At 64.8% G+C, this 56,504-nt stretch carries 55 protein-coding genes and 1 pseudogene (2 of these 56 running past the window's edge); 22 read left to right on the forward strand and 34 right to left on the reverse strand.

All coding sequences use genetic code 11. The annotated features are described in order from the left end of the window. Nucleotides 1-116, forward strand: partial view of an NADH:flavin oxidoreductase/NADH oxidase family protein gene (locus IC761_RS33920; protein ID WP_195804863.1) — the end only. 1,165 nt of this gene lie to the left of the window's left edge; the window shows 116 of its 1,281 coding nt (coding positions 1,166-1,281); its start codon lies off the left edge, out of view; the stop codon is at nt 114-116. Between the two features lie 15 nt (nt 117-131). Here IC761_RS33920 and IC761_RS33925 read toward each other — a convergent pair whose 3' ends face one another. Further along, nucleotides 132-419: a hypothetical protein gene (locus IC761_RS33925; RefSeq protein WP_195800958.1), complete on the reverse strand. Its 288-nt coding sequence runs from the start codon at nt 417-419 to the stop codon at nt 132-134. A gap of 174 nt (nt 420-593) precedes the next feature. Between IC761_RS33925 and IC761_RS33930 the strand changes: the two genes are divergently transcribed. The 4 genes from IC761_RS33930 (at nt 594) to IC761_RS33945 (ending at nt 5,514) form a co-directional block, all read left to right on the forward strand. Further along, entirely contained in the window at nt 594-914 is a 321-nt protein-coding gene (locus IC761_RS33930; RefSeq protein ID WP_195800959.1) for a hypothetical protein, read from the forward strand. A gap of 223 nt (nt 915-1,137) precedes the next feature. Continuing rightward, nucleotides 1,138-1,860 carry an outer membrane protein gene (locus tag IC761_RS33935; RefSeq protein ID WP_195800960.1) on the forward strand — a complete coding sequence of 241 codons (723 nt, stop codon included), beginning with the start codon at nt 1,138-1,140 and terminating at the stop codon, nt 1,858-1,860. Nucleotides 1,861-2,028: 168 nt separating this feature from the next. Further along, complete coding sequence (locus tag IC761_RS33940; RefSeq protein ID WP_195800961.1) at nt 2,029-4,182, forward strand: methyl-accepting chemotaxis protein; 2,154 nt, start codon at nt 2,029-2,031, stop codon at nt 4,180-4,182. A 270-nt stretch (nt 4,183-4,452) separates the two neighbouring features. Next, nucleotides 4,453-5,514, forward strand: coding sequence for an MBL fold metallo-hydrolase (locus IC761_RS33945; RefSeq protein WP_195800962.1), 1,062 nt, complete (start codon nt 4,453-4,455; stop codon nt 5,512-5,514). Nucleotides 5,515-5,579: 65 nt separating this feature from the next. On the opposite strand, the gene aroQ is transcribed toward IC761_RS33945, so the two are convergent. Next, on the reverse strand, nt 5,580-6,011 hold the full coding sequence (aroQ, locus tag IC761_RS33950; RefSeq protein ID WP_195800963.1) for a type II 3-dehydroquinate dehydratase: 432 nt from the start codon (nt 6,009-6,011) through the stop codon (nt 5,580-5,582). Nucleotides 6,012-6,236: 225 nt separating this feature from the next. Here aroQ and hemA point away from each other — a divergent pair, with 225 nt between their 5' ends. Beyond that, on the forward strand, nt 6,237-7,466 hold the full coding sequence (hemA, locus tag IC761_RS33955; RefSeq protein ID WP_195800964.1) for a 5-aminolevulinate synthase: 1,230 nt from the start codon (nt 6,237-6,239) through the stop codon (nt 7,464-7,466). Between the two features lie 186 nt (nt 7,467-7,652). Continuing rightward, a complete protein-coding gene (locus IC761_RS33960; protein ID WP_195800965.1) occupies nt 7,653-11,162 on the forward strand; it encodes a PAS domain-containing hybrid sensor histidine kinase/response regulator in 3,510 nt (1,169 codons plus the stop codon). Between the two features lie 311 nt (nt 11,163-11,473). On the opposite strand, the gene IC761_RS33965 is transcribed toward IC761_RS33960, so the two are convergent. Continuing rightward, nucleotides 11,474-12,145: a response regulator gene (locus IC761_RS33965; RefSeq protein ID WP_195800966.1), complete on the reverse strand. Its 672-nt coding sequence runs from the start codon at nt 12,143-12,145 to the stop codon at nt 11,474-11,476. Between the two features lie 308 nt (nt 12,146-12,453). Here IC761_RS33965 and IC761_RS33970 point away from each other — a divergent pair, with 308 nt between their 5' ends. Then, complete coding sequence (locus IC761_RS33970; RefSeq protein WP_246791408.1) at nt 12,454-14,157, forward strand: MFS transporter; 1,704 nt, start codon at nt 12,454-12,456, stop codon at nt 14,155-14,157. Nucleotides 14,158-14,224: 67 nt separating this feature from the next. On the opposite strand, the gene IC761_RS33975 is transcribed toward IC761_RS33970, so the two are convergent. The 3 genes from IC761_RS33975 to IC761_RS33985 form a co-directional block, all read right to left on the reverse strand. Continuing rightward, nucleotides 14,225-14,698 carry a secondary thiamine-phosphate synthase enzyme YjbQ gene (locus tag IC761_RS33975; protein WP_195800967.1) on the reverse strand — a complete coding sequence of 158 codons (474 nt, stop codon included), beginning with the start codon at nt 14,696-14,698 and terminating at the stop codon, nt 14,225-14,227. A 133-nt stretch (nt 14,699-14,831) separates the two neighbouring features. Next, nucleotides 14,832-15,329, reverse strand: a complete 498-nt coding sequence (locus IC761_RS33980; RefSeq protein WP_438265068.1) for a hypothetical protein — start codon at nt 15,327-15,329, stop codon at nt 14,832-14,834. Nucleotides 15,330-15,343: 14 nt separating this feature from the next. Next, nucleotides 15,344-15,598, reverse strand: a complete 255-nt coding sequence (locus IC761_RS33985) for a hypothetical protein (protein ID WP_195800968.1) — start codon at nt 15,596-15,598, stop codon at nt 15,344-15,346. Nucleotides 15,599-15,712: 114 nt separating this feature from the next. Here IC761_RS33985 and IC761_RS33990 point away from each other — a divergent pair, with 114 nt between their 5' ends. The 5 genes from IC761_RS33990 to IC761_RS34010 all read left to right on the forward strand — a co-directional run bounded on the left by IC761_RS33990 (nt 15,713) and on the right by IC761_RS34010 (nt 18,346). After that, nucleotides 15,713-16,084: an AtpZ/AtpI family protein gene (locus IC761_RS33990; RefSeq protein WP_195800969.1), complete on the forward strand. Its 372-nt coding sequence runs from the start codon at nt 15,713-15,715 to the stop codon at nt 16,082-16,084. 111 nt (nt 16,085-16,195) lie between these two features. Further along, nucleotides 16,196-16,945, forward strand: coding sequence for a F0F1 ATP synthase subunit A (locus IC761_RS33995; RefSeq protein ID WP_195800970.1), 750 nt, complete (start codon nt 16,196-16,198; stop codon nt 16,943-16,945). Nucleotides 16,946-16,998: 53 nt separating this feature from the next. Further along, nucleotides 16,999-17,229 (forward strand): F0F1 ATP synthase subunit C, encoded by a 231-nt coding sequence (locus IC761_RS34000; protein ID WP_007599451.1) that lies wholly within the window; start codon nt 16,999-17,001, stop codon nt 17,227-17,229. Between the two features lie 62 nt (nt 17,230-17,291). Next, nucleotides 17,292-17,855: a F0F1 ATP synthase subunit B family protein gene (locus IC761_RS34005; RefSeq protein ID WP_195800971.1), complete on the forward strand. Its 564-nt coding sequence runs from the start codon at nt 17,292-17,294 to the stop codon at nt 17,853-17,855. Nucleotides 17,856-17,860: 5 nt separating this feature from the next. Next, the gene (locus IC761_RS34010; RefSeq protein ID WP_195800972.1) at nt 17,861-18,346 is read left to right on the forward strand and encodes a F0F1 ATP synthase subunit B family protein; all 486 of its coding nucleotides are present in this window, start codon (nt 17,861-17,863) and stop codon (nt 18,344-18,346) included. Between the two features lie 195 nt (nt 18,347-18,541). On the opposite strand, the gene IC761_RS34015 is transcribed toward IC761_RS34010, so the two are convergent. The 14 genes from IC761_RS34015 to coxB form a co-directional block, all read right to left on the reverse strand. Continuing rightward, the gene (locus IC761_RS34015; protein WP_195800973.1) at nt 18,542-19,192 is read right to left on the reverse strand and encodes a hypothetical protein; all 651 of its coding nucleotides are present in this window, start codon (nt 19,190-19,192) and stop codon (nt 18,542-18,544) included. A 133-nt stretch (nt 19,193-19,325) separates the two neighbouring features. Next, the gene (locus IC761_RS34020) at nt 19,326-19,913 is read right to left on the reverse strand and encodes a GNAT family N-acetyltransferase (protein WP_195800974.1); all 588 of its coding nucleotides are present in this window, start codon (nt 19,911-19,913) and stop codon (nt 19,326-19,328) included. 37 nt (nt 19,914-19,950) lie between these two features. Next, nucleotides 19,951-21,240, reverse strand: a complete 1,290-nt coding sequence (locus IC761_RS34025; RefSeq protein ID WP_195800975.1) for a M16 family metallopeptidase — start codon at nt 21,238-21,240, stop codon at nt 19,951-19,953. Then, nucleotides 21,237-22,655 (reverse strand): threonine synthase, encoded by a 1,419-nt coding sequence (gene thrC / locus IC761_RS34030; RefSeq protein WP_195800976.1) that lies wholly within the window; start codon nt 22,653-22,655, stop codon nt 21,237-21,239. Before thrC ends, IC761_RS34025 begins: the two co-directional genes overlap by 4 nt. Nucleotides 22,656-23,004: 349 nt before the next feature. Beyond that, nucleotides 23,005-23,649 carry a response regulator transcription factor gene (locus IC761_RS34035; RefSeq protein ID WP_195800977.1) on the reverse strand — a complete coding sequence of 215 codons (645 nt, stop codon included), beginning with the start codon at nt 23,647-23,649 and terminating at the stop codon, nt 23,005-23,007. A 154-nt stretch (nt 23,650-23,803) separates the two neighbouring features. Continuing rightward, nucleotides 23,804-24,169, reverse strand: a complete 366-nt coding sequence (locus IC761_RS34040) for a nuclear transport factor 2 family protein (RefSeq protein WP_195804866.1) — start codon at nt 24,167-24,169, stop codon at nt 23,804-23,806. A gap of 108 nt (nt 24,170-24,277) precedes the next feature. After that, nucleotides 24,278-25,042, reverse strand: a complete 765-nt coding sequence (locus IC761_RS34045) for an SURF1 family protein (RefSeq protein ID WP_195800978.1) — start codon at nt 25,040-25,042, stop codon at nt 24,278-24,280. Further along, entirely contained in the window at nt 25,039-25,440 is a 402-nt protein-coding gene (locus tag IC761_RS34050; RefSeq protein WP_195800979.1) for a DUF983 domain-containing protein, read from the reverse strand. The genes IC761_RS34045 and IC761_RS34050 overlap by 4 nt, the downstream gene beginning before the upstream one ends. A gap of 97 nt (nt 25,441-25,537) precedes the next feature. Next, a complete protein-coding gene (locus IC761_RS34055) occupies nt 25,538-26,395 on the reverse strand; it encodes a cytochrome c oxidase subunit 3 (protein WP_195800980.1) in 858 nt (285 codons plus the stop codon). A gap of 65 nt (nt 26,396-26,460) precedes the next feature. Then, nucleotides 26,461-27,105 carry a cytochrome c oxidase assembly protein gene (locus tag IC761_RS34060; RefSeq protein WP_195800981.1) on the reverse strand — a complete coding sequence of 215 codons (645 nt, stop codon included), beginning with the start codon at nt 27,103-27,105 and terminating at the stop codon, nt 26,461-26,463. A 6-nt stretch (nt 27,106-27,111) separates the two neighbouring features. Next, nucleotides 27,112-27,276 carry a cytochrome c oxidase system small membrane protein gene (locus IC761_RS34065; RefSeq protein ID WP_130363571.1) on the reverse strand — a complete coding sequence of 55 codons (165 nt, stop codon included), beginning with the start codon at nt 27,274-27,276 and terminating at the stop codon, nt 27,112-27,114. A gap of 7 nt (nt 27,277-27,283) precedes the next feature. Beyond that, nucleotides 27,284-28,228: a heme o synthase gene (locus IC761_RS34070; RefSeq protein ID WP_195800982.1), complete on the reverse strand. Its 945-nt coding sequence runs from the start codon at nt 28,226-28,228 to the stop codon at nt 27,284-27,286. Nucleotides 28,229-28,289: 61 nt separating this feature from the next. Further along, nucleotides 28,290-29,915, reverse strand: a complete 1,626-nt coding sequence (gene ctaD / locus IC761_RS34075; protein WP_195800983.1) for a cytochrome c oxidase subunit I — start codon at nt 29,913-29,915, stop codon at nt 28,290-28,292. An 87-nt stretch (nt 29,916-30,002) separates the two neighbouring features. Beyond that, on the reverse strand, nt 30,003-30,857 hold the full coding sequence (gene coxB, locus IC761_RS34080; RefSeq protein WP_195800984.1) for a cytochrome c oxidase subunit II: 855 nt from the start codon (nt 30,855-30,857) through the stop codon (nt 30,003-30,005). A gap of 446 nt (nt 30,858-31,303) precedes the next feature. Here coxB and IC761_RS34085 point away from each other — a divergent pair, with 446 nt between their 5' ends. Beyond that, entirely contained in the window at nt 31,304-31,864 is a 561-nt protein-coding gene (locus tag IC761_RS34085; protein ID WP_438265069.1) for an invasion associated locus B family protein, read from the forward strand. A gap of 95 nt (nt 31,865-31,959) precedes the next feature. On the opposite strand, the gene IC761_RS34090 is transcribed toward IC761_RS34085, so the two are convergent. Together IC761_RS34090 and IC761_RS34095 are read right to left on the reverse strand one after the other, a co-directional pair. Then, entirely contained in the window at nt 31,960-32,256 is a 297-nt protein-coding gene (locus IC761_RS34090) for a hypothetical protein (RefSeq protein ID WP_195800986.1), read from the reverse strand. 112 nt (nt 32,257-32,368) lie between these two features. After that, complete coding sequence (locus IC761_RS34095; protein ID WP_195800987.1) at nt 32,369-33,628, reverse strand: acyl-CoA dehydrogenase family protein; 1,260 nt, start codon at nt 33,626-33,628, stop codon at nt 32,369-32,371. 315 nt (nt 33,629-33,943) lie between these two features. Between IC761_RS34095 and IC761_RS34100 the strand changes: the two genes are divergently transcribed. From IC761_RS34100 to IC761_RS34115, 4 genes are all read left to right on the forward strand, one after another. After that, nucleotides 33,944-34,894, forward strand: a complete 951-nt coding sequence (locus tag IC761_RS34100; RefSeq protein ID WP_195800988.1) for a helix-turn-helix domain-containing protein — start codon at nt 33,944-33,946, stop codon at nt 34,892-34,894. A gap of 150 nt (nt 34,895-35,044) precedes the next feature. After that, entirely contained in the window at nt 35,045-36,472 is a 1,428-nt protein-coding gene (gene tldD, locus IC761_RS34105) for a metalloprotease TldD (RefSeq protein WP_195800989.1), read from the forward strand. Further along, the gene (gene lepB, locus IC761_RS34110) at nt 36,469-37,245 is read left to right on the forward strand and encodes a signal peptidase I (RefSeq protein ID WP_195800990.1); all 777 of its coding nucleotides are present in this window, start codon (nt 36,469-36,471) and stop codon (nt 37,243-37,245) included. The genes tldD and lepB overlap by 4 nt, the downstream gene beginning before the upstream one ends. A 22-nt stretch (nt 37,246-37,267) precedes the next feature. Next, a complete protein-coding gene (locus IC761_RS34115) occupies nt 37,268-37,606 on the forward strand; it encodes an MmcQ/YjbR family DNA-binding protein (RefSeq protein ID WP_195800991.1) in 339 nt (112 codons plus the stop codon). A gap of 8 nt (nt 37,607-37,614) precedes the next feature. Here the strand turns inward: IC761_RS34115 and IC761_RS34120 are convergent, their stop codons facing one another. The 3 genes from IC761_RS34120 to IC761_RS34130 form a co-directional block, all read right to left on the reverse strand. After that, a complete protein-coding gene (locus IC761_RS34120) occupies nt 37,615-38,193 on the reverse strand; it encodes a PAN domain-containing protein (protein WP_195800992.1) in 579 nt (192 codons plus the stop codon). Between the two features lie 110 nt (nt 38,194-38,303). Further along, a complete protein-coding gene (locus tag IC761_RS34125) occupies nt 38,304-39,674 on the reverse strand; it encodes a glutamate--cysteine ligase (RefSeq protein WP_195800993.1) in 1,371 nt (456 codons plus the stop codon). A gap of 99 nt (nt 39,675-39,773) precedes the next feature. Next, a complete protein-coding gene (locus IC761_RS34130; protein WP_195800994.1) occupies nt 39,774-40,271 on the reverse strand; it encodes a MarR family winged helix-turn-helix transcriptional regulator in 498 nt (165 codons plus the stop codon). A 126-nt stretch (nt 40,272-40,397) separates the two neighbouring features. Here IC761_RS34130 and gstA point away from each other — a divergent pair, with 126 nt between their 5' ends. Next, nucleotides 40,398-41,012 carry a glutathione transferase GstA gene (gene gstA, locus IC761_RS34135; protein ID WP_195800995.1) on the forward strand — a complete coding sequence of 205 codons (615 nt, stop codon included), beginning with the start codon at nt 40,398-40,400 and terminating at the stop codon, nt 41,010-41,012. Nucleotides 41,013-41,091: 79 nt separating this feature from the next. On the opposite strand, the gene IC761_RS34140 is transcribed toward gstA, so the two are convergent. The 4 genes and pseudogenes from IC761_RS34140 to IC761_RS34155 all read right to left on the reverse strand — a co-directional run bounded on the left by IC761_RS34140 (nt 41,092) and on the right by IC761_RS34155 (nt 46,800). Further along, entirely contained in the window at nt 41,092-43,305 is a 2,214-nt protein-coding gene (locus IC761_RS34140; RefSeq protein WP_195800996.1) for an FAD-dependent oxidoreductase, read from the reverse strand. Between the two features lie 18 nt (nt 43,306-43,323). Continuing rightward, nucleotides 43,324-44,532, reverse strand: a complete 1,209-nt coding sequence (locus IC761_RS34145; RefSeq protein WP_195800997.1) for an acetyl-CoA C-acetyltransferase — start codon at nt 44,530-44,532, stop codon at nt 43,324-43,326. Nucleotides 44,533-44,583: 51 nt separating this feature from the next. After that, nucleotides 44,584-46,374 (reverse strand): acyl-CoA dehydrogenase C-terminal domain-containing protein, encoded by a 1,791-nt coding sequence (locus tag IC761_RS34150; RefSeq protein WP_195800998.1) that lies wholly within the window; start codon nt 46,372-46,374, stop codon nt 44,584-44,586. Between the two features lie 38 nt (nt 46,375-46,412). Then, a pseudogene (locus IC761_RS34155) lies at nt 46,413-46,800 on the reverse strand (nuclear transport factor 2 family protein). Between the two features lie 177 nt (nt 46,801-46,977). Between IC761_RS34155 and IC761_RS34160 the strand changes: the two are divergent. Beyond that, nucleotides 46,978-47,580, forward strand: a complete 603-nt coding sequence (locus IC761_RS34160; protein WP_195800999.1) for a PadR family transcriptional regulator — start codon at nt 46,978-46,980, stop codon at nt 47,578-47,580. Between the two features lie 4 nt (nt 47,581-47,584). On the opposite strand, the gene IC761_RS34165 is transcribed toward IC761_RS34160, so the two are convergent. Further along, nucleotides 47,585-48,346 (reverse strand): outer membrane protein, encoded by a 762-nt coding sequence (locus tag IC761_RS34165; RefSeq protein ID WP_195801000.1) that lies wholly within the window; start codon nt 48,344-48,346, stop codon nt 47,585-47,587. 452 nt (nt 48,347-48,798) lie between these two features. Here IC761_RS34165 and IC761_RS34170 point away from each other — a divergent pair, with 452 nt between their 5' ends. After that, nucleotides 48,799-52,290, forward strand: a complete 3,492-nt coding sequence (locus tag IC761_RS34170) for an SEL1-like repeat protein (protein WP_195801001.1) — start codon at nt 48,799-48,801, stop codon at nt 52,288-52,290. A gap of 173 nt (nt 52,291-52,463) precedes the next feature. Here the strand turns inward: IC761_RS34170 and IC761_RS34175 are convergent, their stop codons facing one another. Together IC761_RS34175 and IC761_RS34180 are read right to left on the reverse strand one after the other, a co-directional pair. After that, complete coding sequence (locus IC761_RS34175) at nt 52,464-53,237, reverse strand: MBL fold metallo-hydrolase (protein ID WP_195801002.1); 774 nt, start codon at nt 53,235-53,237, stop codon at nt 52,464-52,466. Between the two features lie 12 nt (nt 53,238-53,249). After that, nucleotides 53,250-54,161, reverse strand: coding sequence for a DMT family transporter (locus IC761_RS34180; protein ID WP_195801003.1), 912 nt, complete (start codon nt 54,159-54,161; stop codon nt 53,250-53,252). Between the two features lie 98 nt (nt 54,162-54,259). On the opposite strand from IC761_RS34180, the gene IC761_RS34185 reads away from it, so the two are divergent. Beyond that, nucleotides 54,260-55,123, forward strand: coding sequence for a LysR family transcriptional regulator (locus IC761_RS34185; protein ID WP_195804867.1), 864 nt, complete (start codon nt 54,260-54,262; stop codon nt 55,121-55,123). 142 nt (nt 55,124-55,265) lie between these two features. Here IC761_RS34185 and pdeM read toward each other — a convergent pair whose 3' ends face one another. Next, nucleotides 55,266-55,937, reverse strand: a complete 672-nt coding sequence (gene pdeM, locus IC761_RS34190) for a ligase-associated DNA damage response endonuclease PdeM (RefSeq protein ID WP_195801004.1) — start codon at nt 55,935-55,937, stop codon at nt 55,266-55,268. Nucleotides 55,938-55,985: 48 nt separating this feature from the next. Next, nucleotides 55,986-56,504: the 3' portion of a ligase-associated DNA damage response DEXH box helicase gene (locus tag IC761_RS34195; protein WP_195801005.1), read on the reverse strand. The gene runs 2,052 nt beyond the window's last position; only the last 519 of its 2,571 coding nucleotides appear in the window; the start codon falls outside the window, past its right edge; it ends in the stop codon at nt 55,986-55,988.

The raw sequence follows: 56,504 nt of genomic DNA on the forward strand, positions 1-56,504 counted from the left end.
TGCAACAGGTCGCCACCGCATTCCGGACGCGGCAGTATCGGCGATGGATCGCGCGGCGTTCGGCGCCGAAGGTGTCGTTCGCGCCTGATCCCATAGCGCGTCGCGCCGGAACATGACGAGACCGGCAAGACCTACTTCGGGTTGGTGTTGCTCCAGGTCGGGACGGCGTTGGTAACACCGACCGACGGCCAATTATAGGTTCCGATCGACGGCGCGGTCACCGTCCCAACCGTCTGTCCGGACGTCCCGTAATATGTCCTCGGTTGTGCGGCGACCGATCCGGCGCTTCCATAACTCGGCGACACCGCGGGCGCGATGTAGTGCCGGCTGGACCTGTAGCGTTTCGCGTCGGCCGCGAAAGGAGCTGCGGCCAGCCCGGTCGTGATGAGTGCGACGATGGCGAGCTTGATGCTTGTCATGGCTGATCCTTTCGCCGGTACCTGTTCTCCCAGCTGGTCATTCATCGGAAAATGTCCATGGGATCCCCGTTCATAACTCCGTGCGCGGCAGGAGGTGCCCGAGCGCGCTGCCTTCGGATGGACCCGAATCAGCGCTAGTGCATTCACCTCGACGACTTCGCGCATTGAGGCGACATGACCGGCCCCGAACTGAAGCAACTCCGCGACGACCTCTCCGACGTTCTTGAGCAGAAGCTGACCACGGCCGATATGGCCAAGCTGTGCGGATTGCCGGAGAAGGGCGGCGCCGACACGATCCGGCGCTGGGAAGTGCGCGGCCCGACGCTGTCCGCGACCAAGGTGCTGCGCGTGCTGGCGATGGCGAGTGAGCGCTATCCGATCATGGAGAAGTTCGACATCTTCGATCGTCACGACGTTCGCGAGGAAGACCGGCCCGCAAAGCGCGCCGCGTTCCGCGCGCAGATGCGCGACGAGGTGCGGCGGCGTCTTGGTTAACGCAAAGCGCCGCGCAGGTTACCCGAGGGCTTAGGAATTAAGCCTTCCTTCATCACTTCTTAAGCCACCGTTAAGCACGAAAAGCATTTGCGGCCCAATAAGTTAGGTTGGGTGCTGCTGTGCCATGCATGTGACAGCATTTTCGTCGAAAGCAAGCTATCTGCATAACCAACGCGGCGCGGAAAGCGCGCCTGCCGGGGACCTCTGTGTTGGAGTTTGGACGATGAAGAAGATTCTGTTTGCGACCGTGGCGCTGCTCGTGGTGGGCGCGGCTGCGCCGGCCGTTGGCGCCGATCTCGGTGCCCGCCCCTATTACAACAAGGCGCCGGCCTACGCCGCGCCGATCTACAACTGGACCGGCTTCTACATCGGTGCGCATGTCGGCGGCGCGTTCTCCAGCGACAACAATTTCAACGGCCTCTCCACCGGCAACAACGGCAACGGCCGTTTCCTCGGCGGCTTGCAGGCCGGTGCGGATTGGCAGGTCAACCCGAACTTCGTGATCGGCGCCGAGGCCCAGTATTCCTGGCTTTCCGGCAATGTCGGCGCGGTATTCCCAGGCGGCATCGCCTACACCAATGACCAGCGCGGCCTCGGCTCGATCACCGGCCGCGTCGGCTACACCTGGGGTCCGGGCCTCGTCTATGTAAAGGGCGGCTACGCTTATTCCGACAACAACGAGAAGGTGACGGTCGGCGGCGTGCCGGTCGCCTTCGTCATCAATGGCGATCACCGCAACGGCTACACCGTCGGCGCCGGCATCGAGTACATGTTCGCCCCGAGCTGGTCGGCCAAGGCCGAGTACCAGTACTACAATTTCGGCGACGCACACTTCACCGGAGGCCCGTTGGTGGGCACCGGCAACTTCACCACCGACGACCACACCTTCAAGGCAGGCGTCAACTACCGCTTCAACTGGGCGAGCCCGGTCGTCGCGCGTTACTGATCGCGCCTGAAAAAAATCCGTTCGTAATCAAGGGCCGGCCTCGTTGCCGGCCCTTTCGTTTTCGCTCTGCGGAACTTGCGCAAGCGTTTGTGCAACTTGCGATTTTTTAACCCGCCGCACGGATACTGCGCGGCGAAAATATAAGATTACGGGTGTGGGGGAATTTCGATGGCGATCCGTCTGAGCGTTGGCAGTTTCTTGGGCCGATTCAAGCCTCGTTTCAAAATGCCGAAATGGGGTCTGCGCGGCAGCCTGTTTGCCGCTTTCGCCGTGATCGCAGGCATGGGCCTGGCAATCGCAGCCGGCGCCGGCTACGTGTTCAACCATCTGGGCTCGACCATGATGGATCTGAGCGGCCGCGACATCCCGCGCCTCGCCGCAAGCCTTCAGCTCGCCTCGCAGAGCGCGACGCTCGCGGCACAAGGCCCCGGCCTCTTGGCATCGCCGTCCGACGAAGCGCTGAACGAACGCACCAAGAACGTGAAGGAGATCCAGCGGCTCGCCATGGCCAAGCTTGGCGAGATCATCGAGCTCGGCGCCGATGCGCAGACCGCGAACGCGCTTCGCGACACCACCAAGAGCATCGACGAGGCAACGCAGAGCCTGGTCTCGGCCGCGCGCGAACGGCTCGACACCGGCGCGCTGCACGAGAAGCAGTATGAGGCGCTGCGCAAAGTGCAGCTTTCGTTCGTCGGCGCCGCCAGCCCCGCGATGCTGGATGCGCAGACGCGCCTGAACGCGATCCTCGGCGCGGCCGAAGTGTCCGCCGACGATGCCACCGAAGCCGCCCGCACCGTCGCGCAGATCTCGACCATCTCCGCCAACGGCAATCTGATGGCTGCCGACATGATGGCGGCGCTCTCGGCCAACAACAGCGACACGCTGGAGGCGATCGAGAAGGAATTCAAGGCGACCCGCGACCGCGTCAAATCGAACCTCGAGGATCTCCCGAACTATCCCTCGATGCAGGCGATGCGCGACACCGTGCAAAAGCTGTTTACCTTCGGCGAGGGCAAGACCGGCGTGTTCAAGATCCGCCAGAAGGAGCTCGACGCCATCGACTACGGCCAGACCATCCTGGACGAGACGCGCAAGCTCAATGTCGGCCTCGGCATCAGCGTGCAGCAGCTGGTCGATGGCGTGCAGAAGGAGACCGACGCGTCGACCTTCCAGGCCCGTCAGGAGATTTCACTCGCGACCACTGCGGTGCTGGCGCTGGGTGGGCTCACTTTGATCGGCTCGGCCCTGTTCGTCTGGCTCTATGTCGGCCGCAACATCCTGCGCCGCATCCGTGAGCTTCAGCGCGCCATGCAGCTGCTCTCGGCCGGCGACCTCGACACCGAGATCGTGCGCTCCCGGCAGAACGACGAGATCGGCGCGATGAAGGAAACGCTGACAGTGTTCCGCGACAGCATGATCGAGGCCCGTTCGCTTGCGAGCGAGCAGGACAAGGATCGCGTCGTCAAGGCCGAGCGTGCCGCCCATATGGAAGCGAAGATCGCCGAGTTCGAGGGCACGGTGCGCTCCGCGCTCGGCAATCTCGCACAATCGGCCAATTCGATGCAGGCAACCGCGCAGAGCATGTCCAACACCGCAGACCAATCCAACGCGCTGGTGAACGCGGTCGCCTCCGCCGCGGAGGAGACCTCGGTCAACGTGCAGACCGTGTCGTCCGGCACCGAGCAGCTCTCCTCCTCGATCGAGGAAATCAGCAAGCAGGTCGTCACCTCGGCCGCGATCGCCAGGAAGGCGGTCGACGAAGCCGGCGCCACCGACGCCACGGTGCAGAGCCTCGCCGACAGCGCCAGCCGCATCAGCGTCGTGGTCGACCTGATCCAGACCATCGCCTCGCAGACCAATCTGCTCGCGCTCAACGCCACCATCGAAGCGGCGCGCGCGGGCGAAGCCGGCCGCGGCTTCGCGGTGGTCGCTTCCGAGGTGAAGAGCCTCGCCAGCCAGACCGCCAAGGCAACGGAGGAAATCCGCACGCAGATCGCCAGCATGCAGCAGGTCACGACCTCGGCGGTCGGCGCCATCCAGGGCATCGGCCGGATCATCGGCGAGATCAACGACGTCACCACGACGATCGCAGCCGCGGTCGAGGAACAGGGCGCGGCGACCCGCGAGATCGCCCGCAACATCCAGCATGCGGCCGGCGGCACCAGTGAGGTCTCCAGCAACATCGTCGGCGTCTCCACCGCGTCGGCCGAGGCGGGTGCTGCGGCAGGTGAAGTGCTGAGCGCCTCGGATGCGCTCCGCCGCGAGGCCGACATGCTGCGCGGGGAAATCGATGCATTCCTCAACAACATGCGGGCGGCGTAAGACGCCGGCGGCATCGGGACTGCGCTCCCTCTCCCGCTTGCGGGAGAGGGTCGGGGAGAGGGTGTCTCCGCAACGGGAGAGCCCCAATGAGGAGATAGCCCTCACCTGCGCCTTCGCGCGACCTCTCCCGCAAGCGGGAGAGGTAAGTGGAATTCGCGGCGCGACTGTCCCACATCACGGAAAAATCCAACCCGGAATGACCGCTATGCGGGCGGGCGGCGCGTCCTTTTTCGGCTGGCGCCCCGCTCGCGCTGGGTTTAAGCCGGTAACATGAACGCGAAACCTGACACCGTGCAGTCCTCGGCCGAGGCTCTGCGCTATCCCTGGGAACAGCATCCCGGCCCCGAAGATGTCGTCGAGATCCGGCCCGGCGTATTATGGGTGCGGCTGAAGCTGCCGTTCCGCCTCAACCATGTGAACATCTACCTGCTCGCCGACGGCGACGGCTATGCCATGGTCGACGCCGGCTTCGGCAACGAGGAGACGATCGAGGCCTGGACCAAACTGTTCGAGGGGCCGCTGAAGGGCGTCACCATCACGCGCCTGATCGTCACGCATTCGCACCCGGATCACGTCGGCCTTGCGGGCTGGATCGTCGAGCGGTTCGACTGCCCGCTGGTGATGTCGCAGGTCGAATATCTGCAATCGGTCTATCACCAGAACCGCGGCACCGAGGAGCGGCGCGAGGCGCAGCGGCTGTTCTTCCGCCGCCACGGCATGGACGAGTCGCTCACCGAAAAGCTGCTCGGCCGCGGCCAGGATTATCTCAAGCGCGTCTCGGTGCTGCCGCCGTCCTACCGCCGCATCTCGCATGGCGACGAGGTCGTGATCGGTGCGCGCCGCTTCAAGGTCATTACCGGCGGCGGTCACGCGCTCGACCAGGTGATGCTCTATTGCGCCGACGACAAGCTGTTCCTCTCCGCCGACCAGGTGCTGAGCAGGATCTCGCCCAATGTCAGCGTCTGGGCGGTCGAGCCCGACCAGAATTCGCTCGGCGAATATCTGGCCTCGCTCGCGAGCCTCACCACGACGCTGCCCTATGATCTGCTGGTGCTGCCCGGCCACGGCGTGCCGTTCTACGGATTGAAGACGCGCATCAAGCAGCTCGCTGACCACCATGAGGAGCGCTGCCGCCTGATCGCGGAAGCCTGCCGCGAGGTGCCGCAGACCTCGCGCGCCCTGGTGCCTGTGGTGTTCAACAAGCACGTGCTGGACGAGCACCAGATGGGCTTTGCCGCGGGCGAGCTCGTCGCCCACGTCAATTACATGATCGTCGAGGGCCGGCTGACAGCCGAGGCCAAGGACGGCGTGCTCCAGTTCAGCACGACGTGAGTGTTTTCTTCGCCTCTCCCCGTAAGAACGGGGCGAGGGAGCGCATCGTCACTGCCCGCACTATTTCATTTCATCTGCGCGATCGCGTGCAGTGCCGCGATGTAGCCGAACGGGCCAAGCCCGCAGATCACACCGGTCGCCACGAACGAGATCTTCGAGTGCCGGTGATATTCGTCGCGGGCGTGGATGTTAGAGATGTGGACCTCCAGCACCGGGCCTTCGAATGTCTTGATCGCGTCCATGATCGAGACCGAGGTGAAGGAGAGGCCGGCCGGGTTGATGATGATGGCATCGGCATCCTGCCGTGCCGACTGAATCAGATCGACGAGTACGCCTTCATGGTTGGATTGGTGGAAGGCGAGCTTGAGTCTTAATTTTGCCGCCGCCTCCTCGCAGCTCGCATTGACCTGGTCGAGCGTCGTGGTGCCGTAGATATGCGGCTCGCGGATGCCGAGCATGTTGAGGTTGGGGCCGTTGAGGATCATCACGCGCTTCATGAGAGGTCCTTTCAGGAATCATCCGCTGAACCACGGCGAGCCGCGTCTATCGCACTGCAACATCGCAAATCGCCGTGAACTTGATCGGCATCAAGTTTCAAATCGCACGATAGGGCATTTTGCCCAAATGCCCTGCCCGCCCAAATGTGGGATAGCGCATAGACATTAGAGCTGGAAAAGCTCTAAGAAGATGCGGCCCCTTGGTTCCGTCTCAGGTTTTTGCCGATGGATTACAACCAGTTCTTCAATTCCGCGCTCGATCGCGTCCACACCGAGCGGCGCTATCGCGTGTTCGCCGATCTCGAGCGCATCGCCGGCCGGTTCCCGCACGCGCTCTGGCACTCGCCCAAGGGCAAGCGCGACATCGTGATCTGGTGCTCGAACGACTATCTCGGCATGGGCCAGCACCCGAAGGTGGTCGGCGCCATGGTCGAGACTGCAACGCGCGTCGGCACCGGCGCGGGCGGCACGCGTAACATCGCCGGCACACATCATCCGCTGGTGCAGCTCGAGGCCGAGCTTGCCGATCTCCACGGCAAGGAAGCCTCGCTCCTTTTCACGTCCGGCTATGTCTCGAACCAGACCGGGATTGCGACCATCGCTAAGCTGATCCCGAACTGCCTGATCCTGTCGGACGAGCTCAACCACAATTCGATGATCGAGGGCATCCGCCAGTCCGGCTGCGAACGGGTCGTGTTCCGCCACAACGATCTCGCCGATCTCGAAACGCTGCTGAAGGCGGCAGGTCCCAGCCGGCCGAAGCTGATCGCCTGCGAGAGCCTTTACTCGATGGACGGCGACGTCGCCCCGCTCGCGAAAATCTGCGATCTCGCCGAGAAATATGGCGCGATGACCTATGTCGACGAGGTTCATGCCGTCGGCATGTACGGCCCGCGCGGCGGCGGAATCGCCGAGCGTGACGGCGTCATGCACCGGATCGACATCCTCGAAGGCACGCTGGCGAAAGCGTTCGGCTGCCTCGGCGGCTATATCGCGGCCAACGGCCAGATCATCGACGCCGTGCGCTCCTACGCACCGGGCTTCATCTTCACCACCGCGCTGCCGCCGGCGATCTGCTCGGCCGCGACCGCCGCGATCAAGCACCTGAAGACCTCGAGCTGGGAGCGCGAGCGCCACCAGGACCGCGCCGCCCGCGTCAAGGCGATCCTCAATGCCGCCGGCCTCCCGGTGATGTCGAGCGACACCCATATCGTGCCGCTGTTCATCGGCGATGCCGAGAAGTGCAAGCAGGCCTCCGACCTCCTGCTCGAAGATCACGGCATCTACATCCAGCCGATCAACTATCCCACCGTCGCCAAGGGCACCGAGCGCCTGCGCATCACGCCCTCGCCCTATCACGACGACGGCCTGATCGATCAGCTCGCCGAAGCGCTGCTGCAAGTGTGGGACCGCCTCGGCCTGCCGCTCCGCGAAAAGTCGCTGGCGGCGGAGTAGGCGTTTTCTCTCTTACCCTCCCCTGGAGGGGAGGGTAAGTGCCGCGCTCGGCCACACCTTAACGACAACCCCGGTTCCCGCCCCCGCTCCGGCATTTCGCTGTCGCCTCTACCCGCCTAACGCGCTAGATTTGCGAGCGAAAATGAGAGCGGGCGCGCCCTCGCGCCCAGGGAGAGCGCGCTCGCCATGCTGCACGACTGGGGCGTGATCGCCGCCGCCTTCGGCTATATCGGCTTCCTGTTCCTGGTGGCGAGCCATGGCGACCGGCGCTCGCCGGTCGGCCCCGGCCGCGCGTCCGGGCTGATTTATCCGCTGTCGCTGGCGATCTACTGTACCTCCTGGACCTTCTTCGGCTCGGTCGGCTTTGCCACCCGCACCTCGACCGACTTCCTCGCGATCTATGTCGGCCCGATCCTGATGATCGGCCTCGGCGCCGGCGTGCTCCGCCGCGTGATCCAGCTCGCCAAGGCCCACAACATCACATCGATCGCCGACTTCATCGGCGCGCGCTACGGCAAGAGCCAGGCGGTGGCAGCGACCGTGGCGCTGATCGCGATCATCGGATCGGTGCCCTACATCGCGCTCCAGCTCAAGGCGGTGGCGTCCTCGCTCGAAACCATCCTGAGCGAGGACCAGGCCTTCTCCCACATCCCGATCCTCGGCGACATGGCGCTGATGGTGACGCTGGCGATGGCCGCCTTCGCTGTGCTGTTCGGCACGCGGCAGACCGATGCGACCGAGCACCAGCACGGCCTGATGCTGGCGGTTGCGACCGAATCCATCATCAAGCTGATCGCGTTCCTCACCGCCGGCATCTTCGTCACCTTCTGGATGTTCTCGCCGCACGAGTTGATCGAGCGCGCCATGAAGACGCCGGAGGCGGTGCGCGCCATCGACTATTCGCCGTCGATCGGCAACTTCCTGACCATGACGCTGCTGTCGCTGTGCGCGATCATGCTGCTGCCGCGCCAGTTCCACGTCAGCGTGGTGGAGAATTCCTCGGATGCCGAGGTCAGCCGCGCGCGCTGGCTGTTCCCGCTCTATCTCATCGCCATCAATGTGTTCGTGATCCCGATCGCGCTCGCCGGGCTCGTCAGCTTCCCGTTCGGCGCGGTCGATCCCGACATGTACGTGCTGGCGCTGCCGATGGAGGGCGGCGCGGGCCTTCTCAGCGTCGCCGTCTTCGTCGGCGGCCTGTCGGCGGCAACCGCGATGGTGATCGTCGAATGCGTCGCGCTCTCCATCATGGTCTCGAACGACCTCGTGGTGCCGCTGGTGCTGCAACGACGGCCTGAAGGCCGCACCGGGGCCACCGATTTCGGCGATTTCCTGCTGCGCTCGCGGCGGCTTGCGATCTTCGCCATCATGGTGATGGCCTACTTCTACTATCGCGCGCTCGGCAACACCCAGCTTGCCGCGATCGGCCTGCTCTCCTTTGCCGCCATCGCGCAGCTCGCGCCCAGCTTCTTCGGCGGGTTGTTGTGGCGGCGGGCCACCGCGCGCGGCGCAATCGGCGGCATGCTGGTCGGCTTCGCGGTGTGGCTCTACACGCTGTTCATGCCGAGCTTCATGGACTCCTCGACCGCAGGCATCCTGCTGCTGCAACACGGGCCGTTCGGCATCGAGGCGTTGCGGCCGCAGGCCCTGTTCGGCGCCGATCTGCCGCCGCTGATGCATGGCGTGGTCTGGTCGCTCTCGCTCAACATCCTCACCTATGTGCTGCTGTCGCTGGCGCGGCAGCCCTCGTCCATCGAGCTCGTGCAGGCCGATCTGTTCGTGCCCAACACGCTCGCCCCGATCGCCCCGAACTTCCGCCGCTGGCGCACCACCATCACGGTGCAGGACATCCAGACCACGGTGGCGCAATATCTCGGCCCCGACCGCGCCCGGCATTCCTTCGAGGCGTTCTCCGCGCGACGCAATATGCGGCTGGAGCTGTCGGCCCCTGCCGATTTCGAGCTGTTGCAGCATGCCGAGCACCTGATCGCCTCCTCGATCGGCGCCGCATCCTCGCGCCTCGTGATGTCGCTCCTGCTGCGCAAGCGGACCGTTTCCGCCAAGGCGGCGCTCAAGCTGCTCGACGATTCCCATGCGGCGCTGCATTTCAACCGCGAGATCCTCCAGACCGCGCTCAACCATGTGCGCCAGGGCATCGCGGTGTTCGACGCCGACCTGCAACTGATCTGCTCCAACCGGCAGTTCGGCGATCTCCTCAACGTTCCCCCGCATTTCATCCAGTTCGGCACGCCGTTGCGCGAGATCCTGGAATTCATGGGCGTGAGCAATCCCGACGATCCGGCCGAGCGCGAAGCGATGCTGGAGCGGCGGCTCGCGGCCTACACCACCGACAGCGAGCCGTATCTGGAACGCCTGCCGGAACGCCACATGGTGATCGAGATCCTGACCAACCGCATGCCCGGGGGCGGCTTCGTCATCACCTTCACCGACGTCACGCCCACCTTCGAGGCCGCCGAGGCGCTGGAGCGCGCCAATGCGACGCTCGAGAAGCGCGTGCGCGACCGCACCGAGGAGCTGACCCGGCTGAACTCGGAGCTGGCACAGGCCAAGAGCTCGGCGGAGGACGCCAGCATCTCCAAGACGCGCTTCCTCGCGGCCGCCAGCCACGACATTCTCCAGCCGCTCAACGCCGCCCGGCTCTATGTCACGAGCCTGGTCGAGCGCCAGCACAATGGCGAGGAGACGCGGCTGGTCGAGAACATCGACGAATCGCTGCAAGCCATCGAGGAAATCCTCGGTGCGCTGCTCGACATCTCCCGGCTCGATGCCGGCGCGATGGCGACCTCAATCTCGAGCTTCAAGATGGCCGATCTGATGCGCTCGCTGGAGATCGAGTTCGCGCCGATCGCGCGCGCCAAGGGCCTCGACCTCACCTTCGTGCCCTGCTCGCTGCCGGTCGAGTCGGACCGGCTGCTGCTGCGACGGCTGCTCCAGAACCTGATCTCGAACGCGATCAAATACACCCCGCGCGGCCGCGTGCTGGTCGGCTGCCGCCGCCGCGGCGCTTCGCTCAAGATCTGCGTCTACGACACCGGCGTCGGCATCCCCGCGGTCAAGCGCGGCGAGATCTTCAAGGAATTCCACCGCCTCGAGCAGGGCGCGCGGATCGCGCGCGGCCTGGGGCTCGGGCTCTCGATCGTCGAGCGGCTGGCACGCGTGCTCAATCACGGCATCGCCATCGACGCCAACGCGAGCGGCGGCTCGGTATTTTCCGTGACCGTGCCGACGGCGAAGGCGGTGACGCTCACTGCCGCCGTGACCAGCGCGACGCCGCTGGCGCGCACGCCGATCTCGGGCGCGTTGATCGTCTGCATCGAGAACGACGCCGCGATCCTCGACGGCATGCGCACGCTGCTGAAGGCCTGGGATGCCGAGGTGATCGCGGTCGCCGATCCCGAAGGCGCGATCGCCGCGATCGAGGCCGCCGGCCGCCGCGTCACCGGCCTGCTCGTCGACTATCACCTCGACCGCGGCAACGGCATCGCCGCGATCCGCGACATCCGCCGCCGCTTCGGCGACACCATCCCTGCGATCCTGATCACCGCCGACCGCAGCCCCGCCGTGCAGCTCGCCGCGCGCGAGGAGAAGATCGCTGTGCTCAACAAGCCGGTAAAGCCGGCCTCGCTGCGCGCCCTGCTCGGGCAATGGCGCACGCAGCAGATGGTGGCGGCGGAGTAGGGGCTGCGTAGCTTCGCGGTCTGCGTCCAACCAAGGCGCGAAACAAAATGGCGAAAACAACCCCATGCACAGTAGCTGACTTCAGATAAATCAAGCGATTGCTGATTTTACGAAATTCTGTTGCCCCGTCGGGCAAAACAGGGGTATGATGCCATCGTCGCAAGGCTTGGGATCCAAGGCTTGGGATCCAAGGCTTGGGATCCAAGGCTTGGGATCAAAGGCTTGGGATCGAAGCAAAACTCAGCAAACGGCGCGGCGCGAATGCACGGTCGTGCAAGCCTCCAAGGAAGGCGCGATCGCAGCGAGAGAGACTACCCCGTCGGCGTGCCCTGCTTCCACTGGCCGCCGGCGATCTTCGCGGCCGCGATCACGGCCTGGGTCCGGCTCTCGACGCCGAGCTTTTGCAGGATCGCCGAGACATGGGCCTTGATGGTCGCCTCGGAAACGCCGAGCTCGTAGGCGATCTGCTTGTTCAGCAGTCCCTCCGACAACATCATCAACACCCGCACCTGCTGCGGCGTCAGCGTCACCAGGCGGTCACGCAGGCGGGTCATGTCGGGATCGGCGGCAGCCGACAGGTCGGTGTCGGCAGGAACCCAGACGTCACCCTCCATGATCTTGAGGATGGCGTCGCGCAGCGTCTCGACGCCGAACCGCTTCGGGATGAAGCCGGAGGCGCCGAAATCGAGCGAGCGGCGGATCGTGGCGCTGTCGTCGGAGGCCGAGACGATGACGACCGGGATCGCCGGATATTGCGCGCGCAGATAGATCAGGCCGGAAAAGCCGGAGATGCCGGGCATCGAGAGGTCAAGCAGGATCAGGTCGACGTCGGAGGTCTGCTCCAGCAGTTTCGTCAGATCCTCGAACGATCCGGCCTCGTCGATCTTCGCCGTGCTCAGGACGCCCGCCACCGCCTGCCGCAGCGCATCGCGGAACAGCGGATGATCATCGGCAATGATGAGATGGGTGGAGGGAGCGTTCATCGATCTCTTGCTGTCGTGCGCAACCGGGGGCAGTAGGCCGGACCGGCGCCGCGGTCAATTCTTCCCCGACCGGCCGTGGCATGCAAGGGCACATTATTCCTTTGCGGGAAAGGGGTTAATCCGCCACCCCGTTCCGCCGCGCTGCACTTTAGTTCGGCACGGTCAGTTGCGCGTCGGTGCGCAAGGCCGAAAGTCGTATTGGGGCGAGTTTCACGCCGATGTTACCTTGGGGGCAAGACCCAGATTGATCCGGGCCCTGTCCGGACAGTTGGGACGCGAGGAAACGAAATTCGGGGAGCGCATTCACGATGTCCACAATGGCTGCAACGTCGGTACGATCCGGCGGCATGACGAAGGATGAGCGGTTCGTCATCCTCGCATCGTCACTCGGCACCGTCTTCGAGTGGTACGATTTCTATCTCTACGGGTCGCTGGCCGGCATCATCGGCACGCAATTCTTCACCATCGCCGGCGCCGACGGCAAGCCGATGTTCGACCAGGCCACGCGCGACATTTTCGCGCTGCTGGCCTTTGCGGCAGGCTTCCTGGTCCGCCCGTTCGGCGCGATCGTGTTCGGCCGCGTCGGCGACATCGTCGGCCGCAAGTACACCTTCCTCGTCACCATCCTGATCATGGGTCTGTCGACCTTCATCGTCGGCCTGCTGCCCGGCGCCGCACAGATCGGCATCGCGGCGCCGATCATCCTGATCGGCCTCCGTCTGCTGCAAGGCCTCGCGCTCGGCGGTGAGTATGGTGGTGCGGCGACCTACGTCGCCGAGCATGCGCCGCAGGGCAAGCGCGGCTACTACACCTCCTTCATCCAGACCACTGCGACGCTCGGCCTGTTCCTGTCGCTGCTGGTGATTCTGTTCACCCGTTCCGCAACCGGCGAGGCTGCCTTCGCAGGCGCGCCCGGCTCCTATTGGGGCGGCTGGCGCATTCCGTTCCTGGTGTCGGTGCTGCTGCTCGGCATCTCGGTCTGGATCCGTCTACGCCTGAACGAATCGCCGGTGTTCCAGCGCATGAAGGACGAGGGCAAGGGCTCCAAGGCGCCGTTGACCGAAGCCTTCGGCACCTGGAGCAACGCCAAGATCGTGATCCTGGCGCTGCTCGGCCTGACCATGGGCCAGGCGGTGATCTGGTACACCGGCCAGTTCTACGCGCTGTTCTTCCTGCAATCGATCCTGAAGGTCGACGGCTACACCGCCAACCTCCTGATCGCCTGGTCGCTGCTGCTCGGCACCGGCTTCTTCCTGGTGTTCGGCGCGCTGTCCGACCGGATCGGCCGCAAGCCGATCATCCTGGCAGGCTGCCTGATCGGCGCACTGACCCTGTTCCCGATCTTCAAGATGATCTCGACCAACGCCAATCCGGCGCTGGAAAAGGCCTATGAATCGGTGAAGGTGCAGGTGGTGGCGGATCCCGCAGGCTGCGGCGATCTGTTCAACCCGGTCGGCACGCGCGTCTTCACGGCGCCTTGCGACACGGCGCGCGCCTTCCTCGCGCAGTCGTCGGTGAAGTACGCGACGGTTCCGGGACCAGCGGGCGCGGTGAAGATTGTCGTCAACGACAAGGAAGTCCCCTACACGGACGCCAAGACGTCGAACCCCGCGATCACCGCGGCGGTGCAGGCGGCCGGCTATCCGAAGCCGGGTGACGCGGGCATCGTCAAGATGTCGAACCCGTTCGACATCTTCCGTCCGCAGGTGTCGGCGCTCATCGGTCTGCTGTTCATCCTCGTGATCTACGTCACCATGGTGTACGGCCCGATCGCGGCGATGCTGGTCGAACTGTTCCCGACCCGCATCCGCTACACCTCGATGTCGCTGCCCTATCATATCGGCAACGGCTGGTTCGGCGGCCTTCTGCCCGCGACCGCTTTCGCGATCACCGCATCGACCGGCGATATCTATTCCGGCCTGTGGTACCCGGTCGTCTTCGCGGCGATCACGGCGGTGGTCGGCTTCCTCTTCGTCCCCGAGACCAAGGACGTCGACATCACCAAGACCTGATCGCCTCGCACGATCTGGACAAAAAGCCGGCCGCGGAGCGATCCGCGGCCGGTTTGCTTTTGGGGTGTTACGAATTGCCGCCGATAAATTGCAGCACGATTTCGCGCCGGTGCGGTCGCGCGCGATGCTCGACCAGATAGATCGCCTGCCAGGTGCCGAGCGCGAGCGCGCCATTGATCACCGGCACATGCAGCGACGTCGCCGTCAGCATCGTCTTGACGTGCGCCGGCATGTCGTCCGGCCCCTCGGTGTCATGAGTCCAGGGCGCGCTCTCCGGTGCGAGGCGCGACAGCGCGGTGGCGAGATCGACCAGCACCGAAGGGTCGGCGTTTTCCTGGATCGTCAGCGAGGCCGAGGTGTGACGGATGAACAGCGTCAGCGCACCGTCGCGGGCGCGGGCCTCGTTGATGAACTTGGCAACTTCGCTGGTGAGATCGGTGAAACCGCGGCCGGGCGTCTGCACGGTGAGTAGTGACGATACGATCGTGGTGGCTTGCACCGACGATGGCGCCGAGCGCGTGATGGATTTGGCAGATGTCATGAAAGGTCTCTCAACTCGAAAGCTGTCGTAGGGTGGGCAAAGCGAAGCGTGCCCACGAATCCGCACGACAAGATCAAGGTGGTGGGCACGGCGTAAGAACGCCTCTGCCCACCCTACGGCACCTCGCCAAGACCTAAATCTTCCCCGACACGTCCTTCTGCACGCGGTTGGCCATGTCGATCAGGCGCCGCCAGGCCTTTTCCAGGAACGACATCACGCGATCCATGTCCTGATCGCTCGGCAGCGGGATCTCGATCTTGCGATCGCCCTCGGCGATTTTCGGCTCGGCCTTCTTCAACGGGTCGGATTTCGGCAGCGCCTCGTCGATCTTGCCCGACACGGTCGGCCCCGCGGCGACCTGCTCCTTCAGCCTCTCGACCTCGGCCTGAAGCCGGCCAATCTCGGCATCGAGCGCGGAGCGTTCGTCGGGGACGGCATAGCAGGCCCAGCCTGAATCGTTCTTGGTACAGGTCGAGACCGTGCCGGTGCGGGTGTCGAGCCGCAGCACGCCTTCGGGGATCGGCGTCATGCTGTAGCGGCCGTTTTCGCTGTCGGGCGCGGATTGCGCGGCGACGAGCCCGCCGCTGGTGATCATCACTGCGGCCAAGGCCGCAACCGCTAGAGGTCTCATCGCACTCTCCGCCACTACGCGCTGGTGGCACATTCCGGGATTCTACACCCGCACGGGCAAAGGCGTATTGCTCCGTCCGCCAAATCCGCCGCCAAAAGCGCGTTCGCGAAATCAACAATTGCGCCGCCCCCTTTGATCCCGGCGGCGCGGCGAAATGTCGACCACATCGGCGGATCGCGCAGACGGCTGCTGCGGTGCGGCGTCACGCTGTGTGCAGCGCCCGCCAGTACGACGATATTATCAATGAAATCATATACATAGAAGAACACGACGCAATCGTGACTTGGCTTGACTTGATTATGAGCGGTCAGTATGGTCCGCGCGGCTTTTGAGGGTGGCGGGCGTAATTTCCATTCAACCGCAGCGTTTCGGGTCTTCGTGGCATGGCTCAAGGCACGGGACACGGCGAGAATGGAGATCGCGATAGATCGCCCGAGGAAGCTGCGCTTTCCGAACGGCTCGGAAATCTTGATCAGCGGTTGTCCGAATTACGCGGCCGCCACATCAAGACCGAGCAACCCACAGGTGACAGTGGAGACGGAGCGGCCAGAGCCTCGGCGATGGCGCTTGGTTTTCGGTTATCCTCTGAGTTGGTCGCCGGGGTCGTTGTCGGGGCGGGGATTGGCTGGGGGTTCGACCGCTTGCTGTCGACGTCGCCTTTCGGATTTATCGTGTTCCTGCTGCTGGGCTTCGTGGCCGGCGTGGTGAACGTGGTGAGAACGGCGGGCGCGGGTCAAAGGCGCGGTGGTTCTTAAGCGATCCGCACAGGAGAGGAATGATCGTGCCGGCTTTGCCGGTGCGGGCCGGCCCGGCCGGCAGACCGAGACCAGCCGGCATCGCCCGGCAGACCAAGAGATGCCGCGCCGATGAAAATCGATCCGATCCACCAGTTCAACATCGAGCCTCTCTTCACGATCGGCCATATCGGCAATCAGACGATCGCCTTCACCAATTCATCGCTCTACATGCTGATCGCCGTGGCGGTCATCTCGCTGCTGATGCTGGCGAGCGGGACCCAGCTGGTTCCCGGGCGCCTCCAGTCGGTCGCCGAAATCTCCTACGAGTTCGTCGCGTCGACGATCCGTTCGACCGCCGGCGCGGAAGGCATGAAATTCTTCCCGCTGATCTTCTCGCTGTTCATGTTCATCTGCGTCTCGAACCTGATCGGGATCATCCCCTACACCTTCACGATCTCGAGCCATCTGATCGTGACGGCTGCGCTCGCGCTCCTGGTCTTCTTCACCGTCCTGATCTACGGCGTCGCCAAGAACGGTCTGAAATTCTTCTCGATCTTCGTGCCCCACGGTGTCCCCGGCTACATCCTGCCGCTGGTGATGTTCATCGAGGTCCTGTCGTTCTTCCTGCGGCCGGTCTCTCACAGCGTCCGTCTGTTCGCCAACATGCTGGCCGGCCACATCGCGCTGAAGGTGTTCGCGGGCTTCGTCGCCATGCTCGGCTTCTCGCTCGGCGCGATCGGCTGGGTCGGCGGGGTGCTGCCACTGGCGCTCACCACCGCGCTGTACGCCCTCGAGATCCTGGTCGCGTTCCTGCAAGCCTATGTGTTTGCGATCCTGACCTGCATCTACCTCAACGACGCCATTCATCCGGGACACTGAGCGGTCCGGGGAATTTCCACCCAAAACCCAATCTTTCTTCCAAGGAGTCTAAAATGGATCCGGCAGCAGCAAAACTTATCGGCGCGGGCATCGCATGCATCGGCATGGGCGGTGCGGGCGTCGGCGTGGGCGTGATCTTCGGCAACTACCTCGCCGCAGCCGTTCGCAACCCGTCGGCCGCTCAGGGCCAGTTCGGCAACCTGATCTTCGGATTCGCCGTGACCGAAGCGCTCGGCATTTTCTCGCTGCTGATCGCGCTGCTGCTGCTGTTCGTTCCGCTCTGAGGACGACGTTCTTCGCGTCGCTTCGACCGAAGCGGCGCGCATGACAGCAACAGGAGATCTCCATGGCTGAGAGTCATGGCGGCGCAAAAGGTCCCGCGGCAGGCGCCCACACCGAGACCGAAGGCGGTCACGGTGGCGGCTTTCCGCCGTTCGAGAGCAGCACCTTCGCTTCACAGCTGGTGTCGCTCGCGATCTTCTTCGTCGTTCTTTACGTGGTCGTGTCCAAGCTCGCTCTGCCGCGCGTCGGCGGCGCGATCGAGGCGCGTCAGAACAAGATCGAGGGCGACCTCGCTGAGGCGCAGACGCTGAAGGACCAGTCCGACTCGGCGCTGAAGGCCTATGAAGGCGAGCTCGCTTCGGCGCGCACGCGGGCACAGGCGATCGGCAACGAATCCCGCGAGAAGGCCAATGCGCAGGCGGAAGCCGAGCGCAAGGTCCTGGAAGAGCAGCTGGCGGCCAAGCTCGCCGGGGCGGAAAAGACCATCGCCTCGACCCGCGCAACCGCCATGAGCAGCGTCCGCGGCATCGCGGCCGATGCGGCAGGCACCATCGTGCAGCAGCTCACCGGTGTCGTTCCGGATGCGACGTCGGTCAATGCCGCCGTTGATGCGTCCTTGAAGGGTTAGTCGACATGTTCTTCGATCCTGAAACCTGGGTCGCCATCGCCTTCGTGATCCTGATGGTCGTGTTCGGCTATCTCGGGGTGTTCAAGTCGGCGATGTCGGCGCTCGACAAGCGCGCCGAGCGCATCAAGGCCGAGCTCGACGACGCGACGCGCCTCAAGCAGGAGGCCGCCAAGGTGCTCGCTGACTACAAGGCGCGCAGCGCCTTGGCCGAGCGCGAGGCTGCCGACATCATCGCCAACGCCAAGACCGAAGCCGAGCGCATCGCGACCGAGGCCAAGGCGAAGATGGAAGACTTCGTCGCCCGCCGCACCAAGACCGCGGAGAGCAAGATCGCGCTTGCCGAGGCCCAGGCCCTGGCCGACGTCCGCGCCGCGGCCGCGGAAGCGGCCGTCACGGCGGCTTCCACGATCCTGTCGCAGTCGGTCAAGGGCCAGGTCGCCGACGACCTGCTCGCCAAGGGCATCACCGAGGTTCGGCAGAAGCTGAACTGAGGACGAAAGGCCACATCAATCAAAAAGCCGGCGCGATGAACGCCGGCTTTTTTATTGTCTGAAAGACTCTCGTGTCCCGGACGCGGTGCGGCATGAAATGACGCGACGCAGAGCCGGGACCCATACATCCACGGCTTCTGGGCCCCGGCTCTGCATCGCACCGCTACGCGCTGCGCCGCGTCCGGGGCACGAGACCTATTTCTTCTTCCCTCGTGCCTTCGGCTCGGGCGACAGCGCCTGCGGGTCGAAGCCGACGTAGAAGACATAGGAATCGGCGGTCGCAGCCGACGGCACCGGATAGGTCAGGTCCTCGGCGACGAAGGTGAACGGCACGCTGCCGCCTTCCGACATCTCGACCGTGGTCCGGTAGGCCTTCGAGGCAATCACCTTCTCGCCGACGCCGCCCAGCACCACGGCGACACGCAGGGGCACCTCGACCGTGGAAGGCGCTCCGGCCGGGCCTGCGATGACGCGGCCCTGGATGCCGATGCGCGCGGTGATCTCGGCGCCATTGCGGATACATTCGCGCGCCATCTTGGTGATGGAGGCCTGGTAACGCACGTCATTGCCGACCGCCGGCTTGCCCGTCGCCCCGACCCCAAAGGTGGAGGCGCCTGCGCGCACCGTGACCTGGGGACAATCGATGTCGTCATCGGCCGGCTGGCCCGGCGCGGGCGCCGGCTTCGGCTGGGCTGGCTCGTCGGACTTGCCGCCGAACAGGCTCTTGAAGCGGTCGGTCAGCGACTGCGCCCCGACCGGCGAGACGGCCGCAAGCGAAACCGACAGCGCCAGCGCGATCGCCGACCCCCGCCGCAACGCCTTCCGCAACGAGCGAAGCTCCTTCATGAACGCCTGTACTCCGTGACAATATCCCGGCCAATCGCCGGCCGGCCAGCGGGTTATATCGTCAAAATCGGCGATCCCAAGGCAGGAAAACAAGGCGGGACAAAACCGACTTTGGCCGCATACACGGCCCGGCCTAGCCGCGGAAATCCTCGTGCAGCAGGCCGAACAGCAAATGATCCTGCCAGACCCCGTTGATGCAGAGATAGCGGCGCGCCAGGCCCTCGCGGGAGAAGCCGCATTTCTCCAGCACCCGGATCGACGGCGAATTGGTGGGGATGCAGGCGGCCTCGACACGGTGCAGATTGAGCTCGCCGAACAGCGTCGGCAGCAGCACCCGAAGCGCCGCCGTCATGTAGCCGCGATGGGCATGGGGCTGGCCGACCCAGTAGCCGATGGTGCCGGCCTGGACGATGCCGCGTCGGACATTGGCGAGCGTGATGCCGCCGACCATGGCGCTGTCGAGCTCGCGGAAGATCAGGAAGGGATAGGAGCGGTCCGCCGCGATATCCTCGGAATAGCGGCGCAGGCGGCGGCGGAAGCCGGAGCGGGTGAGGTCGTCCGAAGGCCAGATCGGCTCCCAGGGCGTCAGGTAGTCGCGGCTGCTCTCGCGCAGATGTGCCCACTGCAAAAAGTCGGACATCTGCGGCGCCCTCAGCAAAAGTCCGTTGCCGCGCGGCGCGAGGGCGGCAGGTCCACTGGATGGCAGGCGAAAGAGGGCCATGGTGATGCTTCCCGGGGCGGTCGCCCGTGCGCGGCTCCTAATGCAGCCGCGCCTTGGCGCGCGCCCGGGTCAATCCTTCCGCAAAAGACACCGCCGTGTCCAGACCCCTGCCACTGCCCAATGCGACAACCGCAGGGCGGCTGCGCGAAAGCAGCGCACGCGCGGCATCGCGGGTCGATTCGACGCTGACGGCGTCGATCCGGGCCACCAGCTCCTGCACCGTCTGCGGCCGACCATAGGCCAGCACGTGGCGGGCGAGCTGCTCCGCACGCGACGAGCAGCTCTCCAGCGCCATCAACAGCCCGGCCTTCATCTGCGCCTTGGCCCGCGCAATCTCGGCCTCGGTCAGCGTTTCCACGGAATCATTCATGATGTCGACCACGACTTCCATCATCTCCGGCGCGTCGGCAGGATCGGTGCCGGTGTAGAGGCCGAAGAAGCCGGTATCGGTATAGGGCGCGTGGAACGAGTAGATCGAGTAGCAGAGGCCGCGCTTCTCGCGCACTTCCTGGAACAGCCGCGACGACATTCCGCCGCCGAGGATGTTGGTGAAGACCTGGAGCGAGAACAGCGACAGATCGGTCTGCGGCACGCCTTCGAGCGCCAGCGTCAGATGCGCCTGCTCGAGCTCGCGATGCACCACCTTGGCGCCGCCCTTGCCGAACATGGCCGCCTGCGGCTTCGGCCCCGGCGTTCCCTCGAAGCTCGCGAAGCGTCGCTCGACCTCGGCCACGACCTGCTTATGATCGACGGCGCCGGCGGCCGCAACGACCATGTCGGGCCCGCGGTAATGCGTCGAGAGGTAGCCGCGCAGCATGTCGCGGTTGAAGCCACGCAGCGTCTTGGCGGTGCCGAGCAGCGAGCGGCCCATCGGCTGATCGGGATAGCAGAGCTCGTTGAGATGCTCGAACACGACGTCGTCCGGCGTGTCCTGGGCGGCGCCGATCTCCTGCACGATGACGTTCTTCTCGCGTTCGAGCTCGTCCGGCTCGAAGGCGGGATTGGCGAGGATATCGGCGAGCACATCGAGCGCCAGCGGCACGTCGGCCTTCATCACCCGGGCATAGTAGGACGTGGTCTCGGTCGAGGTGCCGGCATTGAGGTCGCCGCCGACCGCCTCGATCTCTTCGACGATCTCGCGCGAGGAGCGCCCGGTCGTCCCCTTGAACGCCATGTGCTCGAGCAGATGTGAGATGCCGTGCTCGTTCGGCTTCTCGTCGCGGCCACCGACGCCGGCCCAGACGCCGAGTGCGGCGGTCTCGAGATGAGGCATATTGTCGGTGACGACGGTCAGGCCGGACGCAAGCTTGGATATCTCGACGCTCATCCGGCAACTCCCTGTTTTGCGGCGCGGCTGACCGACAGCACGAACCGCTCGACCTCGGCCTGATCGTTCTTCATCACCTTCATGTGTTCGGATTTGGTCATCAGACCGTCGAGCCAGGCCGGCAGTTGCGGCCGCTGGCCGCAGGCGGCCTCGACGGCATCCGGGAATTTCGCCGGATGCGCGGTCGAAAGCACGATATTGGGCACGGTGGTGTCGGTGGTATCGCGATCAGCGACGGCGAGCGCCACCGCGGTATGAGGATCGACCAGCTCGCCGGCCTCGCGCCAGGCGGCCCGGATCGCAGCCGCGGTCTCGGTCTCATCCGCGCGCCCGGCATCGAATTCCTCGCGGATGGCGGCGAGCGTCGCATCCGGCAGCACGAAGCGCCCGGACTGTTTCAGCTGCTCCATCAGCCGGCGCACGCCGGCCGCATCGCGCCGGCCGGCCTCGAACAGCAGCCGCTCGAAATTCGAGGAGATCTGGATGTCCATCGAGGGCGACGCGGTGGCGTGCACCTCGCGCACCTCGTAGATGCCGGTCTTGAGCGTGCGCGCCAGGATGTCGTTGACGTTGGCGGCGATGCGCAGGGTGCGCACCGGCAGCCCCATGCGCTTGGCGACATAGCCGGCAAAAATGTCGCCGAAATTTCCGGTCGGCACGATGAAGTCCACCGCACGCGCCGGCGCACCGGCGGCGACAGCTGAGGTGAAGTAGTAGACCACCTGCGCAACGATGCGCGCCCAATTGATGGAATTGACGCCGGACAGCGAGGTTGCATCGCGGAAGCGGTGGTTGTTGAACATCCCCTTCACCAGCGCCTGGCAATCGTCGAAATTGCCTTCAATCGCCAGCGCGTGGACGTTGGCGGCGCCCGTCGTCGTCATCATCCGCTGCTGCACCTCGGAGATGCGCTTGTGCGGAAACAGCACGACGAGGTCGACATTCTCAAGCCCGGCAAAGGCCTCGACCGCGGCGCCGCCCGTGTCGCCGGAGGTCGCGACCACGATGGTGGTGCGCTGGTCACGCTTGGCCAGCACATGGTCCATCAGCCGCGAGATCAGCTGCATCGCCACGTCCTTGAAGGCGAGCGTCGGACCGTGAAACAGCTCAAGCACGAACTGATGCGGCGACATCTGGCGCAGCGGCACCACCGCCGGATGACGGAAGGTGGCATAAGCCTCGTTCGCCATGCGGCCGAGCTCGGCGTCGGAAATCTCGCTGCCGGCGAAAGGACGGATCACGTCGACCGCGACCTCCCAATAGGGGCGGCCGAAGAAGCCGGCGATCGTCTCAGCCGACAGAAGCGGCCAGGTCGCCGGCACGTAGAGACCGCCGTCGCGGGCAAGCCCGGTCAGCATCACGTCGCAGAAGCCAAGCTCGGGGGCCTCGCCCCGGGTCGAGATATAACGAGTCAAACTACCCTCCAAAGGCCCGCCCGGCCTGAGTCCGAGCCTTAAGCCTTTGATTTTACGATGTTCCTAGGTCGCCGCCAGAGGCGCTTCCGGCACCATAGAGGGTTTTACCGCATCGGGAAACCGCTTCCGACCCGACGAAAAAGGGCTGCGGCGAAGCCGCAGCCCTTCTCTTGGAAGGTCTGTCGTTGATGTGTGCAGACCGGTTTGCTTCGTTCGGGACGCCACCCGCTGAACTGTTCGTCCAAGCTTTCGTCGCCTGTCACGGAATCGTCAAGGCCAAAACCGCGCGCGCCGACCTTTGTTCCTGTTTTTCCCGATACGCATCAGGCGGTGCGATCCCTGACGGATGTCAGTTCATCCCGATTTCCACCGCGATCCGGATCAGGTCGGAATGGTTCTTGGCCCCTAATTTCTGCTTGAGCAGGGATGTCGTGTTGGCGACGGTCTTGTAGGAAATGCCGAGCGCCTCGGCGACCTCGACGATCTTGTTGCCGCGCCCGAGCAGGCGGAGAATCTCGAGCTCGCGCGGCGTCATCTGCGAGGCCGGATTGGCCTTGATCGCGGCGCCGGAGAACGTGACGGCTTCCGCGAGCTGCGGCGAGATGAAATTGTCGCCGGCAGCGACCTTGCGTACCGCCTTCACGAGTATCTTGGGATCGTCGCCCTTCGAGACATAGCCTTGCGCGCCCATCTCCACGGCCCTGACGACAAGAGCCGGATCATCATTGGTGCTGAACATGATGATCTTCGCGTCCGGGTCGTCCTTGCGGATCCGCCGCATCAACTCGAACCCGGAAACGTCTGGCAATGTGATGTCGATGACGGTGACGTCGGGGCGCTTGCTGACGAAAGCGCGATGACCGGATTTGGCGTCGCTGGCTTCGTCGATCCGAATCGAATTGTCGGAGGCAAACAATGATCGGCAACCAAACACAACGACGGGATGATCGTCGACGATCAACAGGCGGGTGGCCGGCTTGACTGTGTCTTGCATTGTTCTTGCTCGCTCTCCCAACAGATAAGCGAACGGGAATAAATGGAAAGCACGAAAAACCGAACCGAGCTAGAATTAGCCTAATGTGGAGGCCCTGCTAGGCGCGACAGGCCGCACGGCAGGGATGCCTTACGCAGGTCAGGCCGCCATTTCGCTAGCAGCAACCGTGATCCGGCGGGCTCTGTCGTGCTGGTTCGCAAAGCGTGCTGTGAATCTTGCCTTCCGGACCGAAGCGGAACGTGGCGCGAATACGCAACTCGCCGGCAACGGAATATTCGAGATCGACGCCATCGGGCACGGGATTGATCTCTTCGAGGCCAAAGCCCGCCGACGAGAAAGCGGCAAGCCGCGGTCCCCAATAGGTTTCGAGTTCACGCCGTCCGCGATAGAGATGCGTGCCATTGCAACTGCATTCCACCTGACCATCCTCGGCATAGAGGTCGAGCAGAGTCGCGAGGTCGCCTCTGCGGCAGGCATCCACCCAATCGATAACAAGTCCCATCTGATCAAAATCACGCACGCCAAGAATCCTGTCTGCCGCAGAAAGAATTGAGCGCGGCTTAGGATCACCCTCGTGAATATGTGCTGAACAATAAAGCCCGGACAATTGCGGGTTCCCTCCGGGAACTTACGGACTCGCTCCGCCTTGGCGTCGTCCTCGCACCCAAACGAAAAATGCGATCAGCACGGCGAACGCGAGCGCGAACCAGGTGATCGCATATTGCAGATGATCGTCCTTCAGATTCACGTCGAGCGCACCCGGACGCGGAATGCCGTTTTCTGGCACCGGCTTTTCGAGATCGACGTAGAATGGTGCGACGGCGCCCCAGCCGAGCGCGCTTGCGATCGCCAGTTGATCGCGCACGAACCACAGCCGCTTGTCGCGACTCTCCGCCGGCGTGAGCAGGCTTGGTGCTTCCGGAAAACGCAGATAGCCGGTGAGCGCGACGGGCGCGCCGGTGACGAGCTTCTTCACCGCGCGATCCTCGACGCTGCGATCCTGCATACTGTTCTCGACGAAGCCCGCGTCGATCACGACGATCTCGCCGCTCGCGAGATGCGCCGGCAGGAAGGCCCAGGTGCCTGGGCCGGAGGCATCCTTGCGTACGGCGGAACCGGAGGAATAGACCATCGCATCCGGCGACGCCGCATAGGTCGCGATGAAGCTGACGCGGCGAAATTCGTCGCGCGCGGGCGTCAGCATGGCCCATTGCGCCGGCGGCGGCAGCGCGACCGGTGCGTCCGCTAGACGCTCGGTCAACGCAGCGATCAGCTCGTGCTTGGCGATCCGCCGCTGCAACTGCCAGACGCCAAGCGCGACGAAGACCGCGGTGAGGAGCAGCGTGAACAGCGCGAAGCCGGCCACACGTGGCTTGCGCACGGTCTCGTTCATTTCGCGCGGTCGACCAGCCGGCCGGGAGCCGCCTTGTGGTGGAATTGCAGCGCGATCAGCAGCGACTTCATGGCACGCAGCGGCAACAGTGTGGTGGCGAGGATCAACGGAAACCACAGCACCGCATGCAGCCAGAACGGCGGCTGGTACTTGACCTCGACGACAAGCGCGCAGCCGACCACGATCGCGCCGGCCAGCATGATGATGAAGATCGCGGGGCCATCGCCGGCATCGATGAAGGCATAGTCGAGACCGCAGCGCTCGCAGGCGGGAGCGAGCGTCAGGAAGCCCGCATAGAGCTTGCCATCACCACAGCGCGGGCATTTGCAGGCAAGCCCGCGCAGTGCGCTTTGCAGGACGGTGATCTGGGGCTCGGGCGTGCCGTCGATGTCATTCATTGCATTCGAATCTAGCACAATTTCGGCCGAAGCCTCGCCCAATGAAAAGCGAAAGGGCGGCCTTGTGGCCGCCCTTTCCCGATTGATCTGTCGCGGCTCAGTGCGCGCCGTGCGCCATGGTCTCGGCGCCGTGTCCCCAGACATAGATGCAGAGGAACAGGAACAACCAGACCACGTCGACGAAGTGCCAGTACCAGGCGGCGAACTCGAAGCCGAGGTGCTGGGTCGGCGAGAAATGGCCGGCATAGGCACGCGCCAGGCACACGATCAGGAAGATCGTGCCGACCAGCACGTGGAAGCCGTGGAAACCGGTCGCCATGAAGAAGGTCCCGCCGTAGACGTTGCCCGCGAACGAGAACGCCGCGTGGCTGTACTCATAGGCCTGCACGCAGGTGAAGGTCGCGCCCAGCAGGATGGTGAGGATCAAGCCATACTTCAGGCCCTGGCGATCGTTCTCGAGCAGCGCATGGTGCGCCCAGGTGACCGTGGTGCCCGACGTCAGCAGGATCAGCGTGTTGAGCAGCGGCAGATGCCAGGGATCGAACGTCTCGATACCCTTCGGCGGCCATACGCCGCCGAACAGGGCTTCGCGGGTCGCATGAACGGGATCGGCCGGGAACAGCGCCGCGTTGAAATAGGCCCAGAACCAGGCGACGAAGAACATCACCTCGGAGGCGATGAACAGGATCATGCCGTAGCGATGGCTGATCTGCACGACGCGGGTGTGGTCGCCCTTGTACTGGGCTTCCTTGATCACGTCGCCCCACCAGCTCGCCATGGTGTAGAGCACGCCGACGGTGCCGATGCCGAACACGATCGGCGCAGCCGAGTACATGTGATGCATCCAGCCGATCGCGCCGACCGCCATGATAAAGGCCGAGATGGATCCGACCACGGGCCACGGAGAGGGATCGACCAGATGGTAGTCGTGGTGCTTGCCTTGCGCGGTTGCCATTTGCGGTCTCTCTCCTCAATCCCGTGCCTATCAGGCACTTATCCCCTTAGTCCAACCCCTGAGCGTCAACCCGGCGGCTGGAGATTTCCCTTGCGTTTGTTGTCATCGCCGGATGCGAGCGGCTTCACCACCGGATCCTTCACCGGATAGAACGTGTAGGACAGCGTGATGGTGCTGAGCCCGTCATTGTCGTGATCGTCGACGATCGACGGATCGACGTAGAACACCACCGGCATCTCGCGCTTCTCGCCAGGCGCCATGGTCTGCTCGGTGAAGCAGAAGCAGTTGATCTTCTGGAAATACGACCCGACCGTCAGCGGCGCGACGTTGTAGGCGGCCTGCCCTGAGGTGGTGCGCGCGGCCTGGTTGGTCACGGTGTAATAGATCGTGGTGACCTGGCCGATATTGACCTCGACCTCGGTCTGCTCAGGCTCGAACTTCCAGGGCAGGCCGGGCGCGACGTTGGAATCGAAGCGCACCGCGATCTTGCGTGCGATCGGGCCGGTGGCAGGCGCCGAGGTGGCGACCTGGGTCGTGCCGTTGAAGCCGGTGGCGCGGCAGAACCAGTTGTAGAACGGCACCGCGGCGTAGGACGCTCCGACCATCAACGCGACCACGCCGCCGCAGATCGAAGCGACCAGCACATCGCGGCCGAGGCCCTTCCTGGCCGTCCGGCTCTGATCCTGCGATATGGTCGGCTTCTGATCCATCTTCCCCTACATCGGCCGAACTAAAACCGCTGGTCCCTTGACCATGGTGACGGCGAAAAACAGCACGACGAGAACACCGAGCGCGAGCGCGATCGCGATCGAGCGCTGGCGACGGCTTTTCTGCTGCGCCTCGGTGAGGACGATTCCATCTGGCTCGGGTTTGTCAGCCATCCCAGCCTCATGCGCCCCCAACCATCGGAGCAAGCGCCCGGACCATGACCTCGGCCAGCAGGGTCGCAAACAGCGCGAACAGATAAAGGATGGAGAAGGCAAACAGCTTTCGCGTCGCGCGCAGCGATTGGCTGCGCTCGCGACGGATATAGACGTTGGTGGCGAGCACCAGCATGCCGGCACCGAGGATCAGCGAGACGATGCCGTAGACGGCGTCGAAATAGCCGAGCGCCCATGGCGCGGCGGCGACTGCGATCAGCACGATTGTGTAGAGCAGGATCTGGAGGCGCGTCGCGTCGGGGCCGGCGACGTTGGGCAGCATCGGAATGCCGGCCCGCGCGTAATCGTCGGAGCGGAACAGCGCCAGCGCCCAGAAGTGCGGCGGCGTCCAGAAGAAGATGATGGCGAACAGCAGCAGCGGCTCGACGTCGACCGTGCCGGTCACCGCGGCCCACGCGACCACCGGCGGCAGCGCACCGGCGGCGCCGCCGATCACGATGTTCTGCGCGGTCCAGCGCTTCAGGCCCATCGTGTAGATCACGACGTAGAAGAAGATGGTGAAGGCGAGCAGCGCGCCCGCGATCCAGTTGACGAGGATGCCGAGCGTCATCACCGAGAAGAAGGCGAGCGTCATGCCGAACGCCGTGGCCTCGGGACGGGTGATGCGGCCGCGCGGGATCGGACGGTTCGCCGTGCGCGACATCTTCGCGTCGATGTCGCCCTCGAGCGCCATGTTGAGTGCGCCGGAGGCACCGGCGCCGACGGCGATGCAGAGCAGCGAGGTGATCGCGAGCACCGGGTGGAAATGCCCCGGCGCCATGGCCATCCCGACCAGCGCGGTGAAGATCACGAGCGACATCACCCGCGGCTTCAACAACGCGATGTAATCGCCGACCTCCGCTTCGGAGATCCGGGGATTGAGGTCGATGGCATTCTGATCGAGGACGGACACTTAAACCTACTCGCTTCGTGATAGAGCCGCAGCGCCCGTCACGGGCGCCGCGGGGTTTTGCTTACTGCACGCGGGGCAGCACTTCGAACTGGTGGAACGGCGGCGGCGAGGGCAGCGTCCACTCCAGCGTGGTCGCGCCAGCGCCCCAGGGATTGTCGCCCGCCGGGACCTTCTTCATGAAGGCGTCGAGCACGCAGTAGAGGAAGATCAGCACGCCGAAGCCGGAGATATAGGAGCCGATCGAGGAGATCAGGTTCCAGCCCGCGAACGCGTCGGGATAGTCGACATAGCGGCGCGGCATCCCCGACAGGCCGAGGAAGTGCTGCGGGAAGAACACGAGATTCACGCCGACGAAGGTGAACCAGAAATGCGCCTTGGCCAGCGTCTCGTTGTACATGTAGCCCGACATCTTCGGGAACCAGTAGTACCAGCCGGCGAAGATCGCGAACACCGCGCCGAGCGACAGCACGTAGTGGAAGTGCGCGACGACGTAGTAGGTCTCCTGGAGCACGCGGTCGACGCCGGCATTCGCCAGCACGACGCCGGTGACGCCGCCGACCGTGAACAGGAAGATGAAGCCCACCGCCCAGATCATCGGGGCGCGGAATTCGATCGAGCCGCCCCACATCGTGGCGATCCACGAGAAGATTTTTACGCCGGTCGGCACCGCGATCACCATGGTGGCGGCGACGAAATAGGCCTGCGTCGCCGAGGACATGCCGACCGTGTACATGTGGTGCGCCCACACCACGAAGCCGATGCCGCCGATCGCGACCATGGCGTAGGCCATGCCGAGATAGCCGAACACGGGCTTGCGCGAGAAGGTCGAGACGATCTGGCTGATCATGCCGAAGCCGGGCAGGATCAGGATGTACACCTCGGGATGGCCGAAGAACCAGAACAGGTGCTGGAACAGCACGGGATCGCCACCGCCGTCGGGCGCGAAGAAGCTGGTGCCGAAATTGCGGTCGGTGAGCAGCATGGTGATCGCGCCGGCGAGCACCGGCAGCGACAGCAGCAGCAGGAACACCGTGACCAGGATCGACCACACGAACAGCGGCATCTTGTGCAGGGTCATGCCCGGCGCGCGCATGTTGAAGATGGTGGTGATGAAGTTGATGGCGCCGAGGATCGAGGAGGCACCCGCCAGATGCAGCGAGAGGATCGCGAAGTCGACGGCCGGGCCGGGATGGCCTGAGCTCGACAGCGGCGCGTACATGGTCCAGCCGGCGCCGACGCCGTTGGCGCCGGGCTCGCCCTCGACGAAGGAGGAGCACAGCAGCAGCGCGAAGGAGGCCGGCAAGAGCCAGAACGAGATGTTGTTCATGCGCGGGAACGCCATGTCCGGCGCACCGATCATCAGCGGCACGAACCAGTTGCCGAAGCCGCCGATCATCGCCGGCATGACCATGAAGAAGATCATGATCAGGCCGTGGGAGGTCACGAACACGTTATAGGTGTGCGTTTCGTGGAATATCTGCACGCCCGGATACATCAACTCGGCACGGATCGCGATCGACATCGCGGCACCGATGATGCCGGCAATGACCGCGAAGATCAGGTACATCGTGCCGATGTCCTTGTGGTTGGTCGAATAGACATAGCGCCGCCATCCGGTCGGATGGGCGTGCTCGTCATGTCCATGGTCTTGGGCGTGATCGCCGTGTGCCGCTGCGCTCGTTGCCATTTTCAAATCCTGCCTTGCGTCCCATGCGGACCTTGTGTGGTCCCGCCCTTTATGTCGCTTTCAGTCCCTCAAGCCGTCGCCCGGCGCTTATTGCGTCGGGCCGGCTGCGGAGGCGAAAGTGCTGGTGCCGCCGCTCGCATATTTCTTCTTCGCCGATTCAACCCAGGAGGCGAACTCCTGGTCCTCCACGACGCGGATCGCGATCGGCATGAAGGCATGGTCCTTGCCGCACAATTCCGAGCACTGTCCGTAGAACATGCCGGTCTTGGTGGCCTTGAACCAGGTCTCGTTCAGCCGGCCCGGAATGGCGTCGATCTTGACGCCGAAGGCCGGCAGCGCAAAGGCGTGGATGACGTCCGCGCCGGTGACCTGAACACGAATCACCTTGTTGACCGGCACCACCATCTCGTTGTCGACACCGAGCAGGCGGGGCTGCTTGTCCTGGGCCAGCAGCGAGTCGAACTCGAACTTGCCGTTGTCCGGGTAGGCGTAGGACCAGTACCACTGCTTCCCGGTCGCCTTGATGGTCAGGTCCGCCTTCGGCACGTCGAGCTCGAGGAACAGCAGGCGGAACGACGGCACCGCGATGCCAACCAGGATCAGCACCGGAACCAGGGTCCACGCCACCTCGATCAGCGTGTTGTGGGTGGTCCGCGACGGCACCGGGTTGGCCCTCGCGTTGAATTTCACGACCACGATCACCAGCAGCACCAGCACGAACAGCGTGATCGCGATAATGAGCCAGGACAGGAAGTCGTGGAACCAGACGATGTTGTCCATTACCGGGGACCCCGAGGCCTGAAGGTGCCATTCCCACGGCTCCGGCTGCCCGAGCTCGGCGAATGCCACCCCGCCCGTCGCCAGCGTCACGCCAACCGCCACCAAGGCGATGGTGGCCAATCCCAGCAAATGCCGGCCCACCCGACCCATCGACATCCTCATGCCGTTCGCGCTCCCCTTACGAAATCACCCCAGGTGCATTCCCCTATTTTTGGGAAACGCTTATTCGATCCGCCCGTCCGACAAGCCGCCACGCAAGAATGCCTCTAAGAGGAATTGGGGCCAGATCGCTCAAACGCCGAAATCAAGCCTCTCAAACCATAATTCTTGATCTATCGCAATGCAGTCTTGAGCCCCTCAGCCATCGATCACCCGCAAGATATTTCCCTGCAACATCAGACAAAAATACCGCTTCCCGGGATGCTGCGGCTTGACAGCGGAATTGCCCGCTGTAGGCACAGGCAGAAGGCCGCGCAGGAACCTGATTCGCGCCGGCGATGACGGTCGAGACGGCGCGGAATTTGCTTGGGAATTGCCTTCAAGATGCCGTCATTCCCGTATCAGTCCGCCAGCGCGAGCGACCCAAGCGAGCAGAGGGACCGACCCCGATGGGGCTTTCGAGATGCATGGCAAGATCGGTTATCAGGCCGGCTAACAGCTTCAACGCCCTGATCGGCCTCCTGGCCGCCGCCGTTCTCCTTGCCTTGCCAGTCCTTGCCTTTCCAATCCCCGCCCATGCGCAGGGCGCGGTGCGCTCCGTCCATGGCGACTGGCAGATCCGCTGCGACACGCCGCCGGGCGCCCAGGCCGAGCAATGCGCCCTGATCCAGAGCGTGGTGGCGGAAGACCGCTCGAATGCCGGTCTCACCGTCATCGTGCTCAAGACCGCCGACCAGAAGAGCCGCCTGATGCGCGTGGTCGCCCCCCTCGGCGTGCTGCTGCCCTCCGGCCTCGGGCTGAAGCTCGACAACCAGGACGTCGGCCGCGCCGGCTTCGTCCGCTGCCTGCCCAATGGCTGCGTCGCAGAGGTCGTGATGGACGACAAGCTGCTCGGCCAGCTCCGGAGCGCCAAGACCGCGACCTTCATCATCTTCGAGACGCCAGAAGAAGGCATCGGCTTCCCGCTCAGCCTGAACGGGCTCGGCGATGGGTATGACAAGCTGCCTTAGGGCACGGCAGGGCTGACCTGGTCTGATAAGTCTCGATGGCAGCCTGCCCTTGGTCGACGACAGCGCGCAAGGCCGCACAAGCGGCCTGGCCGGATTCACCCGCGATCCACCCGATACAGATCCGTCTCGCACCACGCGCAGCGGTAGATGCGGCCGGCGCCCTTCACCGGCATGCTTGATGCCTTCTGCCGGCAGCGGTCGCAGACGACGCCGTCCGCGGTGGCGCAGCCGGGGTGGGCTGCGAGATAATCTTCGCGGGTGGGGTAGGAGGTCCAGCTGCGGCGGTAGATCAGCTGATTGAGGAGCAGGACCGCAGCCAGCGCCGCGAAGCCGATAATCAGGCCGTGATAGCGATCGACAAACTCGAGCAGGGGCGCGATGGCATTCCACATGCGTCCATTCTCGCGCAATGGCGGGGCACGCACCGTATAGGCCGAAAGGCTGAATTCCGGTTTAACCGGATCGGCTGGAAGCGGCGCCCCGGCGCCGCCTCCAGTTCTCGCGTTACGCGCTCGGCCTGCCGCCGCCATAGGGAGCTGAGTGCGAATCGTAGGCGGGATCCTTGATAATGCTGTGCAATTGCCGGCGCCGGGCCCCCATATTGCCACCGTCGTAAAGCGGGAAGCACATCGCGTCGTTCATGAGCTCCGCCAACGGGTGCATGTCGGTGTAGCTGTCCACCCCGACCAGGCGCATCGCATCATAGACGACGTCGACGCATGTTTCGGAGCAGAACACCTTGGTCATCACCGCAAGCTCCTGGTCGGCCCCGCCGGAGAGATCGTATTGCTGGCAGGATTTCCAGGTCAGGTAGCGGCAGGCTTCTATCCTCATCTTCATGTCGGCCAGCATATATCCGACGGTCGGATAGTCGATAATCGGGTGCGGTCCGGATCGCGCGTCCTTCCTGGCGAAATCCAGTGCGTGGTCGAAGGCAGCGCGCATGACGCCAACACAGGCGGCGCCAATCAGCGCCGCTGTCCAGGCGAAATTCGTCGACACGATCTTGATGCCGTCACCGGGCTTGCCCAGGATGTTGCCCGCGGGCACACGGACATTCTCGAACTTCATCCGCGGCGAAATGGTCGCCCGATGGCCGACAGTGTCGAGAATCCCGGTCACCTGGATACCCGGCGCGCTTCCCGGCACCATGATCACGGCAAGCGCGTCCCTGGCTCCCTTGGTCGGATCGGTCCGGCAGACCACGGCGTAGAGATGGCAGCCCTTGCCATCCCAGCCGGTGCCATTGGTCGTGTAATGCTTCTCGCCGTTGATCACCCATTCGTCGCCTTCCCTGATCGCGAAGGTGCGAACGCCGACACGGGGATCGGCAGCGTCGAAATTTGCGCCGCCGGTGACTTCAGTAAAGGCCAGCGCGCCGAGCCGCGTTCCGTCTTCGACGAAGTCGGGAAGAAAGCGCTTCTTTTGCTCGTCGGTCCCGAAGTAGATCACCGGCTTGACGCAGAGACCGGTCCCCAGCATCGTGCTGGGCACGTTGACGTCAACGGCCGCAAGCTCTTCGGCGGCGACCGCGAAGTCGAGGGTCGAAATGTCCGTCCCGCCGACCTCCTTCGGAAGCAGCCCCTTCACGAAGCCTGCGTCCACCGCTTGCTTGTGGAAGGGCCGCGTGGCGTAGAAGCGGTCGGCAGGCTTGTCATATTGGCGGATCGTCTTTCGGACGTCCCTGAGAACGGTCTGCGCGAAGGCGCGCGCGCCATCCCGCAATGCGATCTGTCCTTCGCTCAGCGTAAAATCGATACCCATAAGTCCCTCCATCAGGTTGCAGAGGGTCCATTCTTCCGCCGTTCCGCGTGCCTTGACTTGGGCAGCAGTGACAAAACGATTGTCCGTCGCTGCACGCTTGCCGATGTCGCGACGATCAAGGTCAGGCCGGCTGTCTATTCCGCGCAGCTTGTGCGCCGGCGTAGCGAGAAGTCCTCACCCTTCCAAGAACCGCGCCGTCCAAAAAGCAGGCAAGAGCAAGTGGTTTTTTGGACTTGACCGGGATGGAACTTGGCCCAAGACTTTTTGACTACGCGAGACTAGCCCGGTCGAGCCTCCTTGCTGCGGGGTGCGATAATGCCATTCTGGTCGACGCTGGACGTTCCAACCGAGCAGCAATTCGGCTATTGGCGCGAGGTGCTCTGCGAGGCATTCATCACGCTCAATCCGAGCCGCAAGAGCGGCGGCGCCTTTTCGGGCAGCGTTGCAGCCGACCTCGTCTCCGAAGTTAACGTCACGCGGCTATTGACCGAAGAACACCGGGTGATCAGGGACAAGCCCGAGATCAGAAAGACCCCGCTCGAATACTACTTCGTCAACATGCAGATCAAAGGTGACGTCATTGCCCGACAGCGGGGGCGGGAGACCTTGATCCGGCCGAACGAGTTTTACATCGTCGACTCGACCGAACCTTATGATCTCGACTATCGATCCGATCTCGAAATCTATTCGTTCAGAGTTCCGAAGCGAAAGCTCGAGCCGCTGCTGAAGGATCCGGCGCGGCAAACGGCGGTGCGCGTATCGCGGGAAACGCCGATGGGCTTGCTCGCGGTCAATTTCCTGCAATCGGTCCTCCAGTGCTCGACCGCCATTCCGCCCGCCGCCGGGAAATCGGTTGCAAACATGATCGCCGAGCTCGTCGCACTCTCGCTCGGCGCAAGCACCGAGACATCGGAATCTGCTGCCGATTCGGCGCGTCACGCGCTTCTTGCCGCGATCCTGAAGTTCATCGAAGCTCACTTGCACGACCCGGCGCTGTCAGTTGAAACGACCTGCCGCCGGTTCGGGATCTCGCAGCGCTATCTGCACCGCGTGTTCGAAACGGCCGAGATGACCTTCGGAGGGTACGTTCGGAGCCGGCGGCTCGAGCTCTGCGCGGCGGAGCTATTGCGCCTGCCCGATAGTCCCATCTCTTCAATCGCGTTGTCATCGGGCTTCAACGATGTGTCCCATTTCAATCACTGCTTTCGGAAACGATTTGGGTCCTCGCCCCGCGAATATCGGCATTTGTCGCGGCCGGATCTATAAACGAGCCCCATTGCCGCCGTATCGCCCCGATACGGGTTGAGGAACTCCCTCCTTTCGATCATGTCGTTTCAGTAATGTGACGGCCGGCCCCCTCGCCGAACGCTGGCGAAACCATTATCTTGGTTCCCATCCTCCAATGCGGACTTATGAATGACCAACCCTGCCACAACCTCCCTGCTCGACCGTGCCAATCTCGACCGCGACCAGGTTCGCCACGAGGTCGCGCGCGGGCTTGCCGGCGCCGACGACGGCGAATTGTTCCTGGAATACAGCCAGACCGAAGCGCTGATGTTCGACAATGGGCGGCTGAAGCAGGCGACCTACGACACCTCGCAGGGTTTTGGGCTTCGCGCCGTCAAGGACGATGCGGTCGGCTATGCGCATTCCTCCGACGTGTCGCTGCCGGCGCTGATTCGCGCGGCCGATGCAGTCGCGGCCGTCCGCGGCGGCTATTCCGGCAGCTTTGCGGCCCCGCCCCCACACACCAATGTGCGCCTTTATGGCGACGACAACCCGCTCGATGCCCCGGGCTTCGAGACAAAAGTAAAACTGCTCGCCGAGATCGACGCCTATCTGCGCGACAAGGATCCGCGGGTGCGGCAGGTCAGCGTCAGCCTGGGCGCAACCTGGCAGGTGGTCGAGATCCTGCGGCCCGACGGCGAGAGCTATCGCGACATCCGTCCGCTGGTGCGCGTCAACGTCTCCGTCGTCGCCGGCCAGGGCGATCGCCAGGAGAGCGGCAGCAAGGGCTATGGCGGCCGCGCCGGCTATGCCGAGTTCATCGAAAGCAAGAACTGGCGCGATGCCGCCGACGGCGCGCTGCGCGAGGCGCTGGTCAATCTGGAATCGATTCCCGCCCCCGCCGGCGAGATGGATGTCGTGCTGGGGGCCGGCTGGCCCGGCGTGATGCTGCATGAAGCGGTCGGCCACGGCCTCGAGGGCGACTTCAATCGCAAGAAGACGTCTGCCTTTGCCGGCCTGATGGGCCAGCAGGTCGCAGCCAAGGGTGTCACCGTGGTCGACGACGGCACCATTGCCTCGCGCCGCGGCTCGCTGTCGATCGACGACGAGGGCACACCGACCAATCGCACCGTGCTGATCGAGGATGGCATCCTGGTCGGCTATATGCAGGACCGCCAGAACGCGCGGCTGATGAACATGAGGCCGACAGGCAACGGCCGCCGCCAGGGCTATGCCCATGTGCCGATGCCGCGCATGACCAACACCTACATGCTCGCCGGCGACCGCGACCCGGCCGAGATTCTCGCGTCGGTGAAGAACGGCGTGTTCGCCGCGAATTTCGGCGGCGGCCAGGTCGACATCACCTCGGGCAAATATGTGTTCCAGTGCACCGAAGCCTACAAGATCGAGAACGGCAAGATCGGCGCGCCGCTGAAGGGCGCCATGCTGATCGGCAACGGGCCGACCGATTTGCATCGCATCCGCATGATCGGTAACGACCTCGCGCTCGACACCGGCATCGGCACCTGCGGCAAGAACGGCCAGGGCGTGCCGGTTGGCGTCGGCCAGCCTTCACTTTTGATGGAACGCATTACGGTAGGTGGAACGGGCGCATGAGCGTTGAGAAGGTAACAGTCACCGCAAAGCGGAAGACCAGCAGTTGGGGCGGCCAGCTCGTGCAGCTCGCCGGCATCGTCGCCGCCGTGTTCATCGCCAAGGGCGCGCTGGCCGAGCCGTTCTACGTGCCGTCGGGCTCGATGGAGCCGACGCTTCTGATCGGCGACGCGCTGCTCGCTTCGAAATTCCCCTACGGCTACGGCACCTCGTCGCTGCCGATCCAGATCAACCTGCCGGAAACCGGCCGCGTGTTCGCGGAGACGCCGAAGCAGGGCGACGTCGTGGTGTTCCGCTGGCCGGGCGACCGCTCGCAGGCCTGGGTCAAGCGCGTGGTGGGCCTGCCCGGCGACCGCATCCAGATGCGGCAGGGCCAGCTCTTCATCAACGATCGTCCCGCCGAGCTGAAGCCGGACGGCGTTGGCGCTGCCGAGGACGACAATGGCGGCAGCGAGCCCGCCTACCGCTATGTCGAGACGCTGCCGAACGGCGTGTCGCACCTGATCTTCAAGATGCGCGACAACGGTCCGCTCGACAACACGCCGGAGGTCAAGGTTCCGCCTGGACATCTCTTCGTGCTCGGCGATAACAGAGACAATTCTGCCGACAGCCGCGTGCCGCTGCGCTCCGGCGGCGTCGGCCTCCTGCCGGTCGACAATCTTGTCGGACGCGCGGATGCCGTGCTCGGCTCCTGGGATCTCGGCATGCGGGGCCAGCCGGTCTGGACCTGGCTGTCCGGTTTCCGGCTTGCGCGGTTCTTCACCGCCGTGCGCTGAGCTGATCCCAGGGCTTTGATCCATGACCTTCGACGACGTCAGAAAGTTTGCGCTGACGTGGCCGGAGGTCGAGGACGGCAGCTCCTACGGCACGCCGGCGCTGAAGGTGCGCAAGAAGATGCTGGCGCGCCTGAAGGAAGATGCCGACAGCCTGGTCATGCCGGATGTCCCGGTCGACGAGCGCGCAATGCTGGTCGAGAGCCAGCCGAAGATTTTCTATTTCACCGATCACTATGCCGACTATCCGATCGTGCTGATCCGCCTGTCCAAGGCGAAGCGCGCGATCGTCGAGCCGTTGCTGCGGCGGCGTTGGCGCGCGTTGGCCTCGAAGGCGGCGCGGGCGAAGTATGATGCGGGGTGATATCTGTCCTATCGCACCACGCCCGACGTGAACCCCGCCTTGCGGCGCGGCGGCTTGATATCCTTTTTCAGGAAGCAGCGCGCTTCGCGGCCGGTGTAGCCGGGACGGGCATAGGTGAAGGCGCGGCACTTGTTGTCGGCGGAGCAGGCGGCCTTGCAGGCGTCCTCGCCCTCGCCTTCCTTGAGCTCGAAATTGCGCAAGTCCCCGCCCGGGCGATCGATCGACGTCTCGACGCCCTCGACCCGCGGCTCGATGACGCCGGCGCCGCGCACGCCGGAGATACAGCAATTGCCCGGCACCCGCGGCGGCACTGTATTCTTGAGCCAGCACACCGCCGAAGCGCCGTCGATGTCGGGATAGCTGAAGCTCCAGGACCGGCATTTGCGATCGCGCTCACACAATAGCGCGCAATCCTCCGGGTCGCCCGAGGTGATCGGCGTGTTGGAGTAATCGCCGCCGGGCCGGTCGAACGCGGTCTGGGCGCGCGCAGACGGGCTCGCGAGCAGGAGCATCAGCAACGCGACGCATGCCACGACGCTTGCCAAGACCCTTGCCAAGACGGCCCCAGGCAGGCGGCCCTTTCCCATCGGAACAGCTTTCGAGTTATTGACGACGCTCAGGTTTTTCAGCCAGTCATTTGATCGCCGCAAACCTGTATGGGCGATGAACGGCCTAAATCCTGATCATCGCTTTCGAACTAGAACGCGTACTCCGCATAGGCCGGTTCCACCGAGCCCTTCCAGGCGCCGTTGAACTTCTCGAGCATCTCCTCGGCCGGCGTCCGGCCGGAATCGATGATGCGATCGAGCGGCTCCAGATGCCGCGTTTCGTCACGGCCGATCGCGTCGATGCGGCCGCGCCGGCGCAGGCCCGCATGTGCCAGAACGAGGCATTCCTTGGCGATCTCGAACAGATAGCGGTCCTTGATCCGCGACTTGAAGCCGAAACGCGGCACATCGTCGCGCAAAGCCTGCCGCTCATGCGCGCTCCAGTGCTTCACCATGTCCCAGGCGGCATCGAGCGACACGTCGTCATAGAGCAGCCCGACCCAGAACGCCGGGAGCGCCGGCAGCCGGCCCCACGGGCCGCCGTCGGAGCCGCGCATCTCAAGATAGCGCTTCAACCGCACTTCCGGGAAGATCGTCGAGAGGTGGTTGGCCCAGTCCGACAGCGTCGGGCGTTCGCCGGGAAGGTTGTTGTTGCGGCCATCGAAGAAGGCGCGGAACGAGGAGCCCGACACATCGATATACTCCTCGTCGCGCTTGACGAAATACATGGGCACGTCGAGCGCGTAATCGACATAGCGTTCAAACCCCATGCCGTCCTCGAACGCCCACGGCATCATCCCGGCGCGGGCATTGTCCGTGTCGCGCCAGATCTCGGAGCGGAAGGACAGGAAGCCGTTCGGTTTGCCTTCGGTAAACGGCGAATTGGCAAATAACGCGGTCGCAACCGGCTGGAGCGCGAGCGACACGCGCAGCTTCTTGACCATGTCGGCTTCCGAGGAGAAATCGAGATTGGTCTGCACCGTGCAGGTCCGGTACATCATGTCGAGGCCGTACTGGCCGACCTTCGGCATGTAGTTGGTCATGATCTTGTAGCGGCCCTTGGGCATCACCGGGATATCGGCGCGCGACCAGGACGGCGTCATGCCCAGCCCAAGGAAGCCGATGCCGAGCGGGGTTGCGATTTCGCGCACCTGCGCCAGGTGCGCCATCAGCTCGCTCTGGGTCTGGTGCACGTTCTCGACCGGCGCGCCGGAGAGCTCGAACTGTCCGCCGGGCTCGAGCGAGATCGCCCCGCCGCCGGTGACGTCGTAGAGGCCGATGATGTTGCCCTTCTCCATGATCGGCTCCCAGCCGAGCAGGAGCTTCATGCCCTCGAGCAGCGCGCCGATTCCCCGCGCGCCCTCATACGGCACCGGATGGTGGCCCTCGAGCGTGAACGGGGTCTTCTCGTGCTCGGTGCCCATGCGGAATTCGGACGGGTCCTTGCAGCCGGCCTCGAACCATGCGACGAGCTCGTCGCGCGATTGCAGCGGCGTCATATCGATCTGGTCTCGCGCCATATCAATCTCTAATCAAAAAGCGCTTCGATCGAATGCGCGCGGGTGATGGGATGGTCCGCGAACCCACCGGGCGCGCGGACGTACTGGTTTGCCGCGCGATCATCGCGACGGCGAGCTTTCGTTGACGTTGGCGACGGGCGGCAGCTTCATCTCGCCGCACGAGCAACCCAGCCGGTCAAGCAGACCGCTGAGCTTGATGGCATCGGCATCGGACAGTTTCGAGCCGACATATTTCTCGATCGCGGCCGAATAGGCGCCCCACATCCGCTTCTGCAACTCGCGGCCGGCCTCCGTGATCTCGACGAACTGGCCGCGCTTGTCGATCTTGCATTCGCGCCGGGAGGCGAGCCCCTCGTCGACCAGACGGTCGATCAGGCGCGAGGTGGAGTATTGCGGGATCAGCATCTGCCGTTCCAGCTCCACCGGCCGCAACTCTCCGCTCGGCGCGCGCGACAATTCGAGCAGTGCGTCGTACCATGCGAGTGGCGGGAACCCGGCCTTCTTCAGGTCCTGCTCGACGCAGTCGAGCACACGGCTCTGCACCCGCATCAGGCGGATCCAGGCACTGGTTGCCTCGGTCGATGGTTTGCGTTTCATGGTCCCGCTCAAACTCGTCGCCCGCTTCTTACTCCACTCGATGCACCTGCATCAATCTTGACTATTGGATGCAGGTGCATGTAGGCGTTCTTTCGCCCCAACCAAGCGTCAAGAGGAGGAAATTCCATGAAACTGTATTACTCGCCCGGCGCCTGCTCGCTGTCCCCCCATATTGCGCTCCTGGAGGCCGACCTGCCCTATGAGCTGGTCAAGGTCGATATCCGGGCCAAGAAGCTCGAGAACGGTGAGGACTATCTGAAGGTCAATCCGAAGGGTCAGGTCCCCGCGCTGGGCCTCGACAGCGGCGAGATCGTGACCGAAGGCCCGGTCATTGTCCAGATGATCGCCGACCATGCGTCCGGCAAGGCCTTGGCGCCGGCCCATGGCAGCTCCGAGCGGTACAAGCTGCTCGAATGGCTGAACTTCCTGACCTCGGAGGTGCACAAGAGTTTTGGCCCGCTGTTCGCCCCCGCGCTGAACGACGAGGCCAAGGCGTTCTTCAAGGATCGCGTCATGGGCAAGCTGAAATACGTCGACAGCCAGCTCGCCGGCCGCGACTACCTGATGGGCGAGCGGTTCTCGGTCGCCGACGGCTATCTCTTCACGATGCTGACCTGGGCCGACCGGATGAAGTTCGACTTCTCGGCGATGCCGAACCTCGCAGCCTACAAGGCCCGCGTCGCGGCGCGGCCGAAGGTGCAGGAGGCGCTGAAGAAGGAAGGCCTGGCGCAGGCGGCCTGAGGCCGCTCCACGGAACAGCGAAAGGCCGGATCGGTCGATCCGGCCTTTCTTGTCGTCACGAATGCGTGAGGCGCTGGGCTTAGGCAGCCGCCTTCTTAGGCGAGAAGCGGCCGTAGAAGGTCTCGCCCTTCGCAGCCATCTCCACCAGCAGTTTCGGCGGCGTGAAGCGCGAGCCGTATTTCGCCTCGAGCTTGTGGCAGAGCTCGACGAAGGTCTTCGGTCCCATGAAATCGATATAGGACAGCGTGCCGCCGGTGAACGGCGCGAAACCGAAGCCGAGGATCGAGCCGACATCCGCCTCGCGCGGATCGGTGATGACGTGATCCTCGACCGTGCGCGCGGCTTCGACCGCCTGCACCACCAGGAAGCGCTGCTTCAACTCCTCGATGTCGAGCGTATCCGGATCGAGCTGCTTCGGCTGCAAGGCCGAGAGACCCGGCCACAGGCTCTTCTGGCCCTTGCCCTTCTCGGGGTAGTCGTAGAAGCCCTTGCTGTTCTTGCGACCCAGACGGCCCTGCTTCTCGACCATCTCCACCATCAGCTTCTTCTGATCGGGGTTGATGGCGTTGGGGCCGAGATCGGCTTCCGTCGCCTTCATGATCTTGAGGCCCAGGTCGAGCGCGACTTCGTCGGACAGCGAGAGCGGCCCCACCGGCATGCCGGCCATCTTGGCGCAATTCTCGATCATTGCCGGCGGCACGCCTTCGAGGAACATCTCGTTGCCCTCGGCGACGTAACGGCCGACGCAGCGATTGGCGAAGAAGCCTCTGGAGTCGTTGACCACGATCGGCGTCTTGCCGATCTGCCGGACATAATCGAGCGCGGTCGCGAGCGCGACATCGCCGGTGTTCTTGCCGAGGATGATCTCGACCAGCATCATCTTCTCGACCGGCGAGAAGAAGTGAATGCCGACGAACTTGCCTTGGTCCTTGAAGCTCTCGGCCAGCGAAGTGATCGGCAGCGTCGAGGTGTTCGACGCGAAGATCACGTCCGGCTTCAGATATTCCTGCGCCTTGGCAAAGGTCTCCGCCTTGACCTTGCGGTCCTCGAACACCGCCTCGATGACGAGGTCGACATCCTTCAGCGCTGCATAGTCGGCGGTCGGCGTGATGCGCGCGAGCAGCGCTTCGGCATCGGTCGGCTTGGCGCGGCCCTTCTTGATCTGATCCTCGATCACCTTCTGCGCATGCGCCTTGCCCTTGTCAGCGCTCTCCTGGTCGCGGTCGATCAGGACGACGTCGAGGCCGGCACGGGCCGAGACGTAACCGACGCTCGCGCCCATGAAGCCGGCGCCGATCACGGCGATCTTCTTCACCTTGGTCGCGGGCACGTCCTTCGGGCGGCGCGCGCCCTTGTTGAGCTCCTGCATCGACAGGAACAGGCTGCGGATCATCGCGGCCGCTTCCTTCGAGCGCAGCACTGAGGTGAAGTAGCGCGACTCGACGCGCAGCGCGGCGTCGATCGGCAGTTGCAAGCCCTCATAGACGCAGCTCATGATCGCCCGCGCGGCCGGATAATTGTCGTAGGTCTCGCGGCGATAGATCGCATTGCCGGCGGGGAACATCATCATGCCGGCCTTGGAGAACACCGGGCCGCCCGGGAGCTTGAACCCCTTCTCGTCCCAGGGCGCGACGGCCTTGCCGCCGCCCTTGATCCAGTCTTTTGCGGCCTTGATGAGATCAGCGGCCGGAACGATAGCGTGGATCAGGTTGAGCTGCTTCGCCTTGTCGACCGTGACCGGATCGCCCTTGAGCAAAATGGTCATCGCATCCTGCGGCGGCACCAGGCGCGGCACGCGCTGCGTGCCACCGGCACCGGGGAACAAGCCGACCTTGACCTCGGGCAGGCCAAGCCGCGTCTTGGGATTTTCGGCGGCCACACGATAGTGGCAGCACAGCGTGATCTCGAAACCGCCGCCGAGCGCGAGGCCGTTGATCGCGGCGGCCCACGGCTTACCGGAGGTTTCGATCGAGCGCAGCACCTGCGAGAAGCGGCGGCTCTGCTCGAACAGCATCTGGTTCGCAGCGGTCTCGCCCTGCTCTTTGAGGACCTTTGCGTAGGCCTGGTTCATGCCCTCGAGCATGGAGAGATCAGCGCCGGCGCAGAACGCCTCCTTCGCCGAGGTGATGACGACGCCCTTCACCGCAGCGTCAGCCGTGGTCTCCTTGACGATCGCGTCGAGCTCGCCGGTCGAGGTCTCGTCGAGCACGTTCATCGAACGGCCCGGGATGTCCCAGGTGACGAGCGCGATGCCGTCGGAATCGGTCTCAACCTTGAAGTTCTTGTAAGCCATGTTGGTTGCTCCCTACCCTTAGACGCGCTCGATGATGGTCGCGGTGCCCATGCCGCCGCCGATGCACAGCGTCACCAGGGCGGTCGACTTGTTGGTGCGCTCGAGCTCGTCGAGCACGGTGCCCAAAATCATCGCGCCGGTGGCCCCTAACGGATGGCCGAGCGCGATCGCGCCGCCATTGACGTTGATCTTGGCGTTGTCGATGTCGAAGGCCTGGATGTAGCGCAGCACGACCGAGGCGAAGGCCTCGTTGAGCTCGAACAGGTCGATGTCCGACTTCTTCATGCCGGAGCGCGCGAACAGCTTTTCGGTGACGTCGACCGGGCCGGTCAGCATCATCGCCGGCTCCGAGCCGATGTTTGCGAAGGCGCGGATCTTTGCGCGCGGCTTCAGGCCGTATTTGCTGGCCGCCTCCTTGCTGCCGAGCAGCACGGCGCCGGCGCCATCGACGATGCCCGAGGAGTTGCCGGCGTGGTGCACGTAGTTGACGCGCTCGATCTCCGGGTGCGACTGCACCGCGACGCCGTCAAAGCCGCCCATCTGCGCCATCATCGTGAACGACGGCTGCAACTGCGCCAGCGACTGCATCGTCGTCGAAGGACGCATGTGCTCGTCCTTGGCGAGGATGGTGAGGCCGTTGATGTCCTTCACCGGCACGACCGACTTGTTGAAGCGGCCTTCTTCCCAGGACTTGGCGGCGCGCTGCTGGCTCTGCACCGCGTAGGCGTCGACGTCGTCGCGGGAGAAGCCGTATTTCGTCGCGATCAAATCGGCCGAGACGCCCTGCGGCATGAAATAGGCGGGCACCGCCATCGAGGGATCCATCGGCCAGGCGCCGCCGGAGGCGCCGATGCCGACACGGCTCATCGATTCCGCGCCGCCGCCGATCACGAGCTCATGCTGGCCGCTCATCACCTGGGCTGCGGCAAAGTTCACGGCGTCAAGGCCGGAGGCGCAAAAGCGGCTGATCTGCACGCCGGGGACGGCTTCGCCGAGGCCCGCCTTGAGCGCGGCAAAACGCGCGATGTCGCTTCCGGCTTCGCCGACCGGATCGACCACGCCGAGCACGACGTCATCGACGCAATCTTCCGGCAGGTTGTTGCGGTCCTTCAGCGCCTTCAGCGGCACGGTGGCGAGCGCAAGGGCTGTGACTTCGTGCAGCGCGCCGTCGGCCTTGCCGCGGCCGCGGGGGGTGCGGACGTGATCGTAGATGAATGCCTCAGGCATGACGCCCTCCTGGTATGATGGTCGTAATGAGATAGTGGGCCGAAAGCTGCCTTAGAAGGCTTCCGCCGGCAGTTCCATGATGGTGGCGCAGCCGGACTGGATGCGCGCGAGATTGGCGGCCGTTTCCGGCAGCATCCGCTCCATGAAGAAGCGGCCGGTGACGAGCTTGGTCGAAAGATAGGGCGTGGCGCCGGTTTCGGCGATCTTGGCATTCGTCACCTTGGCCATCTTCGCCCACATATAGCCGAGCGCGACGAAGCCGAAGAGATGCAGATAGTCGGTCGCGGCGGCGCCGGCATTGTCGGGCTTCATCATCGCATTCTGCATCAGCCAGGTCGTGGCCTGCTGGAGATGGCCGAGCGAGGCCGAGAGCGGGGTGATGAACGGCTTCATCGCTTCGTCGCCGCCATTCTCCTTGGCGAAGGCCATGACCTCGCCGAAGAAGGCCATGATGGCGCGGCCGCCGTCGCGCGGCAGCTTGCGGCCGACCAGGTCGAGCGCCTGGATGCCGTTGGCGCCTTCATAAATCATGGCGATGCGGGCATCGCGCACGAACTGCTCCATGCCCTGCTCGGCGATGTAGCCGTGGCCGCCATACATCTGCTGCGCCTGCACCGCATTGGCGAAACCGTAGTCGGTGAGGAAGCCTTTCAGCACCGGCGTCATCAGGCCCATGTGATCGTCGGCGGCCTGGCGGTCCTTCGGGTCCTCGGAGCGGTGGGCGACGTCGCTCTTCAGCGCGGTCCACATCACGAAGGCGCGCGCGGCTTCGTTGAAGGCGCGGATCGAGAGCAACGTGCGGCGCACGTCGGGATGCACGATGATCGGATCGGCCGGCTTGTCCGGCGCCTTCGTGCCGGTGAGCGCGCGTCCCTGGATGCGCTCGCGGGCATAGGCCGCCGCGTTCTGATAGGCGACCTCGGACTGCGCGAGGCCCTGCACGGCGACGCCGAGGCGGGCCTCGTTCATCATCACGAACATGCCCTGCATGCCCTTGTTCTCTTCGCCGATCAGCCAGCCGGTGGCGTTGTCGTAGTTCATCACGCAGGTGGAATTGCCGTGGATGCCCATCTTGTGCTCGATCGAGCCGCAGACGACGCCGTTGCGCGGCCCGACCGAACCGTCGGCGTTGACCAGGAATTTCGGCACCACGAACAGCGACACGCCCTTGATGCCGGCGGGCGCGCCCTCGATGCGGGCGAGCACGAGGTGGATGATGTTGGAGGTCAAGTCATGCTCGCCGGCCGAGATGAAGATCTTGGTGCCCGTGATCTTGAAGCTGCCGTCGGCCTGGCGCACCGCCTTGGTGCGGAGCATGCCCAGATCAGTGCCGCACTGCGGCTCGGTCAGGTTCATGGTGCCGGTCCATTCGCCGGCGACCATCTTCGGCACGTAAGTCTTCTTCTGCTCCGGGGAGCCATGCACGATCAGCGCCGCGGTGGCGCCCATGGTGAGGCCGCCATACATCGAGAACGCCATGTTGGCGGAGATCTGGAATTCGTTGACGGCCTGCGAGAGCGTCACCGGCAGGCCCTGGCCGCCGAACTCGGTCGGCGCCGACAGACCGAGCCAGCCGCCTTCGGCGACCTGCTTGAACGCATCCTTGAAACCCTTCGGCGTGGTGACGCTGCCGTCGTCGGCGCGCTTGCAGCCTTCGAGATCGCCGACGCGATTGAGCGGCTGAAGCACCTCCTCGGCGAGCTTGGCGGCTTCGCCCAGGATCGCCTCGCGCACGTCGCTCGACGCATCGGAGAAGCCGGCGAGATTGTCGTAACGGTCGATCTGGAAGACGTCGTTGAGCAGGAAGTTCACGTCTTCGACGGGGGCTTTGTAGATCGGCATAGTGGTCTCCCGGCAGAGCCTTGTAGTGGTGGATTTCTCTAAGATTGGGCGGCGGCAAGCTGCTCCGCCATCAGGCGATGCAGCATGTTGATCGCCTTGAGCGGGCGCACCATCACCTTGAAATGAGTGATGCGGCCGTCATGATCGAAAGTGATGATGTCGACGCCGCTGATCTCGATGCCGTCGATCATGGTCTTGAATTCGAGCACGGCGCCGCGCTCGTTTGTCCATTCGCCGACATAGCTGAAGCCGGGACCGCCGAGCACCTTTTCGGCGCTGGCGAGATATTTGAAGGTGATGTCGCGGCCGCGCTGCGGGGGTGTGCACGACGGGGCTTTCGAACACGGCGTCGGGATGCAGCAGCTCCCGGAGCGCCTTGCCGTCATGAGACTTCATGTAGCCGTACCAGGAGTCGAGGCCGGTCATGTCGGATGCCTCCCTTGAAAGGCTTTTGCAAAAAACTCGAAAACAACCCCATGCACAGTAGCGCGTGGGCTAATTTCGGCGGGTCTCGCGCCCACCTCATATGCACATTGACGCATATGCATCGATGCGCATAAAGTCAAGTCAATTGGTCGGAACCTCAAAAGGGAGGCAGGTCACATGGCGCTGGGCGACGCAATCCTCGCATGCCTGACGGAACGTCCGATGACGGGCTACGAGCTCGCCAAGACGTTCGATTCCTCGATCGGCTTCTTCTGGAAGGCCGACCATCAGCAAATCTACCGCGAGCTCTCCAAGCTGCGCGACCGCGGCTACATCCAGGGCCGCGAGGTCGTGCAATCCGGCAAGCCCAACAAGCTCATCTATACGCTCACTCCGGAAGGCCGAACAGCGCTGCGGCACTGGGCCGCGCGGCCGAGCACGCCGCCCTCGATCAAGGACGATTTGCTGGTGCGGCTGCATGCGCTCGACAGCATCGACATCGAGCCGATCCGCACCGATCTGATGGACCGGCTGGAGCACCATCGCGACCGGCATGAGAATTACGAGCGGATCCTGAAGAAGCGTTTTCCGGACGGGACGGCGTCGGGCGTGCTCGACCTCGGCAATCTGCTGCTGCTCCGCCTCGGCGCGCGGCACGAGCAGTTGGTGGCCGATTTCTGCGAGGAGGCGCTGGACGCGCTGTCGGCGATGAGCGGCAAGGGCACGGTGAAGGGCACCGTGGTGCCGCTGGAGGACGGCAAGCGCGAGGGCAAGGGTTAGGCGCCTAGAACTTCGTCACGATCGGTTTGTCATCCCAGTTGAACCTGACATTGATGCCGGCGCGGACAATGTCGTCGGTCAGGCGGACGTCGCGGGTGATAGCGGTGAATGCCCCGATGGGGACCGCTGGATCGACGTATCGCTTGCTGCCAAAATCTGCGTGGACATATTCGAGCTTGAAGCTTACCGCACCCCAGGTATCGGTCCAGGCCGCCCATTCACCGCCGAGCCCGGCCGCTAGGCCGGTGCGGGTCTTGGAGTCCGTGACCTGGGCTGCCGGATTTGACACAGTCACCTCTGTGCCGGCGAAGGCGATGCCGGCGGTGCCATAGATCAGAAACTGATCGAGCGCGTAGCCGACGCGGCCGCGGAACATGTCGATCCATCGCTCTCGCGTGCTGCTCAGACCAGCGCCGTTGAAGGGCGGCAGATCCTGCGCGGAGCCGTGCTTGTTGGTCCACGAGGCGTCGTTCTCGAAACCCAGCACGGTCTTCTCGATCTGGAAATCGCAGCCAAAGGCCCCTCCCGCGACGCCGCCGGTGAGGTTGAAGGTACCCGTTATGGTGGGCCCGGACGCGTCGCCGGCCCGCGCAGTGTGCTCGCTCTTGCCCCAGCTGCCGCCGCCCTGGACGCCGACATAGCAGCTGGTCCACTTGAACGCAGCCGGCTCCGGCGCCTTGACCGGGGGCTTTGCCGCCGGGGCATCGGCGGCAACAGCAGGCGACGCCAGTCCGGCCGTCAACGCGGCCACGAGCAACCATTTCATGTCAGCAACAATCCGATCAGGCAGAACGCGCCGGTTGGGCGGCTCTCAATGCTGAGACGTGCGGGTGATGGCGGAGGCGAAAATTATGTCGGTGAGGGCGTGCTGTCGCCAAGGTAACGGTGCGCTCCCTCCCCCCGCTTGCGGGGGAGGGTTGGGGAGAGGGTGCTTCCGCAGCGAAGAACCCCCAAGAGGAGAGAGCCCTCACCCGCCGCGCTCTGCGGGCGCGTCGGCCTCTCCCGCAAGCGGGGGAGGCGGAGCAAGCCGCCCCCCGGTTCCCGACGCCCAACTTTAAGACACCGGCGCCAGGTTCCTTAACCCGTTATTTACCGTAACGGACAAAAGTCAGTTTTCGAGGCAGACGACCCGCGCCGAATTCGATTGTCTTGCAACCGGCACGCGTGGGGAGACTGGAGGCGCCGGGTGGGGCGCCGGAGTCGGAACCGGACAGAGTCATGAATTCGCGCGTATCGTGGAGTGTTGACGGCATCGATCCCTCCGTCCGGGAGCGGGCCGAAGCTGCTGCGCGTCGCGCCGGCATGTCACTCAACGATTGGCTGAACTCCACGCTCGGCGAGGCTGCCCCGCCAAACTTTCGCGGACCTTACGAGCAGCGTCAGGACCAACGCCCCGATCCGCGCGCGCAGCAGATGCCGAGTCAGGAAAGCCGCGAAGTCGCCGACATCCACCAGCGGCTCGACGCGATCACCCAGCAGATCGAACGGATCTCGAAGCCCGCACCGCGGCAGGACTCGTCTCGCGAAAGAGACGTCTCGCGCGAGCAGGGCGTCGCGCGCCAGCTCAACGACGCGATCTCGCGGCTCGATGCGCGGCTGTCGCAGATCTCGCGGCCCCAGCAGCCGCAACCGCAGCAGCCTCAGGCCCCACGGGCGGCACCGGTCGAGCCACGCCATCGCCAGGCCGATGCGGTCGAGCGCGCGGCAGCCCAGGTCTATCGCAGCTCGCCGCCCCTGAGCCCCGCCTCGTTCGACGTCGCGGTCGCCGAGATCACGGCGCGCCAGAACGAGCTCGACGGCTTTGCGCCGCGGCAGATGCCGCCGCGCGCTGCGCCGTCGATTGCACCCACCGCAAATCCCTGGGCCCCGCAGATGGCGACGCCCTTGCCGCCGATGGCGCCGCCCTACGCTCCGCCGCCACCGCAGGCGGGGCCCGATTTCTCGTCGCTCGAGCGCCATCTGCTCAAGATCACGAGCCAGATCGATGCGCTCCAGCGCCCTGACAATTCCGCGCAGGCGATCAACGCCTTCCGTTCCGAGCTCGCCGAGATCCGCAGCGCCATCACCGAGGCGATGCCGCGCCGCGCGATCGAATCGATCGAGAACGAGATCCGCTCGCTGCACCGTCGCATCGACGAGACCCGCTCCAACGGCACCGACGGCCAGGTGCTGTCAGGCATCGAGCGCGCACTGTCCGATATCAAGCAGGTGCTGCGCACGCTGACGCCGGCCGAGCAGCTCACCGGCTATGACGAGGCGATCCGCAATCTCGGCGCCAAGCTCGATCTGATCCTGCGCGCCAATGACGATCCGTCGACGGTGCGCCAGCTCGAAGGCGCGATCTCGGCGTTGCGCGGCATCGTCTCGAACGTTGCCTCCAACGAGGCGCTGGCACGCCTCTCCGACGACGTGCAGCTGCTGTCGTCCAAGGTCGACCAGATCACCCGCTCGTCCGGCCCCAGCGACAGCTTTGCGGGGCTGGAGCAGCGCATCGCGGCCCTCACCGCAGCGCTCGAAACGCGCGAGCGGCCGCAAGCCGCCGAGAGCACCGAACATCTCGAAAGCGCGATTCGCGCGCTGTCGGACCGTTTCGACCGCATGCAGGTCGGCAACGATTCCGCCTCGACATTCGCGCATCTCGAGCAGCGGGTCTCGTATCTCTTGGAGCGGATCGAAGCCGCCTCCGATCAGCGCGGCGGAAACCTGGGCCGTGTCGAGGACGGGCTGCACGACATCCTGCGCCATTTGGAGCGGCAGCAGGCCACCTATTCCGCACTCGCCGAAAGCCGCAGCTCGGCGCCGCCGCCCGATTCCGGCATGGTCGATCTGGTCAAGCGCGAGCTCTCCGACATCCGCTTCAGCCACGCCGAGACCAACCGCAGCACCCAGGATTCGCTGGAAGCCGTGCACAATACGCTCGGCCATGTCGTCGATCGCCTCGCAATGATCGAGGGCGATCTGCGCGCGGTGCACAGCGCGCCGCCGGCCCCTGCGCCGCAGCCGACGCCTGCGCCGATACCGATGGCTGCGCCGATGCCGATGGCTGCCGCTCCGATCGAGCCGGCGCCGATGGCGCGCGAGCAATGGCCGCAGCCACAGCAGCCGAAATACGATCCCAAGCCCGAGCTGCCGAATCCCGCCGCTGCACAACCGGCCCACTCCGCGTTCGTCGCGGCGCCGCGCGAATTCCATGCCGCCGCGCCTGCCGCGCCGCCGCCGGTGCCGATGGCGCCGGTGCCGCCGCGCGCGATCAGCGAAATCCTGGAGCCGCATACCGCGCCCGCCCGCGCGGCGATCGCGCCGGAATTGCCGCCGGATCATCCGCTGGAGCCGGGCACGCGCCCGAACGGACGCCCCGCCACGCCGTCGGAGCGCATTGCCGCGTCGGAAAGCGCGATCAGCGAAATTCCGGCCGCTGCGCCGAAAGAGCCGGTGTCGTCATCGAGCTTCATCGCCGCCGCACGGCGAGCTGCGCAGGCTGCCGCCGCGCAGCCGCCCGAAAAACCCGCCCGCGGCGTCAAGGCCGCGATCGCGGCGCGCGTCAAGGACAAGGGCCAAGGCAAGGTTCAAGGCAAGGTTCAAGGCCAGGAAGGTGGCTCGACCATCACCTCAAAAATCCGCTCGCTGCTGGTCGGCGCGAGCGTGGTCGTGATCGTGCTCGGCACCTTCAAGATGGCGATGAACCTGCTCGAGGGCGGCAGCGCGCCGCCGCAGGCGATGGAGAATTCGTCGAGCGCGCCCGCGCCGCAGGCTCCGCCGGTCGAGACCAAGCCGGCCGCGCCCGAGCAGGTGACGCCGTCGATGACCTCGCCGACGCCGATCGGCAAGCAGTCGCTGAACAATGCGGCGCCGGTGCCGGCCGCCAATTCGGGCAGTTCGGCCTCGGTCGAAATCCCGCCCGCTCCCGCCGTGGCGCCAGCGGCGACCAGCGACGTGACCGGCGCGCTGTCCGGCACGAGCCGCGCGCGGCTCAGCCTGGTCCAGGTGCCGCCGAGCGAAAAGCTGCCTGACGGCATCGGCGGCCCGGTGCTCCGTACGGCCGCCTTGAAGGGCGATGCGACGGCGGCCTACGAGATCGGCGTGCGCTTTGCCGAGGGCAAGGGCGTGGTGTCGAACTACGACGAAGCCGCAAAATGGTACGACCGCGCGGCACAGGCCGGCGTGGTGCCCGCAACCTTCCGGCTCGGCACGCTCTACGAAAAGGGTCTTGGCGTGAAGAAGGACGCCGACATCGCCCGCCGCTACTACACGCAAGCCGCCGAGCGCGGCAACGCCAAGGCGATGCACAATCTGGCGGTGCTCGACGCCGACGGCGGCGGACGCGGCGCCAACTACAAGAGCGCGGCGCAGTGGTTCCGCAAAGCCGCCGATCGCGGCGTTGCCGACAGCCAGTTCAACCTCGGCATCCTCTATGCCCGCGGCATCGGCGTCGAGCAGAACCTCGCCGAGTCCTACAAATGGTTCAGCCTCGCAGCCGCCCAGGGCGATGCGGATGCGGCCGGCAAGCGCGACGATGTCGCAAAACGCCTCGACCCGCAGTCGCTCGCCGCCGCCAAGCTCGCGATCCAGACCTTCAGCGCCGAGCCGCAGCCTGATGATGCCGTCAACGTCGCCGCGCCCGCCGGTGGCTGGGACGGTGGTTCGCAGGCCGCCGGAAAGCCCACGCCGAAGCCGGTCGCGACCAAGAAGTCGGCGTCGGCCGCGCGTTAGGCGCGGTCTCGCTCAGCTCACCTCGAACTACAGACCAGAGTCGTCCCGGCGAAGGCCAGGACCCATACCGCGTGATCCAACGAGTGTGGGCGGTAGGAGTACCGAACGACTGATCTTCGCCAAACTTCTCTCTGGGGTTATGGGTCCCGGCCTTCGCCGGGACGACATCGAGGCTACGGCGCCTCGATCACCGTCGGCACGCCGGGCTCCAGCAACCGCAGCCGCGGGCCGAAACCCAGCACGTCGAACGTCTTGCGCAGGTCTTCACTGTTCTGGCGGAAATGCGCCCAGCCTTCGGTGTGCACGGGCACGATCATCGCATCGGGAAAGGCGCGCGCGGTCTCGATGGTGTCGTTGGTGTCCATGGTGAGATGGAACGGCCCGCGCGTTTGCGCGGCGCCCGCAAACGGCATCACCACGCCGCATTTGAAGCGGCGCGCGACTTCGGCGACGCCGTCGAACCAGGTGGTGTCGCCGCTGATATAGATCGGGCTTGTATCCTTTCGGCTCGACGCCACCACGAAGCCGATGACGTCGCCGGACAGCGGCTCGATCCCGGCCGGGCCGTGGCGTGCCGGTGTCGCGGTGATCGTCAGCACATTGCCGTCGCGATCCCTGAGATGCGCGGTACCCCAGGGCGCAAGGCCCTCGACATGGCCACCGAGGCGCTTGGCGCCCGCCTCCGTCGTCAGCACCCGCTTTGCGTGCTTCAGGGATTCTCGGCCGGAATTGTCGAGATTATCCGAATGCTGGTCGTGGCTGAGTAGCACGGCATCGATCGGGCCGACCGCATCGGCCTTCATCGCCGGCCCGATGGTTTTCTCCAGCCTCACATGCGGCAGCTGATAGGCGCCGGGCGCATCGAAGGTCGGATCGGTGAGCAGGCGAAAACCGTCGATCTCGATCAGCGCGGTGGGGCCGCCGATCAGGGTGATGGAGATGGGCATGCGGAACTCCTGTTACGAGACCGACTTTGCAGGACGCGTCACCAGATAAATGCCGAGCGCGACCGGAACGATCCCGAGCAGATCGCGCGCCTCGACATGCTCGCCGAGCACGAGATACGCGAACAGCATGCCGAGCGGGGGCATCAGGAAATGATAGGCGCTGGCGGCGGTCGCGCCACACACTTTCAGGAGATGAAACCAGATCCAGTAAGCGAGGATCGAGCCGCCGAGCACGAGGAAGGCGACGGCGCCGATCAGGCTCGGCGTGACGTCGATGGCATGAACATCGGCGAAGGTCAGCGCGACCGGCGTCAGCACGATGCCGGCGGCGAGATTCTGCACGCCATTGCCGATCCACAGCGAGCCCTTCGGCGCGAGCAGCTTGAACAGGATGGTGCCGGCGACGATCGAGGCCAGCGAAGCCAGCGTGAAGACGATGCCGTGCAGGCTATCGGTGCCGACCGACAGGCGATGCCAGACGATTAGCGTCACGCCGATCATGCCGAGCAACAGGCCGGCCGCCTTGCGCCAAGTCATGCCCTCGCCGAGCAACAGCGCCGCGAGCGCTGCCGTGAAAACCGGATTGGCCGACACGATCAATCCGCCGAGGCCGGCGGAGACCGATTGCAGGCCGGTATAGCCGAGCCCGAGATAGAGCGCGTTGTTGGCAATGCCGAGCACGGCAAAGATCAGGGCATCGCGCCATGACAGCGACCAGTCGTCGCCGCGGATCAGTGTAGCGCCCAGGATCAGGATGCCGGCGAGCGAGAAGCGCGCGGCGAGCAGGATCAGCGGCGGGCAATGGGTGACGCCGATCTTGCCCGCGACGAAGGCGTAGCTCCAGAGCAGGCAGAACACGCCGATCGCAAAGGGCAGCGTATTGACGCGGCTGGGGGCCGCGGGAAGCGAGGTGGCGAGGGACATGGGGGCATTCTCCTAGGCCCTCGATCTAGGGAGGCCGCTTGCCATTTGGAAATTAAATGATTAACTGCCGATCAGTGGATTTATGAATGGAGGCGCCCGTGCTCGATCTGGAGCTTTTGCGCAGCTTCGTCTCGGTGGTCGAGGCCGGCGGCTTCACCCGCGCCGCCGAGCGCGTCCACCGCACGCAATCGACCGTGAGCCAGCAGATCAAGCGGCTGGAGGAGGATGTCGGCCAGGTGCTCTTGCACCGCGACGGCAAGGACGTGCGCCCGACAGAGGCCGGCGAACGGCTGCTCTCCTACGCGCGGCGGCTGCTGTCGCTTGCCGAGGAGGCGCGCGACGTGCTGCGCGAGCCCGACGGCGAAGGCGCGATCCGGCTCGGCATTCCCGAGGATTTTGCCGCCTATCGGCTGGCAAAACTGCTGGGCGCGTTCTCGCGCTCGCATCCGGGCCTGCGGCTCGACGTGCGCGCCGACCAGAGCAAGAACCTCGCCCGCGACCTCGAACGCGGCGAGCTCGATATGGCGCTCTACAAGCGCGAGGCCGGCGAGAAGGGCGCCATCGCGGTGTGGCCGGAGCGGGTGCACTGGGTCACCAGCAAAGCCCATCCGATCGACGTCGACGTGGCCTCGGTGCCGCTGATCGGCTTTCCGGTCGGCTGCCTCTATCGTGCCGGCGCCATCCATGCGCTGGAGAGCGCCGGCCGGCCCTGGCACATGTCCTATTCGTCATCGAGCCTTGCCGGCATCCAGGCCGCGGTCGCGGCCGGCATGGGCTTGAGCATTCTCTCGGAAATGTCGATCCAGGGAGATCATCGCGTGCTGACGGCGAAGGACGGCTTTGCGCCCATCAACCGGACGGAAGTCGCGCTGATGGCCGCGCCCGGCGCGAGTTCCGCAACGCTGCGACTCGCGGACCGGCTGGCGGAATTTTGCGAGACCGTGCAGGCGAAGGCGGCTTGAGCTTGCGGGATGTGTAGGGTGGGTTAGCCCCGAGGATTGCGCGAAGCGCAATCCTCTCGGCGTAACCCACCATGCTTCCGCAAATGCGGGACGAAGTTGGTGGGTTACGCCTTCGGCTAACCCACCCTACGAAGCACGCATCTCAATAACACCGCGACGCGGCAATCGCGTGGACACGGCGGTCGCCGAGCAAGTGCGCGACAAAGCCGTTCTTCGGGAAGATCTTTGCAAACGCCGCATCACGGATGCTGAGGCCGCCGGCATAGGCGCCGAAGGCGGGCATGACGGCGCGCATCCCGTCTGACGCAAAACAACGCCGCTCCATCGAACGGCCGCGCGCGGAGATTCGGGCCTTGGGATGCAGATGTCCGGCGATCTCGCCATGCGCGCCGGTTGGCTCGTGGCGGAAAGTGATCGGGCCGATCGCGACCTCGTCCGCAACGGTGCCGCCGAGATCGCGTGGCAGCATCGGATCGTGATTGCCGGAGATCCAGATCCAGTCGCGGCCCACCTGGAGCGCGGCGACGGCGTCGCGATCCTCGACTGACAGGCGCTCATGCGCAGTGCGATCGTGAAAACTGTCGCCGAGCGCGATGACGATTCGGGGATCATGGCGGGAGATGACAGCAGCGAGACGGCCGAGCGTCGCGATGGTATCGTAGGGCGGCAGCAGCACGCCGCGGGTGGCGAAGCTCGAGCCTTTTTCGAGATGCAGGTCGGAGACGACGAGCAGGCGCTGCTCGTCCCAGAACAAGGCGCCCGAGAGATCGGCCGCGAAGGTCACGTCGCTGATGGTGACCCTGGAAACGCGCATGTCCTCGACATCTCCTGAAACCAGCGCGCCTGCCGTCACGTCAAAACCTTATCCCATCGCCTCTTTGACGAGCTCATCGGCGGCTTCGGCCAACAACTCGTCCGCAGCTTCGCCATAAACTGACTCGCGGCCGATTTCCAGCATCACGGGGACGGCGAGCGGGGAGACATGGTCGAGTTCCCGGTGGGTGATGCGGCCCTGGATGCGGGCGAGCATGCCGCCGAGACGGCGCAGATCGAGCAGGCCGGTGGCGGCGTCGGAACGCGCGGCGCGCAGCAGGACGTGGTCGGCCTGGTGTTTTCGCAGGACGTCGTAGACGAGGTCAGTGGAAAACAGCACCTGGCGGCGGCTCTTGTCCTCGTCGGTGAAGCGGCGCGCGATCAGGCCGGAGATCAGCGCGCAATTGCGAAACGTGCGCTTCATCAGCGCGGACTCGGCGAGCCAGGCCTCGAGATCGTCGCCCAGCATGTCCGGATTGAACAGCGCATCGAGATCGAGCTCGCCGTTGCGGATCATGAAGGAGGCATCGCCGAGCCCCCAGATCGCCACCGCATATTCATTGGCGAC

It is taken from the genome of Bradyrhizobium commune, from assembly GCF_015624505.1.
Classification (GTDB): domain Bacteria; phylum Pseudomonadota; class Alphaproteobacteria; order Rhizobiales; family Xanthobacteraceae; genus Bradyrhizobium; species Bradyrhizobium commune.

Coding starts and splice junctions, on each gene's coding strand:
- IC761_RS33925 (WP_195800958.1), bottom strand. CDS start 419: ATGACAAGCATCAAGCTCGCCATCGTCGCACTCATCACGACCGGGCTG.
- IC761_RS33930 (WP_195800959.1), top strand. CDS start 594: ATGACCGGCCCCGAACTGAAGCAACTCCGCGACGACCTCTCCGACGTT.
- IC761_RS33935 (WP_195800960.1), top strand. CDS start 1,138: ATGAAGAAGATTCTGTTTGCGACCGTGGCGCTGCTCGTGGTGGGCGCG.
- IC761_RS33940 (WP_195800961.1), top strand. CDS start 2,029: ATGGCGATCCGTCTGAGCGTTGGCAGTTTCTTGGGCCGATTCAAGCCT.
- IC761_RS33945 (WP_195800962.1), top strand. CDS start 4,453: ATGAACGCGAAACCTGACACCGTGCAGTCCTCGGCCGAGGCTCTGCGC.
- aroQ (WP_195800963.1), bottom strand. CDS start 6,011: ATGAAGCGCGTGATGATCCTCAACGGCCCCAACCTCAACATGCTCGGC.
- hemA (WP_195800964.1), top strand. CDS start 6,237: ATGGATTACAACCAGTTCTTCAATTCCGCGCTCGATCGCGTCCACACC.
- IC761_RS33960 (WP_195800965.1), top strand. CDS start 7,653: ATGCTGCACGACTGGGGCGTGATCGCCGCCGCCTTCGGCTATATCGGC.
- IC761_RS33965 (WP_195800966.1), bottom strand. CDS start 12,145: ATGAACGCTCCCTCCACCCATCTCATCATTGCCGATGATCATCCGCTG.
- IC761_RS33970 (WP_246791408.1), top strand. CDS start 12,454: ATGTCCACAATGGCTGCAACGTCGGTACGATCCGGCGGCATGACGAAG.
- IC761_RS33975 (WP_195800967.1), bottom strand. CDS start 14,698: ATGACATCTGCCAAATCCATCACGCGCTCGGCGCCATCGTCGGTGCAA.
- IC761_RS33980 (WP_438265068.1), bottom strand. CDS start 15,329: ATGAGACCTCTAGCGGTTGCGGCCTTGGCCGCAGTGATGATCACCAGC.
- IC761_RS33990 (WP_195800969.1), top strand. CDS start 15,713: ATGGCTCAAGGCACGGGACACGGCGAGAATGGAGATCGCGATAGATCG.
- IC761_RS33995 (WP_195800970.1), top strand. CDS start 16,196: ATGAAAATCGATCCGATCCACCAGTTCAACATCGAGCCTCTCTTCACG.
- IC761_RS34000 (WP_007599451.1), top strand. CDS start 16,999: ATGGATCCGGCAGCAGCAAAACTTATCGGCGCGGGCATCGCATGCATC.
- IC761_RS34005 (WP_195800971.1), top strand. CDS start 17,292: ATGGCTGAGAGTCATGGCGGCGCAAAAGGTCCCGCGGCAGGCGCCCAC.
- IC761_RS34010 (WP_195800972.1), top strand. CDS start 17,861: ATGTTCTTCGATCCTGAAACCTGGGTCGCCATCGCCTTCGTGATCCTG.
- IC761_RS34015 (WP_195800973.1), bottom strand. CDS start 19,192: ATGAAGGAGCTTCGCTCGTTGCGGAAGGCGTTGCGGCGGGGGTCGGCG.
- IC761_RS34020 (WP_195800974.1), bottom strand. CDS start 19,913: ATGGCCCTCTTTCGCCTGCCATCCAGTGGACCTGCCGCCCTCGCGCCG.
- IC761_RS34025 (WP_195800975.1), bottom strand. CDS start 21,240: ATGAGCGTCGAGATATCCAAGCTTGCGTCCGGCCTGACCGTCGTCACC.
- IC761_RS34035 (WP_195800977.1), bottom strand. CDS start 23,649: ATGCAAGACACAGTCAAGCCGGCCACCCGCCTGTTGATCGTCGACGAT.
- IC761_RS34045 (WP_195800978.1), bottom strand. CDS start 25,042: ATGAACGAGACCGTGCGCAAGCCACGTGTGGCCGGCTTCGCGCTGTTC.
- IC761_RS34050 (WP_195800979.1), bottom strand. CDS start 25,440: ATGAATGACATCGACGGCACGCCCGAGCCCCAGATCACCGTCCTGCAA.
- IC761_RS34055 (WP_195800980.1), bottom strand. CDS start 26,395: ATGGCAACCGCGCAAGGCAAGCACCACGACTACCATCTGGTCGATCCC.
- IC761_RS34060 (WP_195800981.1), bottom strand. CDS start 27,105: ATGGATCAGAAGCCGACCATATCGCAGGATCAGAGCCGGACGGCCAGG.
- IC761_RS34065 (WP_130363571.1), bottom strand. CDS start 27,276: ATGGCTGACAAACCCGAGCCAGATGGAATCGTCCTCACCGAGGCGCAG.
- ctaD (WP_195800983.1), bottom strand. CDS start 29,915: ATGGCAACGAGCGCAGCGGCACACGGCGATCACGCCCAAGACCATGGA.
- coxB (WP_195800984.1), bottom strand. CDS start 30,857: ATGAGGATGTCGATGGGTCGGGTGGGCCGGCATTTGCTGGGATTGGCC.
- IC761_RS34085 (WP_438265069.1), top strand. CDS start 31,304: ATGGGGCTTTCGAGATGCATGGCAAGATCGGTTATCAGGCCGGCTAAC.
- IC761_RS34090 (WP_195800986.1), bottom strand. CDS start 32,256: ATGTGGAATGCCATCGCGCCCCTGCTCGAGTTTGTCGATCGCTATCAC.
- IC761_RS34095 (WP_195800987.1), bottom strand. CDS start 33,628: ATGGGTATCGATTTTACGCTGAGCGAAGGACAGATCGCATTGCGGGAT.
- IC761_RS34100 (WP_195800988.1), top strand. CDS start 33,944: ATGCCATTCTGGTCGACGCTGGACGTTCCAACCGAGCAGCAATTCGGC.
- tldD (WP_195800989.1), top strand. CDS start 35,045: ATGACCAACCCTGCCACAACCTCCCTGCTCGACCGTGCCAATCTCGAC.
- lepB (WP_195800990.1), top strand. CDS start 36,469: ATGAGCGTTGAGAAGGTAACAGTCACCGCAAAGCGGAAGACCAGCAGT.
- IC761_RS34115 (WP_195800991.1), top strand. CDS start 37,268: ATGACCTTCGACGACGTCAGAAAGTTTGCGCTGACGTGGCCGGAGGTC.
- IC761_RS34120 (WP_195800992.1), bottom strand. CDS start 38,193: ATGGGAAAGGGCCGCCTGCCTGGGGCCGTCTTGGCAAGGGTCTTGGCA.
- IC761_RS34125 (WP_195800993.1), bottom strand. CDS start 39,674: ATGGCGCGAGACCAGATCGATATGACGCCGCTGCAATCGCGCGACGAG.
- IC761_RS34130 (WP_195800994.1), bottom strand. CDS start 40,271: ATGAAACGCAAACCATCGACCGAGGCAACCAGTGCCTGGATCCGCCTG.
- gstA (WP_195800995.1), top strand. CDS start 40,398: ATGAAACTGTATTACTCGCCCGGCGCCTGCTCGCTGTCCCCCCATATT.
- IC761_RS34140 (WP_195800996.1), bottom strand. CDS start 43,305: ATGGCTTACAAGAACTTCAAGGTTGAGACCGATTCCGACGGCATCGCG.
- IC761_RS34145 (WP_195800997.1), bottom strand. CDS start 44,532: ATGCCTGAGGCATTCATCTACGATCACGTCCGCACCCCCCGCGGCCGC.
- IC761_RS34150 (WP_195800998.1), bottom strand. CDS start 46,374: ATGCCGATCTACAAAGCCCCCGTCGAAGACGTGAACTTCCTGCTCAAC.
- IC761_RS34160 (WP_195800999.1), top strand. CDS start 46,978: ATGGCGCTGGGCGACGCAATCCTCGCATGCCTGACGGAACGTCCGATG.
- IC761_RS34165 (WP_195801000.1), bottom strand. CDS start 48,346: ATGAAATGGTTGCTCGTGGCCGCGTTGACGGCCGGACTGGCGTCGCCT.
- IC761_RS34170 (WP_195801001.1), top strand. CDS start 48,799: ATGAATTCGCGCGTATCGTGGAGTGTTGACGGCATCGATCCCTCCGTC.
- IC761_RS34175 (WP_195801002.1), bottom strand. CDS start 53,237: ATGCCCATCTCCATCACCCTGATCGGCGGCCCCACCGCGCTGATCGAG.
- IC761_RS34180 (WP_195801003.1), bottom strand. CDS start 54,161: ATGTCCCTCGCCACCTCGCTTCCCGCGGCCCCCAGCCGCGTCAATACG.
- pdeM (WP_195801004.1), bottom strand. CDS start 55,937: ATGCGCGTTTCCAGGGTCACCATCAGCGACGTGACCTTCGCGGCCGAT.